Here is a 50,668-nt window from a genome sequence, read left to right as displayed (position 1 = left end):
GGGTAAACCCGCTCCTGCAGGCTAGCGAATCCCTGTAGGAGCGGGTTTACCCGCGAAGAGGCCAGCATATGCCGCACCGTTATAGCTTGTAGCTATATGCACTACAGATTGCGTGATATGGCCGCGAAGGGTTTGCCGGTATGATAGGCACCCCCGCCGTCCGGATTGCGAAATACGCCATGACCGTGCAGTACCCAACCATCGCCGATTGCGTCGGCAATACGCCACTGGTTCGCCTGCAGCGCATCGCTGGCGAAACCAGCAATACCCTCCTGCTCAAGCTCGAAGGTAACAATCCTGCCGGCTCGGTGAAAGACCGCCCGGCACTGTCGATGATCGCTCGCGCCGAACTGCGCGGCCAGATCAAGCCAGGCGATACCCTGATCGAAGCCACCTCCGGCAACACGGGCATCGCCCTGGCGATGGCGGCGGCGATCAAGGGCTACAAGATGATCCTGATCATGCCCGACAACTCCACCGCCGAGCGCAAGGCCGCCATGACGGCCTATGGCGCCGAGCTGATCCTGGTGACCAAGGAGGAGGGGATGGAAGGCGCCCGTGACCTGGCCGAGAAGCTGCAGGCCGAAGGCCGTGGCCTGGTGCTCGACCAGTTCGCCAACGGCGACAACCCGATCGCCCACTACAACAGCACCGGCCCGGAGATCTGGCAGCAGACCCAGGGCACCATTACCCATTTCGTCAGCTCCATGGGGACCACCGGTACCATCATGGGCTGCTCGCAGTACCTCAAGGAACAGAACCCCGCGGTGCAGATCATCGGCCTGCAACCGATGGAGGGCTCGGCTATTCCGGGCATTCGCCGCTGGCCCGAGGAATACCTGCCGAAAATCTTCGATGCCACCCGCGTCGACCGCGTGGTCGACATGTCGCAGCAGGAAGCCGAGGACACCACCCGTCGCCTTGCGCGTGAAGAGGGCATTTTCTGCGGCGTGTCTTCTGGTGGTGCGGTTGCGGCCATGTTGCGCCTGTCCCGCGAAGTGGAAAATGCGGTCATGGTTGCGATCATTTGCGACCGCGGCGACCGTTATCTGTCCACTGGCCTGTTTGATCCACGCTAAATGTCCAAGAAAAAAAGCAACAGCGGCCTGCGCTTCCAGCCGGCCGGCGGCAATCGCACCCCCCAGGTCCCAGTGGGCAAGAAGCAGCGCCTGGACATCGAGCGCCTGGCCGGTGACGGCCGTGGCATTGCCTTCCTCGACGGGCGTACCTGGTTCGTCAGTGGCGCCTTGGCCGGTGAGGCCGTGGAGGCGCGGGTGCTCAACGCCCGTGGCAAAGTGGTCGAGGCACGCCTGGAGCGGTTGCTGCAGGCGGCGCCCGAGCGCCGTGAGGCGCCATGTCGCTACTACGACCGCTGCGGTGGCTGCAACCTGCAGCACCTGCCGCACGAAGCGCAACTGGCGCTGAAGCAGCGCACCCTCGCCGAGCAGTTGCAGCGGGTGGCCGGCGTGCAACCCGAGGCGTGGGCTGCCCCCCTGAGCGGGCCGGAATTCGGCTACCGGCGCCGCGCCCGTGTGGCCGTGCGCTGGGACGTCAAGGCGCGTCAGCTGGAGGTGGGTTTCCGCGCCGAAGCCAGCCAGGACATCATTGCCATCGACGATTGTGCAGTGCTGGTACAACCCTTGCAGTCCATTTTGCGCCACTTGCCGACGGTGCTGCGTTCGTTGAGCAAGCCGCAGGCGCTGGGCCATGTAGAGCTGTTCAGTGGCACCGCCGAGGCGGTTCTGGTGCGCCACGTCGCGCCGTTGCCGGCCGAGGACCAGGCCAGGTTGCAAGCGTTCTGCGAGCAGGCCAACGCCCAGCTATGGCTGCAAGGCGAAGGTGAGCCGGCGCCCGTGGACCCAGCGGCGCAGTTGGGCTTCGCCCTGGCACCTTGGCAGCTGGAGCTGGCCTGGCGCCCGGGCGATTTCGTGCAGGTGAATGCCCAGGTCAATACGGCGATGATCGAGCAGGCTTTGGCCTGGCTCGCGCCACAAGCCGACGAGCGTGTGCTGGACTTGTTCTGCGGTCTGGGCAACTTTGCCCTGCCGCTGGCCCGCCAGGCGCGTGAGGTGGTGGCAGTGGAAGGTGTACAGGCCATGGTCGATCGGGCCGCGGCCAATGCCCGGAACAACAATGTGCATAACGCACGGTTTTTTCAGGCCGATTTATCGCAGCCTTTGGCAGGCACCGGATGGGCCGCCGAGGGCTTTTCTGCGGTACTCTTGGATCCACCGCGCGACGGTGCTTTCGAGGTGGTGCAAGGCATCGCCCGCCTCAAGGCCAGCAGGCTGGTCTACGTATCGTGCAACCCGGCCACGCTGGCGAGAGACGCCCAAGTGCTGGTCGGCCAGGGGTACCGGTTAAAAAGGGCCGGGATTCTCGACATGTTTCCTCAGACGGCGCATGTCGAGGCCATGGCGTTATTCGAAGCGGGCTAGCTGACTGGCCCCTTGGTGCGGTTGCCACGGAATGGCGGCCGCACGGTGATCGCCAGCACACCCGTATGGTGTGCTGCATGGAAAGGTAAAACAAAGATGGTACAGGTGAGAGTGCACCAGCCGGTCAACACCGACGGCAGTATCAATCTCGAAGCATGGTTGGACCATGTGGTAAGCGTCGATTCGGCACTGGATCGCGCAGCGCTGAAAGAAGCCTGCGAGTTTGCTCTTGAGGTAGAGAAAAAGGGCAACCCGGCCAAGCATTCCTGGGCGGATGGTACGTCCAGCTTCCAGGCAGGCCTGGAAATCGCCGAAATTCTTGCTGACCTCAAGCTCGACCAGGACTCTCTGGTGGCTGCGGTCATCTACCGCTCGGTGCGCGAGGGCAAGGTCACCCTCGCCGAGGTCAGCCAGCGTTTTGGCCCGGTGGTGTCCAAGCTGATCGACGGCGTGCTGCGCATGGCCGCCATCAGTGCCAGCCTCAGCCCACGACAGTCGCTGGTGCTGGGCTCGCAGGCGCAGGTCGAGAACCTGCGCAAGATGCTGGTGGCCATGGTTGACGACGTGCGCGTGGCGCTGATCAAGCTGGCCGAACGCACGTGCGCAATCCGCGCGGTCAAGTCCGCCGATGACGAGAAACGCCTGCGTGTCGCGCGTGAAGTGTTCGACATCTACGCGCCGCTCGCGCACCGCCTGGGTATCGGTCACATCAAGTGGGAGCTGGAAGACCTGTCCTTCCGCTACCTGGAGCCCGACCAGTACAAGCAGATCGCCAAGCTGTTGCATGAGCGGCGGCTGGATCGCGAGCGCTTCATCAGCGACGTGATGAACCAGTTGCAGAACGAGTTGCTCGCCACTGGCGTAAATGCCGACATCAGCGGTCGGGCGAAACATATCTATTCGATCTGGCGCAAGATGCAGCGCAAAGGCCTGGAGTTCAGCCAGATCTACGACGTGCGTGCGGTGCGCGTGCTGGTGCCGGAAATCCGCGACTGCTACACCGCGCTGGGCATCGTGCACACCTTGTGGCGGCATATTCCCAAGGAGTTCGACGACTACATCGCCAACCCCAAGGAGAACGGCTACCGCTCGTTGCACACTGCGGTAATCGGCCCCGAGGGCAAGGTGCTGGAGGTGCAGATCCGCACCCACGGCATGCACGAAGAGGCCGAACTTGGGGTATGCGCCCACTGGCGCTACAAGGGCACCGACGTCAAGCCCAGCTCCAACCACTACGAAGAAAAGATTTCCTGGTTGCGCCAGGTGCTGGAATGGCACGAAGAGCTGGGCGACATCGGTGGCCTGGCCGAGCAGTTGCGGGTCGACATCGAGCCTGACCGGGTTTATGTGTTCACCCCCGACGGCCACGCCATCGACCTGCCCAAAGGCGCCACGCCACTGGACTTTGCCTACCGCGTGCACACCGAGATCGGCCACAACTGCCGCGGCGCGAAGATCAACGGCCGTATCGTGCCGCTGAACTACAGCCTGCAGACTGGCGAGCAGGTGGAGATCATCACCAGCAAGCACGGCAACCCTAGCCGTGACTGGTTGAACTCCAACCTGGGCTACGTGACCACCTCACGGGCGCGGGCCAAGATCGTCCACTGGTTCAAATTGCAGGCCCGCGACCAGAACGTTGCTGCCGGCAAGACCTTGCTTGAGCGCGAGCTCAGTCGTCTGGGCCTGCCGCAGGTTGATTTCGAGCGCCTGGCCGAGAAGACCAACGTCAAGACCGCCGAGGACATGTTTGCCTCGCTCGGTGCTGGCGACCTGCGCCTGGCTCATCTGGTCAACGCTGCCCAGCAGTTGCTGGAGCCTGAGCGTATCGAGCAGATCGAGCTGGTGCCGCGCAAGCCTACCGGGCCGCGTACCGGCAAGCGTGGCGACATTCAGATCCAGGGTGTCGGCAACCTGCTGACACAGATGGCCGGCTGCTGCCAGCCGCTACCGGGCGATGCCATTGTCGGTTACATCACCCAGGGCCGGGGCGTGAGCATTCATCGCCAGGACTGCGCCTCGGTATTGCAGCTGGCAGGCAAGGAGCCAGAGCGCATGATCCAGGTGAGCTGGGGGCCGATCCCGGTGCAGACCTACCCGGTCGACATCGTCATCCGTGCCTACGACCGCCCGGGCCTGCTGCGCGATGTGTCTCAGGTGCTGCTGAACGAGAAGATCAACGTGCTGGCGGTGAATACCCGTTCGAACAAGGAAGACAACACCGCGCTGATGTCGCTGACCATCGAGATTCCAGGCCTGGACGCGCTGGGGCGCCTGCTGGGGCGGATCTCGCAGTTGCCGAACATCATCGAGACGCGGCGTAATCGTACCCCTTGAGACCGGGGCGCCAGCTTCGCGGGCTTGCCCGCTCCCACAGGATGGATGCAGGTTTCGAAATCTGCACCGTACCTGTGGGAGCGGGCAAGCCCGCGAAGAAGCCACCACCGAAGGACCTGCCTGTATGACCTACACCCTTGACGACCTGCTGCATCTCATGGCCCGCCTGCGCGACCCGCAGTACGGCTGCCCGTGGGACCTGAAGCAGAACTACGCCAGCATCGTCCCACACACTATCGAAGAGGCCTACGAGGTCGCTGACACCATTGAGCGCGGCGATTTCGAGCACTTGCAAGGCGAGCTGGGCGACTTGCTGTTCCAGGTGGTCTACTACAGCCAGCTGGCCCGCGAAGAAGGGCGTTTCGAGTTCGATGGCGTGGTTGACAGCATCACCCGCAAACTCATCCGCCGCCACCCGCACGTATTCCCCACTGGCGAGCTGTACGCGCCGGTGGACACGCCCAGCCTGAGCGAAGCCCAGGTCAAGTCGCGCTGGGAAGAAATCAAGGCCGAAGAGCGCGCGGAGAAGAGCCAGCCCGAACAGCTGTCGCTGCTTGATGACGTGCCGGCAACCTTGCCGGCGCTGTCGCGGGCAGCCAAACTGCAAAAACGTGCGGCCACGGTCGGTTTCGACTGGCCGGCGGCGTTGCCGGTGCTGGACAAGGTCCGCGAAGAGCTGGATGAAGTGCTGCAGGCCATGGCCGACGGCGACGCCGATGCGCTGGAAGATGAAGTCGGCGACTTGCTGTTTGCTGCGGTCAACCTGGCCCGTCACCTCAAGCAAGACCCAGAGCATGCGCTGCGCCGCGCCAATCGCAAGTTCGAACGACGTTTCCGTTTTATCGAACAGGCATTGCGCGACAGTGGCCGCCCCATTGAAGATTGTGACCTTGACGAGCTGGATGCCCTTTGGGGGGAAGCCAAACGTCAGGAAAAGAACCTGCCCAGCTGCGGCTGAGCTGTTGCATAAGTGAGTGAATATTCATGAGCCTTTCCCTTCGCGACCAATTGCTCAAAGCCGGTCTGGTCAACCAGAAACAGGTCTCGCAGACCAACAAAGCTGAAAAGAAACAGAAGCGCATGGAGCACAAAGGCCAGGTCGAAGTCGACGACAGCCAGCAGCGCATGGCCAAGGAAGCCATGGCTGAAAAAGCCCGGCGTGACCAGGAACTGAACCGCCAGCAGCAGGAAAAGGCCGAGCAGAAGGCCCGTGCCGCGCAGGTCAAGCAACTGATCGAGGCCACTCGCCTGCCCAAACTGAGCACCGAGGATTACTACAACTTCGTCGACGACAAGAAGGTCAAGCGCATTGCCGTCAACGCCCTGATGCGCACCAAGCTGAGCAACGGCGCGCTGGCCGTGGTAGCCCATGCCGGTGGTTACGAGGTTATCCCCCGTGAGGCCGCCTTGAAGATCCAGGAGCGCGACCCTGGCCGTATTCTGCTGCTCAACAGCCATGTCGAGGAAACGGACGAAGACGACCCGTACGCGGCTTACAAGATCCCTGATGATCTGATGTGGTAAGCACGAAAACCTCGCCTTGGCGTTAATGCGGTTCATTCAAGATCGCAGGGTCGCTCTGCGGCCCTTTCGCTGCACACGGTCGCTCCCGCGGCCATCGTGACACGCGCGTTCTCAAGAGGGCGCTGGCCTTTTGACCCGAAAGGGTTCGCCGCTCACTGAACCGGCGCGGTTAGTCACTTGCACTATCGTCTTGGTTCCCTCCGTTCGTCGGACATTTCTTAGGGTTCCGGCACAACGGCTAGCCTCCAGCTTAGCGTCAGGGATAGCGCTGAACATTCGGTCCAGGAAGGGCCACTACGCCTCGTCGTCCCGACGCTTTATCTGCTGAGGAGACGACAATGAAAATAACCCTGAAACGGTTGGCGTGCCTGGGTGCGAGCTTCACCAGTGCGTTCGCCATGGCCGATGCGGCCAGCCCGCCGGTGCTGTCACCTGCGATTCCCTTCGATGTCACCGCCAATCCCCCCTTCACCCTGGACAACCTGCAACACGATTTCGACGTGCTGTCGTGGCAAACCTTCGTCGCCCTGAACTGGCCCGCCAACGCCGACGGCAGTGCCAACACCTCGGCGAAGATCGGCGCGCCCGGCAAGACGGTGTGGGAATCGTGGAAAGAAAGCTACGAGATCTTCCTGCCCAAGGGGCAGAAGCCCGTCGCCTGGGACCAGCAGGCGCCAGTGCCCGCGGCCTGCCAAGGCAAGGGTGACCTGCCGGTGCTGCAACAGATGGGCAAGGTCGCCGGCGTGCTCGATGAGTTCATCCAGCCATTCAAGACTGGCCCGCTGGTCGACCAAAGCGGCACCTACACGCGCAACGCGATCATGGTCAACCAGCCAATGTTCGATGACATCGTCAACAATGGCCTGTACAGCAAGGAAGGCCAGCAAGCGTTCCTGAGCAAGGCCGACAACCGCATCGCTTTCGCCTGCGGTTCGCAAAAGGCCCAGCAGGTCGGCGCGATCATGGTCAAGTCGGCCTGGAAAGTGCTCGATGGCAGCGACAACCCGCAGGAGTTCCACGCCGTCGACGCGCTGGTCTACACCCCCGGCAACGCCGACCCGAACAAGGGGGCGGTGATCCCCGAATCGTGCAATGCGCAGAAGGTCGGGCTGGTAGGCCTGCACATCGTGCACAAGACCGAGGGCGCACCGCAGTGGGTATGGTCGACGTTCGAGCACGTGCGCAACGTGCCGGAAAAGACCACGCCAATGAACGAGCGCAAAGGGCCCTACCTGTTCTACGACGCCCAGGCCAGCAACCGCCCGGTGAACGAGCCACCCGCGCAACCGTGGGACCCGTCGAAGAAGGCCATCCCCTCGCAGATCGTGCGTGACATTCCCATCACCGCCGCCACCCAACAGCTCAACGCGCAGTGGCAAGGCGCGCTCAAGGGCACGGTGTGGGCCAACTACCACCTGATCAGCACCCAGTGGCCCACCGACCCGGCCGATGACTGCCAGGTGCCGTCGCCGACCAACCCGCTAGGTACGCCTGCGCCGAACTTCCTGGCCAACGCCACCCTGGAGACCTACAACCAGGGCACCACCCCGCAGGCCTCGTCCAGCTGCATGGAGTGCCACAACAACGCGACCACCCGCGTGACCCAGTCGCCACGCACCAGCTTCGCCGATTTCACTTTCCTGCTTGAACGTGCCCAATCCACCGGCGCCAAGGAGTGATGCCATGAGCGACCAGAACCTGCAAAACTTCATCGGCTTGTCCGCCGTACTCACTGGCCTGTCGGCCAAGCTGCTGGCGCCTTCCGTCGACCCGATCAACCTGCCGCCGGTGTTCTTCGCCACCGCCCAGCAAGGCATGGGCCTTGAGGCGTTCAGCAGCCTGCTGGAGCTGTACGCCAGCATCCAGAGCCAGCCGCCCGCGCAAATCGCCAGTGCCGTGCTCGCTAACGCGAACCCGCAAATCGCCCAGGGCGCCCGCTCGATCATGAAGCTGTGGCTGCTCGGCAGTTGGTACCAACCCTACGACCTGGGCAACGCCCGCACGGGTGACACGCGGGTGGTCTCCGACCAGGCCTACAAGGAGAGCTGGGCATGGAAGATCGCCCAATCTCACCCCATGGGCTACAGCCAGTTCCACTTCGGATACTGGGGTGAGCAGCCACCGACCCTCAAGCAATTCACCGGTGTCGACGCCAAGGAAGGGCAGCAGCCATGAGCAATGTACAAACCCAGAACATCGAAACTGCCGATGTGATCGTAGTGGGCGCCGGCATGGCCGGCAGTGTCATGGCCTACCAGTTGGGCCTGGCCGGGTTGAAAGTGCTGGTGCTCGAATCGGGCCCGGCCATTCCGCCCAATCGCAGCGAGTACCTGGAGCGCTTCTACACCGCGGTGCTCAAGGCGCCCGAGTCGCCGTACCCACCTGAGCAGAGCGAGCAGACTCCGGCCACGCAGTTCGCGCCACGGGCGACCATCCAGGACCTGATCACCGCGGGTAGCCAAGACCCGAACAAGGCGCAGAAAAGCTACCTGGTGCAGAAGGGGCCGCACCTGTTCGCCAGCACCTACGAGCGGGTAGGCGGCGGCACCATGTGGCACTGGATGGGCACGGCCCTGCGCCTGTTGCCCAACGACTTTCGCATGCGCACTGCGTACAACGTCGGGGTCGACTGGCCGATCAGTTACGACGACCTGCAGACTGCCTACTGCCGCGCCGAGGAAGAGATGGGCGTGTCCGCCGATGTCGCCTCGCAGACCTACCTGGGCGTGACCTTCCCGCAGGGCTACAAATACAGCATGCATGGCATCCCGCCGTCGCTGGTCGACCAAGGCCTGGGCAAGCACGTCACGGGCACCGTGTACCAGAGCCCGGAGAAGGGGCCCGACGGCAAGCCGTACCCAGGTGTCACCCTCAACGTCCGGCAGACCCCGGCCGGGCGCAACTCGCAGAATGATAACGGCCGTCGGGTGTGTGCTGGCAACACCAGCTGCACGCCGATCTGCCCGATCCAGGCCAAGTACGACGCCACCGTGACCATGGCCAAGGCACTGGATACCGGCAACGTGCGCATCCTCTACCAGACCGTGGCGAGCCAGGTGCAGGTCGATGCCAATGGGGTCACGGGCATCGATTTCATCCAGTACCAGAACAACGGTACGCGCCAGAACGGCACGGCCCAGGGCAAACGCTACGTGATCGCCGCCCACGCGATCGAAACGCCGAAGTTGCTGCTCAACTCCATCGGCCCGAACAGCCCTAAAGGGGTCGCCAACAGCAGCGGCCAGGTCGGCCAGGCGTTGGCTGACCACCCGGTGTACCTGGCCTGGGGCCTGATGCCTGAAGGCAAGCCGCTGTTCCCGTTCCGGGGGCCGTTGTCCACCTCGGGGATTGAGGACATGCGCGATGGCCCGTTCCGCAGCCAGCGTGCCGCCTGGCGTATCGAAATCGGCAACGAGGGCTGGAACTGGTCGGTGAATGACCCCTACACCTCGGTCTGCGATTTCATCGACGGCACCAACCACGGCGGCGCTAACCCCAACAAGCTGGCGTTGTCCGGCCAGGCGCTGGTGCAGCAGCTCAACAGCGTGCTGACCCGCCAGTTCCGTCTGGGCTTCTTGATCGAGCAGGTGGAGAAAGACCCCGATAATGCGCTGTGCCGGGTGGAGAGGAGCACGGAGTTCACCGACGGCTTGGGCCTGCCTCGGCCGCAGATTACCTACGAACTGTCCGACTACACCAAGGAGGGTTTCAAGCAGGCGCGCCTGGCCGCCACGCACATCATCACCGAACTGATGGGCGCGACCGAGCTGACCGACCTGAACCCTAAGCTTGAGCCCGGCTCGCAAACGGTGTTTGAGTACGACGGCCAGAACTACCCGTTCTACGGCGCTGGCCACCTGATGGGCACCTACCGCATGGGCTCGGACCGCACCACGTCGGTGGTGGACAAGGACCAGCGCAGTTGGGACCACCCCAACCTGTTCCTGGTCGGCGACGGCGTGTTCCCCACTACCGGCACCGCCAACCCGACCTTGACCATTACCGCGTTGACGTTCCAGGCCGCCGACGTGGTGGCCAGCGACCTGCTCAAGCGCACTGTGCAGGTGCAGGCCAACCAGGCATGGCAGGGCACGGGCATGCAGGTCAATGGGCAGAGCTGGCAGTTGGCGGTATGCACGGGCGGGCAGTGGACGGCGAACCCGGCCACCGGCATGGTTGGCGCGGCGGGCAACCCAAGGTTGATCGCCAAGCCCGGCTATGCCTTGCCTGGTCAACCGGAAGGGGCGTTGATCGGGCGTATCGGCAACAGCGGTGCGCCGTTCCTGGTCGGCAACCAGGTGCAATTGCCGCGTGGCCAGCAAGGTGAGCTGCAGTTGTGCATCAATGACGACCTGGACGGGCGTTACGGGGCTGGCCTGAGCGATAACCTGGGCAGCCTGTCAGTAGAGGTGCGTTTCGGGGCGGTGTAGGCCCTGACATGGCAACCCCACAATGCTCCGGTAATGCCGCAGTATTGTGGGGTTGCTCACTCAGCCCTGGTGAGTCAGGGGTTCGCCGCAATGGCCAGGGTCATTGCGTGGCGCGCTGGTTTTCCAGGTCTTCAAGCTCAACGCGGTATTGGTGTGCTTCGTGTTCGTTATGGAACATGCCCACCAGTTGACCTTGTTGGTACACATCCCAGATCCGCACGCCAGCGGCCAGGCCTTCGTGGGACATTCTCGATTCGTCGCGTTCGGTTACTTGGACAGTCATCGGTAAACTCCACTTCTTCAAGATGGCTGCGACAGTGTGTCGCACGTCTTCTTTATAGAGTTTGTTAGCAGACTAAGTAAGTAAAACAGGCATGAAACAAGTTTCATGAAGCTCAAAGGGATGCTGCCTGGGTGGGCTTTTTCGCAGCAAAGAAAAGCCCCGCACTGGGCGGGGCTTCAGGTGTTGCAGGCAGTGTGCGATCAGTTGCCCTTCACCGGCTTGCCATCGACCGTGCCATCCTGCAGCACGATCACGTACTCCTTACCATCGGTCTCCACCTGGCGCAGTTGCACCAGCAGGTAGTCCCAGTTCTTGGCGAACCACAGCTCGGTGATGCGCTTGCTCTGGCTTGGATCGCGCACGCGCTCGACCTTCACGGCATCGACCTGGCCGGTCTTGGTGGTGACCTTTTCGGTGCCCAGTACGCGGAAGTCGTAGGTGTCGATCTCGTCGCCGTCCACCACCTGGTAGGTCATGCTCTTCTTGCCTGCGGCCACGTCGTGCTGCAGGGCCAACTGGTAGGAGGACTTGTCCAGTACGCCGCGGTTCAGTGGCAGGCTGACGGCATCGCCACGGTCGCTGCCGGTGATCTTCTTGGTGCTCCAGTCGAAGTTCAGGTCGACCTTCTTGGCCTTGCCCAGGCCGCCACGCTCGAAGTGGTACTTCTGTGGCAGCAGGGTGTCGTTGTCCAGGCGCAGGGTGCTTTGCTCGGTCAAGCTGGCGATCATCATGGAAGCCTTGAAGTTAAGGTCCCAGGTACCGTTGGCATTTTTGACCAGGCTGCGCTCGGCGGTGCCGCTCATGGGCAGTTGCTTCCAGTCGGCGGTGTAGCTGGCCGAGAAGGGCTTCAGATCAGCTGCCTGGAGGGGCAGGGCGAGCACGGCGAGAGCCAAGAGCAGGGCGCGACGCATAAATTCTCCTAGGATCGAATCAAGTGACCGCTGGCCGCCAGTGGCTGGCCGTCCAGTAATGCACCCTGTTCGCCAAGACGCAAGCGCCCTTCAGCGAACCAGCGCACTGCCAGTGGGTAGATCAGGTGTTCCTGATGGTGTACCCGCTGTGCCAGGCTTTCGACGGTGTCATCAGACGCCACCGGTACCACAGCCTGTACGACCAGTGGGCCGCCATCGAGTTCCTCAGTCACGAAGTGTACGCTGCAGCCATGCTCGGCGTCGCCAGCTTCCAATGCCCGGCGATGCGTATGCAGGCCCTTGTACTTGGGCAGCAGCGACGGGTGGATGTTGAGCAGGCGGCCCTGATAGTGGCGCACGAAGCCGCCACTGAGGATGCGCATGAAACCGGCCAGCACGACCAGGTCCGGGGCAAAGCCGTCGATGCGCGCCATCAGCGCGGCATCGAAGGCTTCACGGCCGTCGAACTGGGTGTGGTCGAGCACGACGCTGTCGATGCCGGCCGCTGCGGCACGTTGCAGGCCGTAGGCATCGGCGCGGTTGGAAACCACCGCGCGGATACGCACCGGGCTGTCCTGCCCTTGGCAGCTGTCGATCAGGGCTTGCAGGTTGCTGCCGGAGCCCGACAGCAGTACCACTACATTGCAGGTCTTGCTCGGCATCAGTGTGCCTTGAGGTTCTGCAGCTCGACCTGGGCAGCGCCTTCGGCGGCTTCGGCGATGTGGCCGATGACCCACGGTTGCTCACCGGCGGCGCGCAGTTCGTTCAGGGCGGCTTCGACCTGGTCCTGGGCCACGCAGATGACCATGCCCACGCCGCAGTTCAGTACGCGGTGCATTTCGTGCTCGTCGACGTTGCCCTTTTCCTGCAGGAAGTCGAACACCGCCGGGCGCTGCCAGCTGGCCACGTCAACCACGGCCTGGGCGTTTTTCGGCAGTACGCGCGGGATGTTGTCCAGCAGGCCGCCGCCGGTGATGTGGGCCATGGCCTTGACGGCGCCGGTGTTTTTGATCAGCTGCAGCAGCGGTTTGACGTAGATGCGGGTCGGCGCCATCAGCAGGTCGGTCAGCGGCTTGCCGTCCAGCTGGGTGTTCTCGATATCGGTAGCCGACACTTCGAGGATCTTGCGGATCAGCGAGTAGCCGTTGGAGTGCGGGCCCGAGGACGGCAGGGCGATCAGCGCATCACCGGTGGCAACCTTGGAGCCGTCGATGATTTCGGCCTTTTCCACCACGCCTACGCAGAAACCGGCCAGGTCGTAGTCTTCGCCTTCGTACATGCCAGGCATTTCGGCGGTTTCACCACCGACCAGCGAGCAGCCGGCCAGTTCGCAACCGGCACCGATGCCGGTGACCACGGTGGCGGCCACGTCAACGTTCAGCTTGCCAGTGGCGTAGTAGTCGAGGAAGAACAGCGGCTCGGCGCCGCACACGACCAAGTCGTTGACGCACATGGCGACCAGGTCCTGGCCGATGCTGTCGTGCTTGTTCAGGTTCAGCGCCAGGCGTAGCTTGGTGCCGACGCCGTCGGTGCCGGAGACCAGCACCGGCTGTTTGTAGCCGGCCGGGATCTCGCAGAGGGCGCCGAAGCCGCCCAGGCCACCCATGACTTCAGGGCGTGCGGTGCGTTTTGCCACGCCCTTGATGCGTTCGACCAGTGCTTCGCCGGCGTCGATGTCTACACCGGCGTCCTTGTAGCTCAGGGAGGGTTGCTTGCTCATTGATCCAGGCCTTTAGGAGGGAGGGATTCTTAAAAACGACCATGACGGCCAAGGCCGGCTGATAAGCGGCGGCGGTCTGAAACGTCAGTGGTCTGTGAAGGCGCGCGATTTTATCAGGGTTGCCGGGCAGCGGCCATCCTCAGGCCGACGGGCAGGGCGGTAATTGTTGAAAAAAGCGGGAGGGTGGTTGATGCGGTTGCATGTGTATAAGCTGCAAGCAACGAGCTTGCGGCTGCACGACGATGCAGCCTGGCGCTCGGCCTGCTTTTTCTTGCAGCTTGAAGCTTACGGCTTGAAGCTCGACTGGACAGGAATCCTCCATGCGTTTGTTCAATATTCTGGCAGCTGGTTGCCTGGCCCTGATCTCGGCCACGGCCCTGGCTGAAAATGTCTCCGGCCTTTATCAGGTGCGCGAGCCGGTCACCGGGCCGGGTGCCGAAGCCCGTACCGCAGCCACAGTCAAAGCCCTGGACACGTTGGTGCAGCGTCTGACCGGTGACCCAAAGGCCGTGCAGAGCCCTGCATTGGCCGAGCTGCGCAAGGACCCACAGCAAATCATCAACCAGGTGGGCAGTGAAGCCGGCCCGCCCGAGTCAGTAGTGGTCGAGTTCGACCCAGGTAGCACCGAGCGGGCTTTGCGCAAGGCTGGCCTGGCTTTGTGGGGCAGTAACCGGCCCTCGATACTGGGGTGGTGGTTGAACGACACCATTGAGGGCAGCAGCCTGGTCGGTGATGGCCAGGCCAGTGCCCAACCCCTGCGCCGCGCCGCCCAGCACCGTGGTCTGCCGTTGCGCTTGCCGCTGGCCGACTTGCAGGAGCAACTGGTCGCCAATGCCAAGCAGATCGAAGGCAACGATCCGGCGCCGTTGCGCGACGCTTCCGAGCGCTACGGCGCCGATGCTTTGCTGGCGGTACATGCCCAGGAAGCCGACGGCAAGTGGCAGGGCAAGTGGCAGCTGTGGCTGGGCGACCAGCGTGAGCAGGGCACTGCCGAGGGCGCCGACCAGGCCGCCTTGGCTGACGCGGTGATGATGGCGGTAAGCAGCCGCCTGGCGCCGCGCTACGTTACCCGGCCGGGTGCCAGCAGCCAATTGCAGGTGCAAGTGCAGGGCATGAACCTGCAGCGCTATGCCGAGCTGGCTCGCGTGCTGGAGCCCTATGGCCCACGCTTGCAGGCGGCTGAAGGCACTACCCTGACCTACGGGGTTACGGGTAATCGTGAACAGCTGCGTGCCCAGCTTGGCCTGGCCAAGCTGCAGGAAGTGCCGGTCGAGCAGGCACCGGCGGTGCCGGCCATGCCAGCACCGGCAGTGGACGCCGCAGCTGGGCAGCCCGCGCCTGCGCAGCCAGCCCCCAAGCCGTTCGACGGCTTGCGTTTTCGCTGGTAAGGGGCGCTTACCGTGACTGACATGCGTCGCTGGATCTGGCTGGGCGCTGCACTGCTGATCGCTGTGCTGCTTTATAGCCTGCACAATATTCTTACGCCGTTCCTGGTCGGCATCATGCTGGCCTACCTGGCCGACCCGCTGGTCGATCGTCTCGAGCGCCTGGGGCTTTCGCGTACCTGGGGTGTGGTGGTGGTGTTCGGCCTGTTCACCCTGTTGCTGTTGGCGTTGTTGCTGGTGCTTGTGCCGATGCTGGCCAAGCAGTTGGTGCGCCTGTACGAGTTGGCGCCGCAGATGCTCGACTGGCTTGAGCATGTCGCGCTGCCGTGGGTACAGGGCCGCCTTGGCCTGGCCGATGGTTTCTGGAAGTTCGACAAGATCAAGGCCGCCATCGGCGCGCACATGGGGCAGACCACCGATATCGTCGGCATGCTGCTGTCCCAGGCCACCGCCTCCAGCCTGGCGTTGGTGGGCTGGTTGGCCAACATGGTGCTGATTCCGGTAGTGGGCTTCTATCTACTGCGCGATTGGGACTTGATGATGGGCAAGCTGCGCGGCCTGCTGCCGCGCCAGCGCGAGCCGCAAGTGATGGGCCTGGCAGGTGAATGCCATGAAGTGCTGGGGGCATTCGTGCGCGGGCAACTGATGGTGATGCTGGCCCTGGGCGTCATCTATTCAGCCGGCCTGATGCTGGTGGGGCTTGAACTCGGTCTGCTGATCGGCATGCTTGCAGGCCTTGCGGCCATCGTGCCGTACATGGGCTTCATCATTGGCATTGGTGCCGCGCTGGTGGCCGGCCTGTTCCAGTTCGGTGGCGACCTGTATCCGATGCTGGGCATCGTTGCGGTGTTCATGGTTGGGCAGGCGCTGGAGGGTATGGTGCTGACCCCTCTGCTGGTGGGCGATCGCATCGGCCTGCACCCGGTTGCAGTGATCTTTGCCATCCTCGCCGGGGGTGAACTGTTCGGCTTCACCGGTGTGCTGCTGGCGCTGCCGGTGGCGGCGGTGATCATGGTGCTGCTGCGGCATGTGCATGCCCTGTACAAGGAGTCGGATATGTACGCCGGGAACATCGACCCGGAGCTTTGAACACCCCGTGTTTCGTCTTGAGCTGTTTCGCGCCCGCGAAATTGAGCGCCGCCTCGCGGCGCCCGATCTCGCGGGCGCTGGGCACGGTTTGTCCTGCATCCGTCGTTCGCTTGTGCAGCGCAACTTGTTGATTTTGCTTGCCCTATCTGCAGTCGAGATTGTGCGCCCCGCGTTGCGGGTATAGACTTTGCAGATTGTTCACCAAAGGCCCCCAGCGGTCCCGTCGACCGCCCGCGAGCATGAAACCACCGATCCAGTTGCCCCTGGGTGTGCGCCTGCGCGATGACGCCACCTTCATCAACTACTATCCGGGCGCCAATGCTGCGGCATTGGGTTACGTCGAGCGGCTATGCGAAGCCGACGCCGGCTGGACCGAGAGCCTTATCTACCTGTGGGGCAAGCAGGGTGTTGGCCGTTCCCACCTGCTGCAGGCCGCTACCCATCGCTTCCAGCAACGTGGCGAGCCTGCTGTCTACCTGCCGCTGGCGCAATTGCTCGATCGTGGCGTCGAACTGCTCGACTACCTGGCCCAGTACGAACTGGTGTGCATCGACGATCTGCATGTGATCGCCGGCAAGGCGGATTGGGAAGAGGCCATGTTCCACCTGTTCAACCGCCTGCGCGACAGCGGCCGACGCTTGCTGCTGGCTGCCTCGGCATCACCGCGTGAGCTGCCGATCAAGCTGCCGGACCTGAAGTCGCGGTTGACCCTGGCCCTGGTGTTCCAGATGCGCGGCCTGTCCGACGAAGACAAGCTGCGCGCCTTGCAGCTGCGAGCTTCGCGCCGTGGCCTGCACCTGACCGACGAAGTCGGCCATTTCATCCTCACCCGCGGCGCGCGGAGCATGAGCGCGTTGTTCGACTTGCTCGAGCGCCTCGATCAGGCGTCGCTGCAGGCTCAACGCAAGCTCACCATTCCGTTTCTCAAGGAAACCCTCGGCTGGTAACCCCCTGAAAACCTTGGGCCAGAGCGGTAAAACAAAAAAGTCACATCTTTTTCGATAAAATTTGCAAATGGCCATGATAGAGGGCATAGTTTCACCCTTCTAAAGGATTACAGACACGGTCGTGCCCATGCTGAAGCGCTTCGCACCCCTCGTGCCACTCGCACTCGTGACCCTGCTTTTTGGCTGCGCGGCCCAAGGCCCGGTATCCCAGCCCCAGGATCACACGCCGATCACTGCACAATCGGCAATCAACGCCAAAGCCTCTTCTTCGTCGGTGTTCGGCGAGCCGGAAGAGCTGGCCACCGAAGATGACCTGGCGTCTTTCTCCGGCAGCAAGCCTTACCAATTGCCGGTTCTGGCTGACAGCATTCTCGAGCGCGGCATGTCGTTGATCGGCACCCGCTACCGCTTCGGTGGTACCTCGGAAAAGTCCGGCTTCGACTGCAGTGGCTTCATCGGTTACCTGTTCCGCGAAGAGGCGGGCATGACGCTGCCGCGCTCCACGCGTGAAATGATCAACGTCGATGCCCCGAAAGTGGCCCGCAACAAGCTCAAGCCAGGTGACCTGCTGTTCTTCAGCACCAATGGCCGTGGCCGGGTAAGCCATGCCGGGATCTACCTGGGTGACAACCAGTTCATCCACTCCAGCAGCCGCCGCAGTGGTGGTGTGCGCATCGACAGCCTCGGTGATCGTTACTGGAGCAAGACTTTCATTGAAGCCAAGCGAGCCTTGGCCATGGCGCCGACCAACATCGCGCGCAACTGATATCAAAATGATGTACCCTGCCGCGGCGGTGATGCTTTAAAAAAAGCTCGCCGCCGTGCGCATTTACAGAAAGCGTCTAATCTAAATTCTCAACTCTTTTCGGCTGCAGCGCAGCGGTCTCAGACAGGATGTTCTGGCCATGGTAAAGATGGCGCGCTTCGCATTTTTCTCCTTGGCAGCCTTGCTGGCTGCATGCTCCAGCCGTGCGCCTGCGCCGGCCCCTGTGGTACAGCCGCAGGTTACCTATAGCCAGCCCAGTCCTTCACCGATTGCCGATGACGTACTGATCCGCGCCATTGGTCTGGTTGGCACGCCCTATCGTTGGGGGGGCAATACGCCGGACTCCGGCTTCGACTGCAGCGGCCTGATCAAGTATGTGTACCGTGATGCTGCTGGCATCAGCCTGCCGCGCTCGACGCGAGAGATGATTGTCATGCGCGCACCGACGGTGGATGTCAGTTCGCTGCAGTCTGGTGACCTGGTGTTCTTCGCCACCAGTGGCGGCTCGCAGGTCAGCCATGCCGGCATCTATGTCGGGGACGGGCGCTTCGTGCATGCACCTTCCACCGGTGGCACCGTGCGCCTGGACTACCTGTCGAACAGCTACTGGGCCAAGGCCTACCTGCAGGCCAAGCGGGTGATTCCGCAAGGGCATCTGGCACAGAACCCTTGATATCCATGCCTGTTTAGCGGCCCCTCTAGCTCGGGGCCGATACCGGCTGCCTGGATTCAAGGTGTTTTGCTCACCCGCCAGACCTCCCGCTTCGATTGACGCTCCCGGTGCAACCCTCTAACCTTCGCGGCGTGTTTCAGGTGCCCTGCCAGCCCCGACTGGGCAGGGTGAAACTGGGAAGCCGGTGGGCGCCAGCATGGCGCGATTCCGGCGCTGCCCCCGCAACGGTGGATGAGTAAAAGGCCGCGCAGGGCCACTGGATGCCAGCATCCGGGAAGGCGCGCAGGCCAGGGCCAAGGCCCACTCACAAGCCCGGAGACCGGCCTGATACTGCCAACGGCATCACGGAGGGTGATGCGCGGTGCACCGTGGCGCCCAGCCATGGCCTCTGCGCGTTCTCCGTTTGCCTGCCTATTACCTGTCGCCGCGCATTGCCGTGGTGCCAGCCAGCGGAGAACCCTGATGAGCGATTCCACCGAACGCGACGAACGCCACCTGGCGCGCATGCAGCGCAAGAAGGCGGTCATCGACGAACGCATCGCCAATTCCCCTAACGAATGCGGCCTGCTGCTGGTGCTGACCGGCAATGGCAAGGGCAAGAGCAGTTCGGCCTTCGGCATGCTCGCGCGCGCCTTGGGCCACGGCATGCAATGCGGTGTGGTGCAGTTCATCAAGGGCCGCAACAGCACCGGCGAGGAGCTGTTCTTCCGTCGCTTCCCTGAACAGGTGCGCTACCACGTGATGGGCGAGGGCTTTACCTGGGAAACCCAGGACCGCCAGCGTGACATCGCCGCTGCGCAAGCCGCCTGGGCGGTGTCGCGCCAGTTGCTGCAGGACCCAGGTGTACAGTTCGTGGTGCTGGACGAGCTCAACATCGCCCTCAAACATGGCTACCTCGACCTGGACCAGGTACTGTCCGACATTCAGGCCCGCCCGCCCATGCAGCATGTGATTGTCACTGGCCGCGCTGCGAAGCCTGAGATGATCGAACTGGCCGACACCGTGACCGAAATGGGCATGCTCAAGCACGCCTTCCAGGCCGGTATCCGCGCACAGAAGGGCGTCGAACTGTGAGTCGATCGCGCCACTGCCCCGCCGTGTTGATCGCGGCACCCGCCTCAGGCCAGGGCAAGACTACCGTCACTGCTGCGCTGGCCCGCCTGCACCGCAACCTCGGGCGCAAGGTGCGGGTGTTCAAATGCGGGCCAGACTTTCTTGACCCGATGATTCTCGAGCGGGCCAGTGGCGCGCCGGTGTATCAGCTGGACCTGTGGATGATCGGTGCCGAAGAAAGCCGTCGTCTGCTGTGGGAAGCTGCTGGCGAGGCTGACCTGATCCTCATCGAAGGGGTGATGGGGCTGTTCGACGGCACCCCGTCAAGCGCCGACCTGGCGCGCCACTTTGGCGTGCCGGTGCTGGCGGTGATCGATGGCACAGCCATGGCCCAGACCTTCGGTGCCCTGGCCCTGGGCCTGGCGCGGTACCAGGCCGATCTGCCGTTCGCCGGCGTGCTGGCCAATCGGGTAGGCAGCCTGCGTCATGCGCAACTGCTCGAAGGCAGCCTGACCGAGGGCTTGCGCTGGTATGGCGGCTTGTCCCGCGAACGCGGCATCGAACTGCCCAGCCGCCACCTGGGCCTGGTGCAGGCCAGCGAGTTGAATGACCTGGACACCCGCCTGGACGCCGCCGCCGAAGCGCTGGGCGCCAGTTGCGATGCGGCGTTGCCGCCGCCAGTCAGCTTTGCCGAGCCTGAACCGCAAGCCTGCGTGGCCTCGCTGGCCGGTGTGCGCATTGGCGTGGCGCGGGACGAGGCGTTCGCCTTCACGTATGGCGCTAACCTCGACCTGTTGCGCAACCAGGGTGCCCAGCTGGTGTTCTTCTCGCCGCTGCACGACCACGAACTGCCGGCGGTAGACAGCCTGTATCTGCCGGGTGGTTATCCTGAGCTGCATCACCATGCGCTGGCCGCCAACGCACCGATGTGCGAGGCGATCCGTGCCCACCACGCGCAGGGCAAGCCATTGCTGGCCGAGTGCGGCGGCATGCTTTACCTGCTTGATGCCCTGACTGACGTGGCCGGTGAACGTGCCGAACTGCTCGGCCTGCTGCCGGGTGAGGCGACCATGCAGAAGCGCCTGGCCGCCCTGGCGCTGCAGGCGGTGGAGCTGCCGGAGGGGACCTTGCGCGGTCACACCTATCACCATTCGCTGACCAGCACTGCGCTGGAACCGATTGCCCGGGGCCTGAGCCCCAACGGCGGGCGTGGCAACGAGGCGGTTTATCGTCTGGGCCGGCTGACGGCCTCTTACGTGCACTTCTATTTCCCTTCCTGCCCGGATGCGGCGGCGGCGCTGTTGCGACCATGAATGATCACGCCTATAGCGACGCCGAGCGCGCCGCCATTTACCGGGCCATCGGCGAGCGCCGCGACATGCGCCATTTTGCGGGTGGCCAGGTGGCGCCCGAACTGCTTGGCCGCTTGCTGGCCGCCGCGCATCAGGCGCCCAGTGTCGGGCTTATGCAGCCGTGGCGCTTTATCCGCATCACCCAGCGTGACCTGCGCGGGCGCATCCAGGCCCTGGTGGAGGCGGAGCGGGTACGCACGGCCGAGGCGTTGGGCGAGCGATCCGATGCCTTCATGAAATTGAAGGTGGAGGGCATAAACGATTGTGCCGAGCTGCTGGTGGCGGCCTTGATGGACAACCGCGAGCCACACATCTTCGGCCGCCGCACCCTGCCGGAGATGGACCTGGCCTCGCTGGCCTGTGCCATCCAGAACCTGTGGCTGGCCGCGCGTGGCGAAGGGCTGGGCATGGGCTGGGTATCGCTGTTCGACCCGCAGGCGTTGGCCGCGCTGCTGGGCATGCCCGCCGGGGCCAAGCCGGTGGCGGTACTGTGCCTTGGGCCGGTCGCCGCGTTCTATCCGGTGCCGATGTTGGTGCAGGAAAGCTGGGCCGAAGAGCGGCCTCTGAGTGAAATGCTTTACGAAAACCAATGGGGAGAGCGTCAATGAGCGTGGCCTTGCTGACCGTGGCCGGGGTGGCCCTGGACGCTTTGTTGGGCGAACCACAGCGGCGCCACCCCTTGGTGGCGTTCGGCAACATGGCCGGCAACCTGGAGCGCCGCCTGAATGCGGGTGGGCGCGGCTGGCGCAGCCACGGCGTGAGCGCGTGGTTTCTGGCGGTGGTGCCGCTAACCCTGATGGCGCTGGTCCTTTCGTGGCTGCCGTATATTGGCTGGCTGGTTGACGTGCTGGCGCTTTACTGCGCTGTGGGGCTGCGCAGCCTGGGCGAGCATGTGCTGCCGGTGGCCAACGCCTTGCGCCAGGGCGACCTGGTGGAGGCGCGGCGCCGCGTTGGCTACCTGGTCAGCCGCGAAACGCGCGAACTGGACGAGCCAGCAGTGGCCCGAGCGGCGACCGAGTCGGTGCTGGAGAACGGCAGCGATGCAGTGTTCGCCGCGTTGTTCTGGTTTGTGGTGGCCGGTGCGCCCGGTGTGGTGCTGTACCGCCTGAGCAACACGCTGGATGCCATGTGGGGCTACCGTAACGAACGTTTCGAGCGCTTTGGCTGGTGCGCGGCGCGCATCGACGATGTGCTCAACTATATACCTGCAAGGCTGGTAGCCCTGACTTATGCCCTGTTGGGCAAAACCCGTCTGGCCCTGGCCTGCTGGCGCAAACAGGGCCCGCTGTGGGACAGCCCCAACGCCGGGCCGGTGATGGCTGCCGGCGCCGGCGCGCTGGGCGTCGAGCTTGGTGGCCCGGCGGTGTACCACGGCGAACTGCATGAGCGGCCGCGCCTGGGCGAGGGGCCAGTGGCCGATGCCGATGCCATCGAGCGCGGCTGGCAACTGGTGCAGCGCGGCGTGTGGCTGTGGCTGCTGATGATTTGCCTGGGGGCCTATATCAATGCTTGAACATGGTGGCCGCCTGTTACGCGCGGTGCAGCAATACGGTATTGCCCGTGAGCAGTGGCTCGACCTGTCCAGCGGCATTGCGCCCTGGCCATTTCCTGTCCCGCCGATTCCCGTCGACGCCTGGGCCCGCCTGCCAGAAACCGAGGATGGCCTGGAGGACGCCGCGCGTGCGTATTACGGCGCCCGCCAGTTGCTGCCGGTAGCCGGCTCCCAGGCCGCTATCCAGGCCTTGCCGCTGCTGCGTACAACCGCCCGGGTTGGCGTGCTGACGCCGTGCTATGCCGAACACCCTTATGCCTGGCAACGGGCGGGGCACCAACTGCTGGCCCTGGATGAGGCGCAAGTTGAGGCTGCGCTCGACGGCCTCGATGTGCTGGTGCTGGTGAACCCCAACAACCCAACCGGCCAACGGGTGTCGCGCGAACGCCTGCTGGCTTGGCATGCTCGCCTGGCGGCCCGCGGTGGCTGGCTGCTGGTCGACGAAGCATTCATGGACAACACCCCGGCGGACAGCGTGGTGGACTGCGCCGAACGCCCGGGGCTGATCGTGCTGCGCTCGTTTGGCAAGTTCTTCGGTTTGGCCGGCGTGCGCCTGGGCTTCGTTGCCGCCGAACACAGCTTGTTGCTGCGCCTGGCCGAGCTGCTCGGCCCCTGGACCGTCAACGGCCCGACCCGGGTGCTGGCCCAGGCCAGCCTGACCGATCAAACTGCCCAGCGCGCGCAGGCCGAACGCTGTGCGGCTGCCGGCCAGCGGCTGGCGCACGTGTTGCGCAGTGCCGGCCTGGCGCCTAGTGGTGGCTGCGACTTGTTCCAGTACGTGCGTAGCGAGCACGCTGCACGCCTGCATGAATTTCTCGCCCGGCGCGGCATCCTGGTACGGCTGTTCGAACAGCCGGCAGCCGTGCGCCTGGGGTTGCCTGCCTGCACGGCGGACGAACAGCGTCTGGCCCAGGCCCTGGCGGCTTATCAGAAGGAAACGGCATGACGACCCTCATGGTGCAAGGCACCACCTCCGACGCAGGCAAGAGCACACTGGTGACCGCATTGTGCCGCTGGCTGTTGCGCCAGGGCGTCGCTGTGGCGCCCTTCAAGCCACAGAACATGGCGCTGAACAGCGCGGTGACGGCTGATGGCGGGGAAATCGGCCGTGCCCAGGCGGTGCAGGCCCAGGCCTGCCGGCTACAACCGCACACCGACATGAACCCGGTGCTGCTCAAGCCCAACAGCGATACCGGCGCCCAGGTCATCATCCACGGTCGGGCGGTCACCAGCATGAATGCAGTGGCCTACCACGACTATAAAACCACGGCCATGCAAGCGGTGCTGGCGTCTCACCAACGCCTGAGTGCCGCGTACCCGGTGGTCATGGTCGAGGGTGCGGGGTCGCCGGCAGAGATCAACCTGCGTGCCGGCGATATCGCCAACATGGGCTTTGCCGAAGCAGTGGACTGCCCGGTGATCCTGGTGGCCGACATCAACCGCGGTGGTGTGTTCGCCCATCTGGTGGGCACGCTGGAATTGCTGTCGACCACTGAACAGGCGCGGGTCAAAGGTTTTGTCATCAACCGCTTCCGTGGCGATATCGCCCTGCTGCAGCCAGGGTTGGACTGGCTGGAACAACGCACCGGCAAACCGGTACTGGGCGTCCTGCCTTACGTTACTGACCTGCACCTGGAAGCCGAAGACGGTATCGATGTGCGTCAAGGCGTCAAGCACGCGCGTGTGCTCAAGGTAATCGTGCCAGTGCTGCCGCGTATCAGTAACCACACCGATTTCGACCCGCTGCGCCTGCACCCGCAGGTGGACTTGCAGTTCATCGGCCCGGGCCAGCCGATTCCGGCTGCCGACCTCATCATCTTGCCGGGCTCCAAGAGCGTGCGGGGCGACTTGGCACAACTGCGCGAGCGCGGTTGGGACAAGGCCATCGAGCGGCACCTGCGCTATGGTGGCAAGCTGATCGGTATCTGCGGTGGCCTGCAGATGCTGGGGCGGGAAGTGCATGACCCGCTGGGGCTGGAGGGGGCCGCAGGCTCTAGCCAGGGGCTCGGCCTGCTCGACTATGCCACGGTGCTCGAAGCCGAGAAGCAACTGCGCAATGTGGCCGGCACGCTGAGCCTTGAAGCGGCAACGGTAACTGGTTATGAAATTCATGCTGGCGTTACGACGGGGCCTGCGCTGGCGCAACCCGCTGTCCAACTGGCTGATGGCCGCCATGATGGTGCTGTCAGTGCCGATGACCAGATCCTCGCCACCTACCTGCATGGCCTGTTCGAAGGCAGCCAGTCGTGTGCCGCGCTATTGCGCTGGGCCGGGCTGGAGGATGTGCAGGTTATCGACTACGAAGCGTTGCGCGAACACGACATCGAGCGCTTGGCCGATCTGGTGGAGAAGCACCTGGACACCGCGCAGTTGCGCCAACTGTGTGGGGTAGCCTGACATGCGTAACCTGATTCTCGGTGGCGCCCGGTCTGGCAAAAGCCGCCTGGCCGAACAGTTGGCCAGTGCCAGCGGCTTGCCGGTGACCTACATCGCCACCAGCCAGCCGCTGGATGGCGAAATGAACGAACGCGTGTTGCTGCATCGTCAGCGCCGGCCGGATGACTGGGGGTTGATCGAAGAGCCCTTGGCCCTGGCCGCGGTACTGCGCGCCGAAGCGGCCGAAGGGCGCTGCCTGCTGGTGGATTGCCTGACCCTGTGGCTGACCAATTTGTTGATGCTGGAAGATGACCAGCGCCTGGCCGAGGAGCGTGATGCCCTGCTGGCGTGCCTGGAACAGTTACCTGGCACCCTTATCCTGGTCAGTAACGAAACCGGCCTGGGCGTCGTGCCCATGGGCGAGCTGACCCGGCGCTATGTCGACCTGGCCGGCTGGCTGCACCAGGCGGTGGCCGAACGCTGTCAGCGTGTCGTGCTGACCGTGGCCGGCCTGCCCTTAATCCTCAAAGGACCTGCACTATGACCCAAGCCTGGTGGCGTGACGCCTGCCAACCCCTCGACAACGCCGCCATGGACCAGGCCCGCGCCCGTCAGCAGCAACTGACCAAACCTGCAGGCTCGCTCGGCCAACTTGAAGCGCTGGCGATTCAGCTGGCTGGCCTTCAGGGGCTTGAACGACCCACGCTGGATCAGGTTGCCATTACCATTTTTGCCGGCGACCACGGCGTGGTCGAAGAGGGCATCTCGGCCTATCCGCAGGCGGTAACCGGGCAGATGCTATGTAACTTCGTCGGCGGGGGCGCGGCGATCAGTGTGCTGGCGCGGCAGCTGCAGGCCAGCCTGGACGTGGTCGACCTGGGCACCATTGACGCGCAGCTGGAACTGCCCGGCGTGCGCCATCTGCGGCTGGGCACCGGTACTGCCAACTTTGCCCGTCAACCCGCGATGACCGAAAACCAGCTGCAAGCGGCCTTGCAGGCCGGTCGCGACAGTGCCCAGCGCGGCGCCGAACAGGGCGCACAGCTGTTCATCGGTGGCGAGATGGGCATTGGTAACACCACAGCCGCCGCAGCCTTGGCCAGTGTTCTGCTGGGGTGTCCGGCGTCGGAGCTGAGCGGCCCTGGCACCGGTCTGGACAACGCCGGGGTACAGCACAAGGCTGAAGTCATCGAGAGGGCGCTGCGCCTGCATGGCCTGCGTGCTGAAGACCCGTTGCAGGTACTGGGCTGTGTTGGCGGTTTCGAGATCGCGGCGTTGGTCGGTGCCTACATAGGTTGTGCGCAGGCGGGTGTCGCGGTGCTGGTGGATGGCTTTATCTGCAGTGTCGCTGCGCTCGTGGCAGTGCGCCTCAACCCGCAGTGTCGGGCCTGGCTGTTGTTCGCTCATCAGGGCGCTGAACCCGGGCACAAGGCCTTGCTTGCTGCACTGCAGGCCGAGCCCCTGCTGGCCTTGGGCTTGCGCCTGGGTGAGGGCAGTGGCGCTGCCTTGGCGGTGCCGCTGTTGCGCCTGGCCTGTGCGCTGCATGGGCAGATGGCGACCTTTGCCGAGGCCGCGGTGGCGGACCGCCCGGCATGATCCTCGACTTGTTGCGCCATGGTGAAACGGAACAGGGCGGCCTGCGTGGCAGCCTTGATGATGCCTTGACCGACAAGGGCTGGGCACAGATGCGTGGCGCGGTAGCCGACGGCGGCCCATGGCAGGTGCTGGTCAGCTCGCCGCTGCAACGTTGTGGGCGTTTTGCCGATGAGCTGGGTGCGCAGTTGAACCTGCCTGTGCAGCGTGAGCCCGCCCTGCAGGAACTGCACTTCGGTGATTGGGAGGGCCAAAGTGCCGCGCAGATCATGGAGCACCAGGCTGATGCACTGGGCCGTTTCTGGGCCGACCCTTACGCCTTCACACCGCCCAATGGCGAGCCGGTCGAGGCGTTTGCCGAACGGGTGCTGGCGGCTGTCGAGCGTTTGCGCCTTCAGCATGCCGGCAAGCGCGTGCTGCTGGTCACTCATGGCGGCGTCATGCGACTGTTACTGGCCCGTGCCCGTGGCTTGCCCAGGGAGCAGTTGCTGCAGGTCGAGGTTGGCCATGGCGCGTTGATGCGGCTGGTGCCAGGTGGCGATGGGCAACTGGTCGAGGTGCCCTGAGATGTTGCCGTTCTGGATTGCCCTGCAATTTCTCAGCAGCCTGCCGGTGAGCCTGCCGGGCATGCCGGCACCGCGTGAGGTAGGGCGTTCGCTGCTGTACTACCCGCTGGTCGGGTTGCTGTTCGGCTTGCTGCTGTGGTTGGCCAGTCATCTGCTTCAGGGCACGCCGTCGCCGTTGCACGCGGCTTTGCTGCTGACACTCTGGGTACTGCTCAGTGGTGCCTTGCACCTGGATGGCCTGGCGGACAGTGCCGACGCCTGGCTAGGTGGTTTCGGCGACCGTGAGCGCACCTTGCGGATCATGAAAGACCCGCGCAGCGGGCCGATTGCCGTGGTCACCCTGGTCTTGGTGTTGTTGCTGAAGTTTTGCGCATTGTGGGTGCTGGTCGGGCAGGGCATCGGCGCGCAATTGCTGCTGGCGCCGTTGATCGGGCGGGCGGCGATGTTGGGCCTGTTCCTTGGCACACCTTATGTGCGACCTGGCGGGTTGGGCCAGGCGTTGGCCGAACATTTGCCCCGGCGCGCAGCGGGGTTTGTGTTGCTGGCTTGCTTGCTGTTCTGCCTCTTCTTGGGCGGATGGAGCGTGCTGCTGGCGCTGGCGGTGTTTGCCTGGTTGCGGCATCTGATGTGCCGGCGCCTGGGCGGGACCACCGGTGATACCGCCGGTGCGTTGCTGGAGCTGCTGGAGCTGGCCGTCGTGCTCGGGTTGGCGCTGGGGCTTTGAGCGCTTGATCTGGACGGCCCTTTAGCGGCTGCTTTGCGGTGCTTTCGCAGCACGCCATAGGTGTGGAGGGGGCAGTAACTTCCAGAAACGGTCCGGAAGCGCCTGCCTCTTCCTTGTCGGCGTATCCTCAGCCTCCCCAAGCAACCAGGTAGGCTTCCCGTGCGTCACTGGATCTTTGCCAGTCTATTGGTCCTGTCCACCCTCCCAGCCTCTGCTGCAGACCTCATGGCGTTCTGGGACACTCCACGCCACGGCGGCAACAGCTTCAACCGGCTGCCACCCGATCAAGCCTACTTCGATGCCCTGAGGGGGTACGGCGCCACATGGGTGCGGCTGTCGTACGACAAATGGCAACCGGTGAAACGTGATTTCCTCCTCGGCAGCGCCGATACCTATGAAGGCCTGCCCGATGCCGACCTGGCTGTGCTGCGTGCCACCCTCGACCGGGCGCACCAGGCGGGGCTCAAGGTGGTCATCGCGCCACTCTCGCTACCGGGTATGCGCTGGTCGCAAAACAACCAGGGCCAGTTCGATGATCGCCTGTGGCAAGACAAACGTTACTGGTCCCAGGCTGCGGCGTTCTGGCGAGATATGGCGCGCGAACTGAAAAGTCATCCGGCCATCGCGGCCTACAACCTGATCAATGAGCCAGCACCGGAGAAACAGGGCGGCCTGGCTGAACATGCCGAACTCGGGCAGATGCAGCAGTGGTATGCGCAAGAACAGGGCGGTGCGCGCGATCTGCCCTTGCTGTACCGGCAACTGATAGCGGCCATACGCGAAGAAGACGCTGATACGCCGATCATGGTCGATGCCGGCTGGTATGCAGGCGCAGACGCGTTCGGCTACTGGCCGGCGCCGCTGGAAGACCCGCGAGTGCTGTATAGCGTGCACATGTATGAGCCCTATGCCGCAACCAGTGCGCCGAACATGGCGCGCAAACAGCCCATCGCCTATCCAGGCCCCGTATCTTTTGCCGGGCAGACACAGCTGTGGGATGGGCGGCGAGTTGAAGGCTACTTGCGCCAGCCGCTGGCATGGGCCGAGGCCATGGGGCTGCCGCTTTCTCGTCTGGTGGTGGGCGAGTTTGGCTGCATGCGCAGGCTGCCGGGTTGTCGGCAGTACCTTGAAGATGTACTCGTCGTGCTTGATCGCAACCGGTTGCACTGGGCGTTCTATAGCTTCCGTGAAGACAACTGGGATGGCATGGACTACGAACTGGGTACGGCGAAGGTGCCGTGGCGCTACTGGCAGGCGGTCGAGCAGGGCGCGCCAGACCCCTTGGTGCGCAAGGCCACGGTTGAGTTCGAGCCGATCCGCAGGCGCTTGAACCCGGACTGACGCTTCTCACTCTTTCGTGAAACTTCTTGCAACACTCAGTACGCGGGTATATACACGTATCCATGCTGACCAGTGAATGCATCTGTACCCACCTGCGTCGCGCCGCCCGCGGCGTGAGCCGGCATTACGACGAAGCCCTAGCCGGCTTCGGGGTCAATGTCGCCCAGTTTTCCCTGCTGCGGCACCTGCAGCGGCTCGACCGACCCAGCATCACAGCCCTGGCCGAAGCCATGGGGCTCGAGCGCAGTACCCTGGGCCGCAACCTGCGTGTGCTGGAGGCGGATGGGCTGGTAGCACTGGGCGAGGGCGATGACCAGCGTAACCGCGTGGTGCTGTTGACCGCGGCGGGTAAGCAACTGCTGCACGTTGCCCACCCAGCCTGGGAGCAGGCCCAGAAAGAACTGGTTGAACGGCTTGGGTTGGGGCAGCGGGATGAACTGGTGCGACTGCTGGAACAACTGGCCTGAAGTGAAACGACTATAAGCGGGTATATACCCGTAAAACCTTGCGATGTGCTGGAGATAACGACAATGACTTCGGTGTGGCGAACCAGCGGATGGGTGTTGGTGGGGGCGGCCTTGATACTGGCGCTGTCTCTGGGCGTACGGCACGGCTTTGGCCTGTTTCTGGGACCGATGAGTGCTGATTTTGGCTGGGGGCGTGGGGTGTTTGCCTTCGCCATTGCCCTGCAGAACCTGATCTGGGGCCTGGCGCAGCCGTTCGCTGGCGCCTTGGCCGACCGGCTTGGTGCGGCGCGGGTGGTCATCATCGGCGGTATTCTCTATGCCGCCGGCTTGATCTTGATGGGCTTGGCTGATTCGCCCTGGTCGTTGTCGCTGAGTGCGGGCTTGCTGATCGGCATCGGCCTGTCCGGCACGTCGTTCTCGGTCATTCTCGGTGTGGTCGGGCGTGCCGTGCCGGCCGAAAAGCGCAGCATGGCCATGGGGATCGCCAGCGCCGCCGGGTCATTCGGCCAGTTCGCCATGTTGCCGGGCACCCAAGGCCTGATTCAGTGGCTGGGCTGGTCGGCAGCGTTGCTGGTACTGGGCCTTTTGGTGGCGTTCATCGTGCCTTTCGTCGGCCTGCTGCGCGATCGCCCGTTACCCAGTCACGGTGCCGAGCAGACCCTGGGCCAGGCGCTGCGCGAGGCGTGCACGCACTCAGGCTTCTGGTTGCTGGCGCTGGGCTTTTTTGTCTGTGGCTTCCAGGTCGTATTCATTGGCGTTCACCTGCCGGCCTACCTGGTTGACCAGCACCTGGCTGCGGCCACCGGTACGACAGTGCTGGCGCTGGTCGGCCTGTTCAACATCGTCGGTACCTTCACTGCTGGCTGGTTGGGCGGGCGCATGTCCAAGCCGCGCCTGCTGACCGGGTTGTACCTGCTGCGTGCGGTGGTGATCGTGCTGTTCCTGTGGGCGCCGGTGAGCGAGTTCAGTGCTTACCTGTTCGGCATTGCCATGGGGCTGCTGTGGTTGTCCACGGTTCCGTTGACCAATGGCACCGTGGCCACGGTGTTTGGGGTGCGCAACCTGTCCATGCTGGGCGGTATCGTGTTCCTGTTCCATCAGTTGGGTGCGTTCCTGGGGGGCTGGCTGGGTGGGGTGGTGTATGACCGCACCGGTAGCTACGACCTGGTCTGGCAGATTTCCATCCTGCTCAGCTTGTTGGCCGCTGCCCTTAACTGGCCGGTGCGCGAACGCCCGGTTTCACGCCTGCAGGCACAGGCTGCATGAACCGTTACCTGGTCCGCGGGCTGTTGGCTATTGCCGTGCTGCTGGTGCTGGCACTGGTGTGGTGGGGCTGGCATCAGGGAGGGATGGCGTTGATGCAACTGGGCATGGGTGTTTGTTAGGCGCTACCCTGCAAGTTCAAAGGTAGCGATGCAGGAGAGACGAGTCATGCGTGCACATTGGTTGACGGTGCCGGTGCTGGCCCTGCTTGCCAGCACATCGAGCTGGGCTGCAGATTGCCCTGCGTTGTTGCAGGGCAGCCTGCCGGAATTGCGCGGTAAGGGGCAGGTCGACCTCTGCGAGCGCTTTGCCGGCAAGCCGCTCGTGGTGGTGAATACTGCCAGTTATTGCGGTTTTGCCCCGCAGTTCGAGGGGCTTGAGGCGACGTACAAGGAATATCACGAGCAAGGCCTGGAAATGCTCGGCGTGCCGTCCAATGACTTCAAGCAGGAAGACGCCGACAGTGAGAAGACTGCCAAGGTTTGCTATGCCAACTACGGTGTCACCTTCACCATGACCAAGACGCAGGCGGTGCGGGGCAAGGATGCGATACCGCTGTTTGCGGAGCTGGCCAGCCAGAGCAGTGCGCCGAAGTGGAATTTCTACAAGTATGTTGTCGATCGCAAGGGCAAGGTGATCGGTAACTTCTCCAGCCTGACCAAACCGGATGATCCTGCGTTCCGCGCCGCTATCGAAAAGGCCATCGCCTCACAGCAGTAACCAGGCTGTGCTTGCTGCGGCTTTTGCGTCTAAGCGCGCGGTAGTTCAGGCGACGCAGATTGCGACTTGAGGAGGCCAAGCGCAGGCCTCCTGAAGTCGCGAAGATCAAGATCAAAAACAGGAAGTGGCTGGCTGCGGGTGGCTTCACCGTGCATGCACGGTAATCGCCACCAACCGCACCACCACCGGCCGGACCACCAGCACACAGACAAATGCCACCGGCATCGCCAGCTGATAGGCCTTGAGCACATTGCCCAGATACTCCGGGGTAAACCCGGCATTGGCCGCCGTGATCACGAAGCACATCAACAGTGCCATGATCGACGACATGTAGAGCGCGAAAACGTAGGGGGTAGCGACCGGGTGCAATTTACGTCGACTGCGCGATCGGGGCAGGTTGCTCATGCGAACTCCTGAAAACTGAGTGGAAGCGCAGATTAGCAACCTGCACGCCTGCAGCTGTAGACCCGCGGCATTGAGTTCTTTATAAAGAAATTCTTACGAATCCAGGCGCTCCCCATGGACCTGCTCAACGCCATTCGCTGCTTCATCAAGGTGGTCGAAGCCGGTAGCATCGCCGCTGGTGCCCGTATCCTCGGCCTTAGTCCGGCAGCCGTCAGCCAGAACCTGGCGCGGCTGGAAAGCCACCTGCAAGTTCGCCTGCTCAGTCGAACCACCCGCAGCATGGCCCTGACGCCCTCTGGCGCCCAGTATTACGAGCGTGTAAAGCATATCGAGCGTGATTTGGCCCTGGCCGAACAGGCGGTGACAACACCCGACAGCGAGCCTCAGGGGCGGCTGTGCATTGCTTCGACCTCTGCCTTCGGCCGCCATGTGCTGGCGCCATTGATACCTGCTTTCAGTGCCCGCTACCCTTTGCTTTCGATAGAGTTGGTAACGACTGATCGTCGGGTCAACCATGCCCGTGAAGACGTTGACGTGAGCCTGCGCATTGCCCCGCAGCTCGAAGACCAGCTGTTGGCCCGGCGCATCGCCCGCATCCCGTTCATTTGTTGTGCCTCACCCGGATACCTGCAAAGTGCTGGCGTACCTGCCACGCCCGAGGCCTTGCGCGGGCACCGTTGCCTGGTGTTTCGCTATCCGGTGGATGGCCGCTTCTTGCGCTGGGGCTTCATGCGGGACGGCCTGCGCTTCGAAGCGGAATTCGGCACTGTATTGATCAGCGACGATATCGATGCCCTGACCCAGATGGCCTTGCACGATGGTGGCATCACCCGTCTGGCCGAGTTCATCGTGCGGCCGCACCTGGCCTCGGGGGCCTTGGTGCCGCTGTTCGAATACTGCGACAGCAGCCAGGCTTACGCCCAGACCGAGCCCATGGACATCTACCTGTGCCTGGCCGATCGCTTTGCCATGACCACCAAGGTGCGCGCATTCATGGACTACCTGCGCGAATGCCTGGGCGACAGCTGGAAAGTGCAGGCATGAAAAAACCGCCACGAAGGCGGTTTTCATGTAACGCACAGGAATCAGAAGCGGTAGGTGAGGGATGCACCGATACCGTGAGCGCTGTTCTCGTACTTGGCCTGGTAGCTGCCTTTCAACAGCCCTTGTTGTTGCGAGCTTGGCAGGTTGTTGACCTTGGTATCCTCTTCCCACAGATACGAATAGGCAACGTCGATGGTCATGTCATCGTTCGGGCTCCAGCCGGCACCAAAGCTGACCGCTTTACGATCGCCAGTCGGAATGCGTGGCGAGCGATCATGGTTGTTGGTGGGCGACTGGTCGACGGAGAAGCCTGCGCGCAGGGTCCACTCCTTGTTCACCTTGTAGGACGCACCAATGGCGTGGGCCCAGGTGTCGTGCCAGTTCTGCTCTTCGGTGATGGTCTTCAACGGGTAGCCTGCCGGTGCTTCGTTCTCGACGACGATGCTTTCCAGGCGGCTCCAGCGCGTCCAGGTGCTACCCGCATACAGTGTCCAATGGTCATCCAGTTCATGAGTGACCGAGAAGTCCACTGACTCTGGTGTCTTGATTTTCAGGCTGGCGTCGAACTTGCCGTTCAGGCCAAGCTGTGGAATCGGGTAGGAAACGCGGGTATTGCCTTCAAGCTTGTAGTCGACCATCGAGTGATAGGTCAGGCCCAGACGGGTACGGTCCGTAGCTTGCACCAGAACGCCGATGTTGTAACCGATTGCAGTGTCGTCGCCCTTGATCTTGGTCTCGCCATCAGGGCCATTGGGCCCCAGGAGGGCCTTGCTGCTCAGGTTCGAACCCAGTTCACCCTTGATACGGTTGATGGTCGGGCCAAAACCGATCGACACTTTGTCGTTGAAGGCGTAGCTGACGGTTGGCTGGAAGGTGACAACCTCGACCTTGCTCTTCTTGCCCCAGTAGCGTGCAGCGTCATCGCTACCGTAGTCGGTGATCAGGCCGTATGGCACGTAAACGCCGAAGCCAACGCTCCAGTGATCATCAATCGGCTTGACGTAATAGCCCATGGGTACGCCAACGAGAGGCACCATGTCACCATCGGTTTCCCCCCCGAAGTTGCTGCCTGGGCCCGATATGTCGGTCTTGGCGATGACGGCAGCGCCGCCCACGGTGAATTGTTCGCGCTTGAGGCGGGACATGCCGGCTGGGTTGCCATACACAGTGCTGGCATCGTCGGCAGAGGACGAGCGCCCCGCAAAACCGGTTCCCATACCGCTGATACTTTGTTCGTTCAGCGCGAACCCGGCGGCGAGCAGTTGGCTGGAAGCAAGCGCAACGGCTACGCCGAGGGAGGTTTTGAGCATTACTTTTTTCATTATTAGAAAACTCCTTGGGTCTCCGGGGCGAAAAGCTACCAACAAATCACGCGCTGCGCTATAGGCTCAATCGCAGGAGTTAGCGCAGTTTTGTAGGACAATCCGACCAAAATTCCATTTTTTCCGGTTTACTTGTAGGACGCGTCTCAAGATGCCTGTGGCAATTTCTGATCTATGCAGGCATGCCAGGCATGGGTGAAGTCGCGCAGACGACCCTGGGGGTTGAAAATCTGTCGCCAGATACGCGCCAGTGCCAGCAGATCGTCCGCCGCAGGCAATGGGGTGGCCTGCTCTTCGATGAGCATCCAGGCAATGGCAGTGGAATAGCGCAGGTTGACGGTGAGCTCCAGGTGCGGGCCACCCAGGAAGGCATGCTGGCTGGCCAGGCCGCGGACCAGGCTGGCGAGGTCGGGGTCACGGGCCAGGTATTCGTCCCAGAGCGCCTGGTGACGATGTTCGCCGATGCGGTAGAGGCCGTGCCCGCGTCGGTCGTGCAGGGCTGAGCCGAGTGCTGACTGGCTGGCGGCGATACCCAGTAGCAAGGCTTCGGCGCTGGCGCAGTGACGGTTCAGGTAGACCAGGGTGGGTCGGATCACATACTGACACAATTCATTCGCCGCAATACCCATGATGCCCTCGAGCAGGTAAGGGCCGGACGGGCGCTGGAGCTTGGCAGCTGGTGAATGATCAGGCCCGCCGGGAGCGGAAAGCACCGCTCGAGTTGAAGTGTAGTGTGATAATCGTGGTGTAAAGAGCTGTTTTTAAATCGATTACTGCCTGATGCTCCGGGCTATATGCCCTAAGGCAATTACGCCAAAGGCGTTCAGGCAGTCTTGCGATTGGATGATTCAGCGCTTGAATACCGCGGTATTCGCCGGTCACGCGGTGAGCGACTGACGCGTCCGGGCGATCACCGCCTGCAGCGGTTCATGGCGGCTGTACTGCTCGTGGTACAGGCGTTCGGTGTGGCAGGCAACGCCGTGTTCGTCTACCAAGGTAAAGCTGAAGCTGCCCTTGCGTGGGGCAACGATAAGGCACTTCAACGGCGAGAAGGCCTGGGAGAGGGTGCCAATGGCAGCCTGAATCTGATGATGAGTTTGCATATTGTTGGAGGTTCCTGCTTTAAACACGGGGGATATGATCCGTGCATGATAGAAACGTTCCAGTGACGCCTTTATTAAGGGACGAACGAACCTGACTGGAACAGGGCAGCCAGAGGGGGCGCAATCAAATGTAGGCGCTTGGGCTGACTGGTAGGTACTTCGGAAGGCAGGCAGCACGCCGGGGCCAAGGTTCTAGGCCGTCGAGGTGGGATCCTGATCAATCTGTCATGTGATTCGTGCTTGCGCAGCGTAAGGCTGGCGAGGGAATCATTGAATGGGCCGGTCCTTGTTTCAGCAGGGACGCTCTTGGGGGGAGCGAGCCTGCAAGGACGCTTGCGGCCAGAATTGACTTTCAGCTTGGTACTAACGAGGGGCACCTTACCGGAAGCGAAGATGTTTGGCAAGCACTACGTTTGTTCAGGTGAGCCGCGCAGTATGGCGCGAATTTTCGCTGCTGGGAAGAGGGGGCAAATGGCCCAAATGCCGTCCGATGTGCCCTTTTCGTGCACCCAAATGGAGGTTTATGGTGCACTTGTTCACATTCGGGGCAGCGCTTGTAACGGCTTGGCAACACCACCCAGCAGCCTCGCCAATGCCTTGACTGCGTGGTTAAGTCAATGAAAAAAAACACTATTTTTAGCTGGTGAAAAAATCGTCAGTTTGACCAAAGCCCCCAATTCACGGGGGTTTGAGGGGTATGAGAGGGGGTTGTCCACCGAGTTATCCACAGGAACTGTGGATTGTCCCGAGCGCTTGCTCTAGCACGGGCGTGCCAGCAATGGGATGGACTGTCCGACAATCGCCATGCTCCAACAGACCGGTTGGTCATCCACCTGAAAACGTCAAGAAAAGATCATTGAATTTTTTTTCAATCCTTCAGAAATCGACAGGCCAGGGCGAAAAAAAAAGAGTAGAGTGGCGCGCCTTTCGAGTTACCAAACCTGTTGCTCATGAAGTTTCGCGGTAAACACCTTTCCAGCCCCGCTGCATCGACATCTGCACCTCCTGCCAAACGCTTTTCCCTGAAAGTGGCCCTGTGGTTGCTCGACAGCCCGCGTCTGGGCGACAACCCTCAGGTCAAGCACCTGGCCGGGCGCTTGTTGAAGCAGCCGGCGCGCCAAGGTGTGGTTGTGGCGCAGAGCCGCCTGGGGCAGATGCTGTGCCGCGATTGTGGCAACGCCCGTGACCGGCGTATAGGCCATGAGCTGCTGCGTCAGGCTGCCCGCGCAGGGGATCGGCGGGCGCAGCTGGAGTACGCTCGGCTGTGTCAGCACAACGAGCCGGAGCAGGCGCGCTATTGGCTTGAGCTTGCGGCAGGGCAGGGGTCGCAGGAAGCGCGGCGCTTGTTGCGACAGTGGTTTTCTGTCTGAGCTTTTTTGCCTGCACGGGCCCTTTCGCGAGCAATCACCGATGTGTGTCAACCGCCGTGGTAGGAGCGGGTTTACCCGCGAATACGGTAGCGGCAGCAACGGTGAACGGCGGGTGGAAATTGGCCAGCAGGCCCGGCCCTTTCGCGGGTAAACCCGCTCCTACGGCGGCCTGTGTTCAACCCCCGATGCGTGTGTAGGAGCGGGTTTACCCGCGAATAAGGTAGCGGCGGCAACGGTGAACGGCGGGTGGAAATTGGCCAGCAGGGCCGGCCTCTTCGCGGGTAAACCCGCTCCTACGGGCGACCGTGCGGGCTTTGCCTTCAGGCTTGCGCAGCGGGCTTCCCCGCAAAGAGGCGGATGCAGGCAACACACCCATCAGGCTGATAAGCTGCACTCTATTTGCATCAGAGCGTTCGGGGTAAGCATGACAGTGGATCTGGCCAGCATTCTGCTGGGCTTGGTGGCAGGCGCAATACCCTGCCTGGTGTGGGTCATGCAGGTGCAGCGCCGCCAGGGCGCACGGCAAGGTGAGCAGGCCTTGCTCGAAGAGCGCCTCAACGCTGCCCAGCTGGCCCAGGCTGGCCTGCAGGCGCAACTGGACGCCAGTCGCGACGAGGTCAGCGACCTCAGTGAGGCCAACGCCGTCAAACAGGCCCAGCTGGCCGCCCAAGGCCGTGAGCTGGAGCTGCTGCAGATCGACCGCGACAATGCCCGTGATGCGGCCCACGCCTGGAGCCTTGAGCGCGCCAACCGCGAAGCCGAACTGCGCCGCCTGGAAGCGCAAACCGCGCGCCTGGACGCAGAACTGCGTGAACAGCAGGAAAGCCACCAGCAACGCCTGGAAGACCTGCAGGAGGCCCGTGACACCTTGCGCGCCCAGTTCGCCGACATGGCCACCAAGATCTTCGACGAGCGCGAGCAGCGCTTCGCCCAGACCAGCCAGCAGCACCTTGGCCAGTTGCTCGACCCGCTCAAGGAGCGCATCCAGGCCTTTGAAAAACGCGTGGAGGAAAGCTATCAACAAGAGGCCCGCGAGCGCTTCTCGCTGGGCAAGGAGCTGGAGCGCCTGCAACAGCTGAACCTGCGCCTGTCCGACGAAGCCACCAACCTTACCCAGGCCTTGAAGGGCCAGAAAACCCAGGGTAACTGGGGTGAGCTTATCCTCGAACGCGTGCTGGAGCATGCCGGCCTGGAAAAGGGCCGCGAATACCAGACCCAGGTCAGCCTGAAAAGCGCCGATGGCGAGCGTTTCCAGCCGGATGTGCTGATCATGCTGCCCGGCGACAAGCAGGTGGTGGTGGACGCCAAGGTCAGCCTCACTGCGTACCAGCAGTTCGTTGCCGGCAACGACGAAGCTGCGCTCAAGCAGCATGTGCAGTCGCTGCGCAGCCACGTCAAAGGCCTGTCGAGCAAGGACTACAGCCGCCTTGAAGGCCTGCACAGCCTGGATTTCGTGTTGTTGTTCGTGCCCATCGAGGCGGCCTTTTCGGCGGCCCTGCAGGCCGAGCCGAACCTGTTCCAGGAGGCCTTCGACCGGCAGATCGTGATTGTCAGCCCTACCACGTTGCTGGCGACCTTGCGGGTGATCGACAGCCTGTGGAAGCAGGAGCGTCAAGGGCAGAACGCCCGCGAAATTGCCGAGCGTGCCGGCTGGCTCTACGACAAGTTCGTGCTGTTCATCCAGGACCTGGACGAGCTGGGCAGCCGCTTGCAGCAGGTAGACAAGGCTTATGCTGCCGCGCGCAACAAGCTGTGCGAAGGGCGTGGCAACCTGGTCAGCCGCAGCGAGCAGCTTAAGCTACTGGGCGCCCGTGCCAGCAAGAGCTTGCCGGCAGACCTGCTGGAGCGGGCGCTGTCCGACGAGGCGCTGCCCGACGTAGCGGTTACTGAGCCAGGCTCAGATGGCGATTGAGCAGGGCGCGCAAGGCCGCGGGCTTGACCGGTTTGGCCAGGTAGTCCAGCCCTGATGCATGTACCAGGGCGATGGTTTCCTTGCTGCCGTCGGCGCTGATCACTACACCGGGTACCGGCTCACCCAGCCGTGCTCGAAGCCAGCCCATCAGTCCGGTGCCGGTCTCGCCGTCGTCCAGGTGGTAGTCCACCAATGCCAGGTGCGGGCGCATGCCTTTGGCTAGCAGGGCTTCGCATTCGGCCTGGTTGCGCGCGGTCCATACCTGGCAACCCCAGCGGCTCAGCAGGCTGTTCATGCCGATCAGGATGCTGTCTTCGTTGTCCACGCATAGCACGTGCAACCCGGCCAGTGGCTGGCCGCCCTGTTGTTCCACGGGCGCGCTTGGCGCCGCGGCGGCCTGGCGTGCAATCGGTACGCTGACGCGGAACACCGTGCCCTTGCCTGGCCATGAGCGCACTTCCAGCGGATGCCCCAGCACCCGACACAGGCCGTCTGCGATGGCCAGGCCCAAGCCTAGCCCCTTCTCGGCACGGGTCTGGTGGCTGTCCAGCCGCTTGAACTCCTGAAAGATCACTTGCAGCTTGTCGTCAGCAATGCCCGGGCCACGGTCCCAGACCTCCAGCCACAGGCGCTCGCCCTGTCGGCGCGCGCCTAGCAGGATCGGGCTCTTGCCGTAGCGCAGGGCATTGGTGAGGAAGTTCTGCAGCACCCGGCGTAGCAGTTTCATGTCGCTGTCCACCCGCAGGCGGCTGCCGCGCAGGCGGAACTCCAGGCCTTTCTCGGCCGCCAGCAGCTTGAACTCGGCGCCCAGGGTGTCGAACAGCTCGTTGAGGGCGAAGGGTTTGGCATCCGGGGTGATCTTGCCGTTTTCCAGGCGCGAGATGTCCAGCAGGTCGCTGATCAGCTCTTCAGCCGAGCGCAGCGAGCTGTCCATGTGCTGTACCAACTGCTGGGCCTCTTCGTTCATGCCCTCGGCCTGTTGCGACAAGGCGGCAGAGAAAAGCCGTGCGGCGTTCAACGGTTGCATCAGGTCATGGCTGACGGCGGCCAGGAAGCGGGTCTTGGACTTGCTCACCGCTTCGGCCTGGCTCTTGGCTTCGGACAGCGCCTGGTTCAACTGCGACAGTTCGTGGGTGCGCTCCGCCACGCGTTGTTCAAGGCGTTCGTTGGCATCGCGCAGGGCCTGCTCGGCCTCGCGGAACGGGGTGATGTCGGTGAAGCTCATGACAAAGCCGCCGCCCGGCATCGGGTTGCCGATCAGCTCGATCACCCGGCCATTGGGGAACAGCCGCTCGGAGGAGTGCGCGCGGCCCTGACGCATCCAGTGCAGCCGCCGCGCCACATGCACTTGCGCCTCGCCGGGGCCGCACAGGCCGCGCTCGGCGTTGTAGCGGATGATGTCGGCAATCGGTCGCCCTACGCTGATCAGCCCGTCCGGGTAGTTGAACAGCTCCAGGTAGCGGCGGTTCCAGGCCACCAAGTGCAAGTTCTGGTCGACCACGCTGATGCCCTGGTTGATGTTCTCGATGGCGCCTTGCAGCAGGGCGCGGTTGAACTGCAGCACCTCACTGGCTTCGTCAGCGATGCGCACCACGTCTTCCAGCTGCATGTCGCGGCCTTCGATGGCCGCTTTGACCACGGCGCGGGTCGAGGAGGTACCGAGTACCCCGGCCAGCAGGCGTTCGGTGTGCTCGATCCAGTCGCCATCGGCGTTCTGGTTCGGGTTGAAGCCCTTGCCCTGGCGGTAGGCAAAGCGGATGAAGCTCTGCCGTGCGCGCTCTTCCCCGACAAAGCGCGAGGCCAGGGTCAACAGGTCGTCGATCTGCACCGCCAGCAGCGGCTTGCTGCTGGGCCGCGCGCTGGTCTGCTGGCCAATGAACCGGCCGGCCTGCCAGTGCTCGGAAACCCGTGTGCGCGACAGCACCGAAACCCAGGCGAACAGGGTGAAGTTGCCCGCCAGTGAAAGCACCACACCTTGGGTCAGTGGACTGATCGGCAGGTTCAGCGGGTTGCCGTGCAGCCACGCCAGGCCAGGGAACAACTGCAACGACCAGCCCAGGCTGTGCGCGGCAATCGGCAGCACCAAGGTGTAGAACCACAGGAAAATGCCAGCGGCCAGGCCGGCGAACACGCCGCGACGGTTGGCCTGCTTCCAGTACAGCGCGCCAAGCATGGCCGGGGTAAGCTGGGTCACAGCGGCAAAGGCGATCTGGCCGATGGTCGCCAGGCTGGCGGTGGAGCCCAGCAGGCGGTAGCTGACATAGGCCAGCAGCAGGATCACCACGATGGTTACCCGGCGAACCGAAAGCATCCAGTGGCGAAATGCTTCGAAAGGCCGCTCGGCGTTGTTGCGGCGCAGCAGCCAGGGCAGCAGCATGTCGTTGGACACCATGGTCGACAGCGCCACGGCCTCGACGATCACCATGCCGGTAGCCGCCGAGGCGCCGCCGATGAACGCCAGCAGGGCAAGGCTCGGGTGCGCCTCGGCCAGGGGCAGGCTGATGACAAACGAGTCGGAGATCACCGTGCCGGGCAGCAGCATCTGCCCGGCCAGGGCAATCGGCACCACGAACAGCGCGGCCAGTGCCAGGTACATCGGGAATACCCAGCGCGCCAGGCGCAAGTCCTGCGGTTCGATGTTCTCCACCACGGTAACGTGGAACTGCCGGGGCAGGCAGATGATTGCCATCATTGCCACGGCGGTTTGCACCACCATGGACGGCCAATTGATGGTTTCTTTCCAATAGTCCTGCAAGTGGATCGACTGGCGGGCCTGGCTGAACAGGTCGTCGAAACCGTCATACAGGTTGAAAACGATGAAGATGCCCACGGCAAGGAACGCCAGCAACTTGATCAGCGATTCGAAGGCGATCGCCAGGACCATGCCGCGGTGGTGCTCGGTCACATCCAGGCTGCGGGTACCGAAGACGATCGCGAACAGCGCCAGTACCAGCGATATCACCAGCGCGGTGTCCTGCACGCGGGTGCCGGTGGCGTCGGCGTTGGCGCCGATCAACAGGTTCACGCCCAGTACGATGCCCTTGAGCTGCAGGGCGATATACGGCAGCACGCCGACCAGGCAGATCAGCGCCACCACCACTGCCAGGGTCTGCGACTTGCCGTAGCGTGCGGCAATGAAGTCGGCGATCGAGGTGATGTTCTGCTGCTTGCTGATCAACACCATCTTCTGCAGCACCCACGGCGCGAAGATCAGCAGCAGTACCGGGCCCAGGTAGATGGGCAGGAATGCCCAAAGCTGTTCGGCGGCCTGGCCGACCGCGCCGAAGAAGGTCCAGCTGGTGCAGTACACGGCCAGCGACAGGCTGTACACCCAGGCACGCAGCTTTGGCGGCAATGGCGTGCTGCGGCGGTCGCCATAGAAGGCGATGGCGAACATGATGGCCATATAGGCCAGGGCGACCACGGCGATCAGCCCGCTGGACAACGACATGAAGACTCCGAAGCAAAAAGGTAACGCGGTCCCGATCAATCAGTCTGGCACGCAAGTGCCGCTTCGTCAGCGCAGACGATGGTTGTAGGAGCGGGTTCACCCACGAAGAGGCCGGAACAGGCAACATCAACCCCTGCGGGTACCCAACCCATAGAACACCCCTGCCAGTATCACCGACAACACCAGCAGGTAGAAGACTGCCCCCGGCCACAGGTGTACCAGTGCAAACCCCACCATCACCGGCCCCAGCGCGGCCCCCAGGTTGGACAGGTTCTGCGCGCCGTAATACACCCCGCGCAAGTGCTCCGGTGCGATCAGGTCGATAAACATGTACTCGGCCGGGATCACGATGATTTCGCCCAGCGTGAACACCAGCATCGCCAGGCACCAGGCCAGTACCGAGCCTGCCAGCGCAAAACCCAGCAAGCCGGCGATGAACAGGCCCATGCCGGCCAACAGCCACGGCATCAGGCGCTGGCGGCTGATACGCCGGCCAATCAGGTACTGCAAGGCAATGACCGTCACGGCGTTGGTGGTGACCAGATAGCCGATCAGCCGTGCCGCTTCGGCCGGGTTGCTGGTGACCACCAGGTACTGGGACAGGTAGGCGGTGAACTGGCCGAACACCACCGCGCTCAGCACCCCACCCACGGTAAAGCACACCAGCCGGCGATCCCGCGCCAGCCCCAGCGCCACTTGGCCGAAGCCGGCCGCAGGTTTGTCCGGCGCGCTGGCCTGCAGGCTGCGATCACCCAGGCGCCAGTAAGCCAGGCACATGGCCAGGCCAAGCAGGGCAGAGGCGAGGAACGGCACATGGTCGTTCAGTTCAAGCATGGCCACGCCCAGCAACGGGCCGGCGGCGTAGCCGACGTTGCTGAGGGTGTACTTGATGGCGAATACCTCGGCCCGCTCATCCACCGGCAGTAACGCGCAGAAGCCCGCCTTGGCAGCAATGTCGACCACTGCCAGGGCCAGGTTGATCAACACCAGACAGAAGAAGAACGGCAGTGCCGAACGGCTGGCGACCGCGCCGACGAAGGCCAGGGCGAACAGCAGGGTACTGGCGCTGACCAGCGTGTGGTTGCTCAAGGTGTCGACCAGATGACCACCGTACAGACTCAACAGCGAGGCGACGATCAGCGCGCCACCGATCAGCAGACCGATCTGGCTGATCGGCAGCTGGAAATTGTCGGCCAGGTAAACCACCAGGTAGGGCAGGGTGAGGGCGCGGGCGACGGTAAGCGTGAAGGTGGTGGTGAGCAGCAGGCGAACGGTGTGCGGGTAGCGTTTTATGGCGGCGAGCATTGCCACGTCCTTGTTGTGCGGGTTTGCCGAGCACAAGCATAAGCCACATGCGGTCCTTGTAGCAGCACCGGCACCCTTACAGTGAATCGGGCGGCTTCACTGCCCTTCCCGACACAAGGCCGTTTCGCCTGCAAAAGGGCGACAGGCGGAGGATTGACAGCCCGTCAGGCTCAGGGAATACTCTCGAAAAATTCATATATATGTTTATATAACAAGACGAGAGCGAGACCCATGCACCCATTGACCGGTGATGCTCGACTGCCCCGCTACCAACAACTGCGCGACCACATGGTCGCGCAAATTGCCAACAACCGCTGGCGCCCGGGGGAAGCGATCCCGACCGAAGCAGCCTTGGCCACCGAGTTCGACATGTCGATTGGTACCGTGCGCAAGGCCGTCGATGTCCTGGTGGCCGAAGGCGTGCTGGAGCGCCAGCAGGGCCGCGGCACCTTCATTCGCCGCCCACAGTTCCAGTCGTCGCTGTTCCGCTTCTTCCGTTTCGAGGCCGCCAATGGCGAGCGCATAGTGCCGGAAAGCCGCATTCTTTCCATCGAGTCGCTGCCGGCGCCTTCGGCAGTGGCCGAGGCATTGGGCCTGGCAGGGGAGGCAGAAGTGATCCGCATCATTCGCACACGTCTGCTCGGCGCCCAGCCGGTGCTGGCCGAAGAAATCTGGCTGCCGCGCCAAACCTTCCAGCCGCTGCTGGACGTGGATTTGAACAGCAAGGGCCCATTGCTGTACCCGATCTACGAAGCGCTGTGCGGTCAGGTGGTCGCCTACGCCGAAGAAACCCTGACCGCCGAAGCGGTCGACGCGGTGCATGGCCGCTTGCTGCAACTGCCGGCCGACAGCCCGGTGGTCGTGATCGAGCGCCTGGCCCGCGACTACGCCGGCAAACCTCTGGAATGGCGCCGCTCGCGCGGCCATGCGCAGCACTTCCGCTACCGCATCGACATTCGCTAAACCGGTCGCTTCACCCTTTTACCTGTCTGCGCCGTGCTGCCACGGCGCAGTGGCTTCGCCTGCCCGTCACACCACGAATAGAAGGATAACAATCATGTTCAGCTGGTATCGCGAGATCACCTCACGGGAACGCAAGACATTCTGGGCCTGTTTCGGCGGCTGGTCGCTCGATGCGCTGGAAGTGCAAATGTTCGGCCTGGCCATCCCCGCGCTGATCGCTGCGTTCTCCCTGACCAAGGGCGATGCCGGCCTGATCAGTGGCCTGACCCTGGTGACCTCGGCAATCGGCGGCTGGCTGGGTGGCACACTGTCCGACCGCTATGGTCGCGTGCGTACCCTGCAATGGATGATTCTCTGGTTCTCGTTCTTCACCTTCCTTTCGGCGTTCGTCACCGGCTTCTACCCGTTGCTGTTCGTCAAGGCCATGCAAGGCTTTGGCATCGGTGGCGAATGGGCAGCCGGCGCGGTGCTGATGGCCGAAACCATCAACCCCAAGTATCGCGGCAAGGTCATGGGCACGGTGCAGAGTGCCTGGGCTGTGGGGTGGGGGCTGGCGGTGGCACTGTTTACGCTGATCTACTCACTGGTGCCGCAGGAGTTTGCCTGGCGGGTGATGTTCTTCGTCGGTCTGCTGCCATCGCTGCTGATCATTTGGGTACGCCGCAACGTGCCTGAGCCGGACAGCTTCCAGCGCCTGCAGAAAGAAAAAGCCATTCCCTCCAGCTTCTTGCAGTCGATGGCTGGCATCTTTCGCCCGGAACTGCTGCGTGTGACCCTGCTGGGCGGCTTGCTCGGCCTGGGTGCCCACGGTGGCTACCACGCGGTGATGACCTGGTTGCCGACCTTCCTCAAGACAGAGCGCAACCTTTCGGTGCTGAACTCGGGCGGTTACCTGGCGGTGATCATCCTGGCCTTCTGGTGCGGCTGCGTGGTCAGCGGCCTGCTGATCGACCGTATTGGCAGGCGCAAGAACATCCTGCTGTTCGCCCTGTGCTGTGTACTGACCGTGCAGGCCTACGTGTTCTTCCCGCTGACCAATACCCAGATGCTGTTCCTCGGCTTCCCGCTGGGCTTTTTCGCCGCCGGCATCCCGGCCAGCCTGGGTGCGTTTTTCAATGAGCTGTACCCGGCTGACGTGCGCGGCGCCGGGGTGGGCTTCTGCTACAACTTCGGTCGCGTGCTGTCGGCCGTGTTCCCGTTCCTGGTCGGGCACATGAGCGAGTCGATGTCGCTGGGCAGTGCCATCGGCATCGATGCCGGCATCGCGTATGGCGTTGCGGTGATCGCAGCCCTGTGCCTGCCCGAAACCCGTGGCCGCAACCTTGAATCTGCACCTGCGCCGGAAACGGCCGGTGCCGTCGCCAAGTAACCTGAACCTGTTTGTATGAGAACCATGCCCGACGCACCCGCTTTGCACCTGACTGCCATCGACAGCCACGCCCACGTGTTCAGCCGTGGGCTGAACCTGGCCCGCCAGCGGCGTTATGCGCCCAGTTACGATGCGCCGCTGGGCGACTACCTGGGCCAACTGCGGGCCCATGGTTGCAGCCATGGCGTACTGGTCCAGCCCAGCTTCCTGGGTACTGACAACCGCTACCTGCTCAGCGCCTTGCAGACCGTGCCAGGGCAACTGCGCGGGGTGGTGATGCTGGAGCGGGAGGTCGAGCGGGCGACCTTGGCGGAAATGGCCCGGTTGGGAGTCAGGGGGGTACGCCTCAACCTCATGGGGCAAGACATGCCTGACCTGACCGGCGCGCAGTGGCGGCCCCTGCTGGAGCGCATCGGCGAGCAGGGTTGGCACGTGGAACTGCACCGTCAGGTGGCGGACATCCCAGTGCTGGTGCGGGCATTGCAGCCCTATGGGCTGGACATCGTGATTGACCATTTCGGCCGCCCGGATGCCCGCCTTGGCCTGGGCCAGCCGGGGTTTGCCGAACTGCTGACCCTGAGCGGTCGGGGCAAGGTGTGGGTGAAGGTGTCCGGCATCTACAGGCTGCAGGGCTCGCCGGAAGAGAACCTGGCATTCGCCCGTCAGGCGCTGTGCGCACTGGAAGCCCATTACGGCGCAGAGCGGTTGATGTGGGGCAGTGACTGGCCGCATACCCAGCATGAGTCGGAGGTCAGTTTCGGTACCGCTGTCGAACAGTTCGAGGCCTTAGGGTGTTCAGCGCAGTTGCGCCAGGCACTGATGGTGGATACCGCGCGGTCGTTGTTTGGCTTCGAGTGACGTAGCGCCAGTGCTGCAACTGCTGGCAGGTCCTTGAACGCAATCTCGCTTGGTCATGCCTGAGCCGGTGCTTGCCAGTCAGCGCATTTCCCATGCAGATTTGTGGCCCGGCGCGCTTGGCGAGCCTCCAATTGAAAAGCCCTCAGGACCAAGGACGATGAGTCACTCTTCGCAATTCACCTTGCTCGGCAAGCGGCGTTTCCTGCCGTTTTTCATCACTCAGTCGCTGGGTGCCTTCAACGACAACCTGTTCAAGCAGTCGCTGATCCTGGCGATTTTGTTCAAGCTCAGCCTGGGCGATGGTGACCGATCGATCTGGGTCAACTTGTGTGCCTTGCTGTTCATCCTGCCGTTTTTCCTGTTTTCGGCGCTGGGCGGGCAGTTTGGCGAGAAGTTCGCCAAGGATGCGCTGATCCGTGCAATCAAACTGGCCGAAATCGTGATCATGGCGATGGGTGCGCTGGGCTTTGTCACCAACCATCTGTGGCTGATGCTGGTGGCGCTGTTCGGTATGGGGACCCACTCGGCGCTGTTCGGCCCGGTGAAGTATTCGATCCTGCCGCAGGCCCTGCGCGAGGAAGAGTTGGTGGGCGGTAACGGGCTGGTGGAAACCGGCACCTTCCTCGCCATCCTCGCCGGCACCATCGGCGCGGGGGTGATGATGTCGGCCGACAGCTACGCAACAGTGGTGGCCGGTGGCGTGGTCGGCACGGCGGTACTCGGCTACCTCGCCAGCCGCTGGATCCCTCGGGCGGCTGCCGCCTCGCCGCAAATGCCGCTGGACTGGAACATCTTCAAGCAGTCGTGGGTGATCTTGCGCATGGGCCTGGGCCAGCCGCCGGCGGTGTCGCGCTCGATCGTCGGCAACTCGTGGTTCTGGTTTGTTGGCGCTATCTACCTCACGCAGATCCCGGCCTATGCCAAGGATTGGCTGCACGGTGATGGCACCGTGGTGACCCTGGTGCTGACCCTGTTCTCGGTGGGCATTGCCCTGGGCTCGCTGCTGTGTGAGCGGCTCAGTGGACGCAAGGTGGAAATCGGCCTGGTGCCGTTCGGCTCGTTCGGCCTGACCCTGTTCGGCCTGCTGTGGTGGTGGCACTCCGGTGATGTACCGGCTGCAGCAGCGCCGCACGACTGGCTGGCACTGCTGGGCATGAGCCAGGCGTGGTGGATCTTGCTGTCGATCGTCGGCCTGGGTGTCTTCGGCGGCTTCTACATCGTGCCGTTATATGCGTTGATCCAGGCCCGCACGGCCGAGGACGAGCGCGCCAGGGTGATCGCGGCCAACAACATCCTCAATGCCTTGTTCATGGTGGTGTCGGCGGTGCTCACCATCATCCTGCTAGGCGTGGCCAAGCTGAGCATCCCGCAGCTTTTCCTGGTGGTGTCGCTGCTCAATATCGCAGTCAACACCTATATCTTCAGGATCGTGCCCGAGTTCACCATGCGCTTCCTGATCTGGCTGCTCAGCCATTCGATGTACCGCGTGCAGCATCGAGACCTCGAGCGCATCCCCGACGAAGGTGCAGCGTTGCTGGTGTGCAACCACGTGTCGTTCGTCGATGCGTTGCTGCTGGGCGGGGCCATACGCCGGCCGATCCGCTTTGTCATGTACTACAAGATCTACAACCTGCCGGTGCTCAACTTCGTGTTTCGCACTGCCGGTGCCATCCCGATTGCCGGGCGTAACGAAGACCAGGCGACGTACGAGCGGGCCTTCGCGCGGATTGCCGAGTACCTGGCTGATGGCGAGCTGGTGTGCATCTTCCCGGAAGGCAAGCTGACGGGCGATGGCGAAATCGATGTCTTCAAGGGTGGGGTCAGCCGCATCCTCGAAGAAACGCCGGTACCGGTGATTCCGCTGGCCTTGCAGGGGTTGTGGGGTAGCTTCTTCAGCCGCGACCCGGCCAAGGGCTTCTTCAAGCGCCTGTGGTCGCGGGTGACCATCGTGGCAGGCGCCGCCGTCCCGGTGGAGGCGGCGCAGCCTGAAGTGTTGCGCGAACAGGTCAGCCGCCTGCGCGGCCCTCTGCGATAGGGGTTAGCTGGCGCTGACTTTCAGGCCGATGAGGCCGCAGACGATCAGCGCCACACTGACCAGCCGCACCAGGGCCATGGATTCGCCGAACAGCATGATCCCGGCGATGACCGTACCGACTGCGCCTACGCCGGTCCAGATGGCATAGGCGGTGCCCAGCGGCAACTCCTTCATGGCCAGGCCCAGCAGGCCCAGGCTGATGACCATGGCGCCGACGGTAAGGACAGTGGGTAGTGGTCGAGTGAAACCGTCGGTGTATTTGAGGCCGACGGCCCAGCCAACCTCGAACAGGCCGGCGAAAAACAGGATGATCCAGGACATGAGTGTGTCTCCATCGTTTGAATGATGGGGCCGTCCCCGGAATGGTCACGCGGTGCGTCGTGAGGTCGTCCTCACAGTGGCATCATGGTGCCAATCTGCGGCCTTCCGGGCAAGTCCACGCCTGCAAGGGGTACCACACCCACTTGTAGGGTCAACTGTCTTGCTCAAAATGTGTAGGCACGGGTTTGTCCGCGAATGGGCCGGGCCTGCTGGCCAATTTCCACCCGTCGTTCACCGTTGCCGCCGCTACCGTATTCGCGGGTAAACCCGCTCCTACACCTGATCGGGGGTGGGCACACATTGGTGATTGGGTGCAGACCGTCGTAGGCGCGGGTTTACCCGCGAAGAGGCCGGTGCTGGCAGAAAACGATTCAGGCCAGCACCGCATCTCATACCCGTCAGACCCCTTGCGGAATCTCTTCACCACCCAGCGCCTCGAACAGCACCGGCAGGAATTCGGCAAAGGTCATCATCATCAACTGGAAGCTGGCGTCGAACTGTTGCGCAGCCTCATCGCCACCGTCCTGCTCGGCCTGCTCCTGCAGCAGCTCTTCGAACTTCAGGCGCTTGATGACCATCTTGTCGTCGAGAATGAACGACAACTTGTCCTGCCAGGCCAGGGCCAGCTGGGTCACCACTTTGCCAGTGCTCAGGTGCAGCTGGATCTCTTCGCCAGTCAGGTCCTGGCGCTTGCAGCGCACGATACCGCCATCTTCGGCGGTGTCGCGCAGTTCGCACTCGTCCAGCACATAGAAGCCTTCGGCGGCTTGCTGCGATTTGACCCAGTCGGTCATGGTGGCCACTGGCGCAATCTTCACCGTGGCCGGGCGCACGGGCAGCGAACCCATCACTTCACGCAGGGTCGACAGCAGGTCTTCGGCGCGCTTGGCGCTGGCCGAGTTGACCAGGATCACGCCCAGACGCGGTGCAATGGCAGCGAAAATCATCGAGCGGCGGATGAACGCACGCGGCAGGAACGCCTGGATGATTTCGTCCTTGATCTGGTCGCGTTCCTTTTTATAGACCTTGCGCATTTGCTCGGTCTCGATCTCTTCGACCTTTTCCTTGACCGCGTCGTTGACCACGCTGCTCGGCAGGATGCGTTCTTCCTTGCGCGCGGCAATCAGCAGGTACTCGCCGCTGACATGCACCAGGGGAGCGTCTTCGCCTTTGCCGAACGGCGCGACGAAACCATAAGTGGTCAGCTCCTGGCTGGCGCAGGGGCGGGCCGGCTTGCTGGCCAGGGCGGCTTCCAGCGCTTCAGGCTCGAACGGAACTTCCTGGGTCAGGCGGTAGGTCAGCAGGTTCTTGAACCACATGAGGGGCAATCTCTCCTTAATGCATAAGGCGGGCATTATTCTCCGAGCGGTGAATTGAGGCCAGCCCTGTCAGAGGGCCAGCAGTGACTTATGCATGAAAGAATCGACCGACAACGCTAGGTCTTTGAAAGGCCTGAGGTTTTTTTTGCAAAAAGTTTAAAAAGTGCTTGCCAGGGTGCGGGGCGCTCCGTAGAATGCGCGCCACACCGAGACGAAGGGTGATTAGCTCAGCCGGGAGAGCATCTGCCTTACAAGCAGAGGGTCGGCGGTTCGATCCCGTCATCACCCACCACTCGATGTATAGCGCAGCGGTAGTTCAGTCGGTTAGAATACCGGCCTGTCACGCCGGGGGTCGCGGGTTCGAGTCCCGTCCGCTGCGCC

Annotated in this window: 47 protein-coding genes, 2 tRNA genes and 1 riboswitch; of the genes, 37 read left to right on the top strand and 12 right to left on the bottom strand. The window is 63.2% G+C overall.

Going from position 1 to position 50,668, the window contains the following annotated elements:
- The first annotated feature begins 179 nt into the window (after window positions 1-179).
- The 8 genes from cysM to AC3WLP_RS16845 all read left to right on the top strand — a co-directional run bounded on the left by cysM (window position 180) and on the right by AC3WLP_RS16845 (window position 10,729).
- A complete protein-coding gene (gene cysM, locus AC3WLP_RS16880; protein WP_003252416.1) occupies window positions 180-1,079 on the top strand; it encodes a cysteine synthase CysM in 900 nt (299 codons plus the stop codon).
- Window positions 1,080-2,438 carry a 23S rRNA (uracil(1939)-C(5))-methyltransferase RlmD gene (gene rlmD / locus AC3WLP_RS16875; protein ID WP_012053460.1) on the top strand — a complete coding sequence of 453 codons (1,359 nt, stop codon included), beginning with the start codon at window positions 1,080-1,082 and terminating at the stop codon, window positions 2,436-2,438. It abuts the gene before it with no gap.
- Between the two features lie 96 nt (window positions 2,439-2,534).
- The gene (gene relA / locus AC3WLP_RS16870) at window positions 2,535-4,775 is read left to right on the top strand and encodes a GTP diphosphokinase (RefSeq protein ID WP_003252420.1); all 2,241 of its coding nucleotides are present in this window, start codon (window positions 2,535-2,537) and stop codon (window positions 4,773-4,775) included.
- A 124-nt stretch (window positions 4,776-4,899) separates the two neighbouring features.
- The gene (gene mazG / locus AC3WLP_RS16865; RefSeq protein ID WP_003252422.1) at window positions 4,900-5,733 is read left to right on the top strand and encodes a nucleoside triphosphate pyrophosphohydrolase; all 834 of its coding nucleotides are present in this window, start codon (window positions 4,900-4,902) and stop codon (window positions 5,731-5,733) included.
- A gap of 26 nt (window positions 5,734-5,759) precedes the next feature.
- Window positions 5,760-6,299: a DUF2058 domain-containing protein gene (locus AC3WLP_RS16860; RefSeq protein WP_003252424.1), complete on the top strand. Its 540-nt coding sequence runs from the start codon at window positions 5,760-5,762 to the stop codon at window positions 6,297-6,299.
- A gap of 338 nt (window positions 6,300-6,637) precedes the next feature.
- Window positions 6,638-7,978 carry a hypothetical protein gene (locus tag AC3WLP_RS16855; protein ID WP_012053459.1) on the top strand — a complete coding sequence of 447 codons (1,341 nt, stop codon included), beginning with the start codon at window positions 6,638-6,640 and terminating at the stop codon, window positions 7,976-7,978.
- A gap of 4 nt (window positions 7,979-7,982) precedes the next feature.
- Window positions 7,983-8,474: a hypothetical protein gene (locus AC3WLP_RS16850; protein ID WP_003252427.1), complete on the top strand. Its 492-nt coding sequence runs from the start codon at window positions 7,983-7,985 to the stop codon at window positions 8,472-8,474.
- Window positions 8,471-10,729 carry a GMC oxidoreductase gene (locus AC3WLP_RS16845; RefSeq protein WP_088513571.1) on the top strand — a complete coding sequence of 753 codons (2,259 nt, stop codon included), beginning with the start codon at window positions 8,471-8,473 and terminating at the stop codon, window positions 10,727-10,729. Before AC3WLP_RS16850 ends, AC3WLP_RS16845 begins: the two co-directional genes overlap by 4 nt.
- 100 nt (window positions 10,730-10,829) lie before the next feature.
- On the opposite strand, the gene AC3WLP_RS16840 is transcribed toward AC3WLP_RS16845, so the two are convergent.
- From AC3WLP_RS16840 to purM, 4 genes are all read right to left on the bottom strand, one after another.
- Window positions 10,830-11,012, bottom strand: a complete 183-nt coding sequence (locus AC3WLP_RS16840; protein WP_003252431.1) for a hypothetical protein — start codon at window positions 11,010-11,012, stop codon at window positions 10,830-10,832.
- Between the two features lie 200 nt (window positions 11,013-11,212).
- Entirely contained in the window at window positions 11,213-11,923 is a 711-nt protein-coding gene (locus AC3WLP_RS16835; protein WP_014754254.1) for a DUF3108 domain-containing protein, read from the bottom strand.
- Window positions 11,924-11,931: 8 nt separating this feature from the next.
- Complete coding sequence (purN, locus tag AC3WLP_RS16830; protein WP_014754253.1) at window positions 11,932-12,585, bottom strand: phosphoribosylglycinamide formyltransferase; 654 nt, start codon at window positions 12,583-12,585, stop codon at window positions 11,932-11,934.
- Window positions 12,585-13,643, bottom strand: coding sequence for a phosphoribosylformylglycinamidine cyclo-ligase (gene purM / locus AC3WLP_RS16825; RefSeq protein WP_003252437.1), 1,059 nt, complete (start codon window positions 13,641-13,643; stop codon window positions 12,585-12,587). Before purM ends, purN begins: the two co-directional genes overlap by 1 nt.
- A 320-nt stretch (window positions 13,644-13,963) precedes the next feature.
- On the opposite strand from purM, the gene AC3WLP_RS16820 reads away from it, so the two are divergent.
- The 20 genes from AC3WLP_RS16820 (at window position 13,964) to AC3WLP_RS16725 (ending at window position 31,510) form a co-directional block, all read left to right on the top strand.
- The gene (locus AC3WLP_RS16820; protein ID WP_088513572.1) at window positions 13,964-15,031 is read left to right on the top strand and encodes a DUF2066 domain-containing protein; all 1,068 of its coding nucleotides are present in this window, start codon (window positions 13,964-13,966) and stop codon (window positions 15,029-15,031) included.
- A 12-nt stretch (window positions 15,032-15,043) separates the two neighbouring features.
- Window positions 15,044-16,117 carry an AI-2E family transporter gene (locus tag AC3WLP_RS16815; protein ID WP_003252442.1) on the top strand — a complete coding sequence of 358 codons (1,074 nt, stop codon included), beginning with the start codon at window positions 15,044-15,046 and terminating at the stop codon, window positions 16,115-16,117.
- Between the two features lie 239 nt (window positions 16,118-16,356).
- The gene (gene hda, locus AC3WLP_RS16810; protein WP_003252443.1) at window positions 16,357-17,064 is read left to right on the top strand and encodes a DnaA regulatory inactivator Hda; all 708 of its coding nucleotides are present in this window, start codon (window positions 16,357-16,359) and stop codon (window positions 17,062-17,064) included.
- A gap of 127 nt (window positions 17,065-17,191) precedes the next feature.
- Window positions 17,192-17,830: a C40 family peptidase gene (locus tag AC3WLP_RS16805; RefSeq protein ID WP_003252444.1), complete on the top strand. Its 639-nt coding sequence runs from the start codon at window positions 17,192-17,194 to the stop codon at window positions 17,828-17,830.
- Window positions 17,831-17,969: 139 nt separating this feature from the next.
- Complete coding sequence (locus AC3WLP_RS16800) at window positions 17,970-18,503, top strand: C40 family peptidase (protein ID WP_003252446.1); 534 nt, start codon at window positions 17,970-17,972, stop codon at window positions 18,501-18,503.
- 121 nt (window positions 18,504-18,624) lie between these two features.
- Window positions 18,625-18,845: riboswitch (cobalamin riboswitch) on the top strand.
- 120 nt (window positions 18,846-18,965) lie between these two features.
- Entirely contained in the window at window positions 18,966-19,577 is a 612-nt protein-coding gene (gene cobO / locus AC3WLP_RS16795; protein ID WP_003252448.1) for a cob(I)yrinic acid a,c-diamide adenosyltransferase, read from the top strand.
- On the top strand, window positions 19,574-20,869 hold the full coding sequence (locus tag AC3WLP_RS16790) for a cobyrinic acid a,c-diamide synthase CobB (RefSeq protein WP_012053452.1): 1,296 nt from the start codon (window positions 19,574-19,576) through the stop codon (window positions 20,867-20,869). Before cobO ends, AC3WLP_RS16790 begins: the two co-directional genes overlap by 4 nt.
- Window positions 20,866-21,516: a 5,6-dimethylbenzimidazole synthase gene (gene bluB / locus AC3WLP_RS16785; protein ID WP_003252453.1), complete on the top strand. Its 651-nt coding sequence runs from the start codon at window positions 20,866-20,868 to the stop codon at window positions 21,514-21,516. Before AC3WLP_RS16790 ends, bluB begins: the two co-directional genes overlap by 4 nt.
- Window positions 21,513-22,421, top strand: a complete 909-nt coding sequence (gene cbiB / locus AC3WLP_RS16780; RefSeq protein ID WP_088513573.1) for an adenosylcobinamide-phosphate synthase CbiB — start codon at window positions 21,513-21,515, stop codon at window positions 22,419-22,421. The genes bluB and cbiB overlap by 4 nt, the downstream gene beginning before the upstream one ends.
- Complete coding sequence (gene cobD, locus AC3WLP_RS16775; RefSeq protein WP_003252458.1) at window positions 22,414-23,406, top strand: threonine-phosphate decarboxylase CobD; 993 nt, start codon at window positions 22,414-22,416, stop codon at window positions 23,404-23,406. Before cbiB ends, cobD begins: the two co-directional genes overlap by 8 nt.
- Window positions 23,403-24,857, top strand: a complete 1,455-nt coding sequence (locus tag AC3WLP_RS16770) for a cobyric acid synthase (RefSeq protein ID WP_088513574.1) — start codon at window positions 23,403-23,405, stop codon at window positions 24,855-24,857. Before cobD ends, AC3WLP_RS16770 begins: the two co-directional genes overlap by 4 nt.
- A gap of 1 nt (window position 24,858) precedes the next feature.
- Window positions 24,859-25,380, top strand: coding sequence for a bifunctional adenosylcobinamide kinase/adenosylcobinamide-phosphate guanylyltransferase (gene cobU, locus AC3WLP_RS16765; protein WP_003252463.1), 522 nt, complete (start codon window positions 24,859-24,861; stop codon window positions 25,378-25,380).
- Window positions 25,377-26,432, top strand: a complete 1,056-nt coding sequence (gene cobT / locus AC3WLP_RS16760) for a nicotinate-nucleotide--dimethylbenzimidazole phosphoribosyltransferase (protein ID WP_003252465.1) — start codon at window positions 25,377-25,379, stop codon at window positions 26,430-26,432. The genes cobU and cobT overlap by 4 nt, the downstream gene beginning before the upstream one ends.
- A complete protein-coding gene (locus tag AC3WLP_RS16755; protein WP_014754244.1) occupies window positions 26,429-26,995 on the top strand; it encodes a histidine phosphatase family protein in 567 nt (188 codons plus the stop codon). The genes cobT and AC3WLP_RS16755 overlap by 4 nt, the downstream gene beginning before the upstream one ends.
- A gap of 1 nt (window position 26,996) precedes the next feature.
- Window positions 26,997-27,719, top strand: a complete 723-nt coding sequence (locus tag AC3WLP_RS16750; RefSeq protein ID WP_088513575.1) for an adenosylcobinamide-GDP ribazoletransferase — start codon at window positions 26,997-26,999, stop codon at window positions 27,717-27,719.
- Between the two features lie 225 nt (window positions 27,720-27,944).
- Window positions 27,945-29,060 (top strand): glycoside hydrolase family 5 protein, encoded by a 1,116-nt coding sequence (locus AC3WLP_RS16745; protein WP_014754242.1) that lies wholly within the window; start codon window positions 27,945-27,947, stop codon window positions 29,058-29,060.
- Window positions 29,061-29,122: 62 nt separating this feature from the next.
- On the top strand, window positions 29,123-29,527 hold the full coding sequence (locus AC3WLP_RS16740) for a MarR family winged helix-turn-helix transcriptional regulator (RefSeq protein ID WP_014754241.1): 405 nt from the start codon (window positions 29,123-29,125) through the stop codon (window positions 29,525-29,527).
- A 63-nt stretch (window positions 29,528-29,590) separates the two neighbouring features.
- Complete coding sequence (locus AC3WLP_RS16735; RefSeq protein ID WP_017147897.1) at window positions 29,591-30,793, top strand: MFS transporter; 1,203 nt, start codon at window positions 29,591-29,593, stop codon at window positions 30,791-30,793.
- Window positions 30,790-30,912 carry a hypothetical protein gene (locus AC3WLP_RS16730; RefSeq protein WP_003252477.1) on the top strand — a complete coding sequence of 41 codons (123 nt, stop codon included), beginning with the start codon at window positions 30,790-30,792 and terminating at the stop codon, window positions 30,910-30,912. Before AC3WLP_RS16735 ends, AC3WLP_RS16730 begins: the two co-directional genes overlap by 4 nt.
- Before the next feature lie 46 nt (window positions 30,913-30,958).
- Window positions 30,959-31,510: a glutathione peroxidase gene (locus AC3WLP_RS16725; RefSeq protein WP_003252479.1), complete on the top strand. Its 552-nt coding sequence runs from the start codon at window positions 30,959-30,961 to the stop codon at window positions 31,508-31,510.
- Between the two features lie 144 nt (window positions 31,511-31,654).
- Here AC3WLP_RS16725 and AC3WLP_RS16720 read toward each other — a convergent pair whose 3' ends face one another.
- Window positions 31,655-31,915 (bottom strand): DUF2798 domain-containing protein, encoded by a 261-nt coding sequence (locus AC3WLP_RS16720; protein ID WP_012053443.1) that lies wholly within the window; start codon window positions 31,913-31,915, stop codon window positions 31,655-31,657.
- 114 nt (window positions 31,916-32,029) lie between these two features.
- On the opposite strand from AC3WLP_RS16720, the gene AC3WLP_RS16715 reads away from it, so the two are divergent.
- Complete coding sequence (locus tag AC3WLP_RS16715) at window positions 32,030-32,959, top strand: LysR family transcriptional regulator (protein WP_088513576.1); 930 nt, start codon at window positions 32,030-32,032, stop codon at window positions 32,957-32,959.
- A 41-nt stretch (window positions 32,960-33,000) separates the two neighbouring features.
- On the opposite strand, the gene AC3WLP_RS16710 is transcribed toward AC3WLP_RS16715, so the two are convergent.
- The 3 genes from AC3WLP_RS16710 to AC3WLP_RS16700 all read right to left on the bottom strand — a co-directional run bounded on the left by AC3WLP_RS16710 (window position 33,001) and on the right by AC3WLP_RS16700 (window position 35,384).
- Window positions 33,001-34,281: an OmpP1/FadL family transporter gene (locus AC3WLP_RS16710; protein ID WP_012053441.1), complete on the bottom strand. Its 1,281-nt coding sequence runs from the start codon at window positions 34,279-34,281 to the stop codon at window positions 33,001-33,003.
- Between the two features lie 146 nt (window positions 34,282-34,427).
- Window positions 34,428-34,910 carry a hypothetical protein gene (locus AC3WLP_RS16705; protein WP_003252489.1) on the bottom strand — a complete coding sequence of 161 codons (483 nt, stop codon included), beginning with the start codon at window positions 34,908-34,910 and terminating at the stop codon, window positions 34,428-34,430.
- A gap of 249 nt (window positions 34,911-35,159) precedes the next feature.
- Window positions 35,160-35,384, bottom strand: a complete 225-nt coding sequence (locus AC3WLP_RS16700) for a hypothetical protein (protein WP_010952743.1) — start codon at window positions 35,382-35,384, stop codon at window positions 35,160-35,162.
- 950 nt (window positions 35,385-36,334) lie between these two features.
- Here AC3WLP_RS16700 and AC3WLP_RS16695 point away from each other — a divergent pair.
- A complete protein-coding gene (locus AC3WLP_RS16695; protein WP_088513577.1) occupies window positions 36,335-36,754 on the top strand; it encodes a tetratricopeptide repeat protein in 420 nt (139 codons plus the stop codon).
- Between the two features lie 538 nt (window positions 36,755-37,292).
- On the top strand, window positions 37,293-38,666 hold the full coding sequence (locus tag AC3WLP_RS16690) for a DNA recombination protein RmuC (protein ID WP_161774447.1): 1,374 nt from the start codon (window positions 37,293-37,295) through the stop codon (window positions 38,664-38,666).
- Here AC3WLP_RS16690 and AC3WLP_RS16685 read toward each other — a convergent pair.
- Window positions 38,638-42,117 carry a hybrid sensor histidine kinase/response regulator gene (locus AC3WLP_RS16685; protein WP_088513580.1) on the bottom strand — a complete coding sequence of 1,160 codons (3,480 nt, stop codon included), beginning with the start codon at window positions 42,115-42,117 and terminating at the stop codon, window positions 38,638-38,640. The two genes, AC3WLP_RS16690 and AC3WLP_RS16685, sit on opposite strands and share 29 nt — an antisense overlap.
- Before the next feature lie 126 nt (window positions 42,118-42,243).
- Window positions 42,244-43,422 carry an MFS transporter gene (locus AC3WLP_RS16680; protein ID WP_017147896.1) on the bottom strand — a complete coding sequence of 393 codons (1,179 nt, stop codon included), beginning with the start codon at window positions 43,420-43,422 and terminating at the stop codon, window positions 42,244-42,246.
- Between the two features lie 231 nt (window positions 43,423-43,653).
- Between AC3WLP_RS16680 and AC3WLP_RS16675 the strand changes: the two genes are divergently transcribed.
- The 4 genes from AC3WLP_RS16675 (at window position 43,654) to AC3WLP_RS16660 (ending at window position 48,647) form a co-directional block, all read left to right on the top strand.
- A complete protein-coding gene (locus tag AC3WLP_RS16675) occupies window positions 43,654-44,385 on the top strand; it encodes a GntR family transcriptional regulator (RefSeq protein WP_014592076.1) in 732 nt (243 codons plus the stop codon).
- Window positions 44,386-44,479: 94 nt separating this feature from the next.
- Entirely contained in the window at window positions 44,480-45,754 is a 1,275-nt protein-coding gene (locus AC3WLP_RS16670) for an MFS transporter (protein ID WP_004575314.1), read from the top strand.
- 24 nt (window positions 45,755-45,778) lie between these two features.
- Window positions 45,779-46,612 carry an amidohydrolase family protein gene (locus tag AC3WLP_RS16665; RefSeq protein WP_088513581.1) on the top strand — a complete coding sequence of 278 codons (834 nt, stop codon included), beginning with the start codon at window positions 45,779-45,781 and terminating at the stop codon, window positions 46,610-46,612.
- Window positions 46,613-46,769: 157 nt separating this feature from the next.
- Complete coding sequence (locus tag AC3WLP_RS16660) at window positions 46,770-48,647, top strand: MFS transporter (RefSeq protein WP_088513582.1); 1,878 nt, start codon at window positions 46,770-46,772, stop codon at window positions 48,645-48,647.
- Between the two features lie 3 nt (window positions 48,648-48,650).
- Here the strand turns inward: AC3WLP_RS16660 and sugE are convergent, their stop codons facing one another.
- Complete coding sequence (sugE, locus tag AC3WLP_RS16655; RefSeq protein ID WP_088513583.1) at window positions 48,651-48,968, bottom strand: quaternary ammonium compound efflux SMR transporter SugE; 318 nt, start codon at window positions 48,966-48,968, stop codon at window positions 48,651-48,653.
- 398 nt (window positions 48,969-49,366) lie between these two features.
- Window positions 49,367-50,287, bottom strand: coding sequence for a recombination-associated protein RdgC (rdgC, locus tag AC3WLP_RS16650; RefSeq protein WP_003252510.1), 921 nt, complete (start codon window positions 50,285-50,287; stop codon window positions 49,367-49,369).
- A 216-nt stretch (window positions 50,288-50,503) separates the two neighbouring features.
- On the opposite strand from rdgC, the gene AC3WLP_RS16645 reads away from it, so the two are divergent.
- Window positions 50,504-50,579: transfer RNA gene (locus AC3WLP_RS16645), tRNA-Val, on the top strand.
- A gap of 13 nt (window positions 50,580-50,592) precedes the next feature.
- Window positions 50,593-50,666: transfer RNA gene (locus tag AC3WLP_RS16640), tRNA-Asp, on the top strand.
- Window positions 50,667-50,668 lie beyond the last annotated feature (2 nt).

It is taken from the genome of Pseudomonas sp. FW305-E2 (assembly GCF_058782925.1).
The sequence above is the reverse complement of the archived record's forward strand: the minus strand, read 5'-3'. Positions and strand labels throughout refer to the sequence as shown.

Coding starts and splice junctions, on each gene's coding strand:
- cysM (WP_003252416.1), top strand. CDS start 180: ATGACCGTGCAGTACCCAACCATCGCCGATTGCGTCGGCAATACGCCA.
- rlmD (WP_012053460.1), top strand. CDS start 1,080: ATGTCCAAGAAAAAAAGCAACAGCGGCCTGCGCTTCCAGCCGGCCGGC.
- relA (WP_003252420.1), top strand. CDS start 2,535: ATGGTACAGGTGAGAGTGCACCAGCCGGTCAACACCGACGGCAGTATC.
- mazG (WP_003252422.1), top strand. CDS start 4,900: ATGACCTACACCCTTGACGACCTGCTGCATCTCATGGCCCGCCTGCGC.
- AC3WLP_RS16860 (WP_003252424.1), top strand. CDS start 5,760: ATGAGCCTTTCCCTTCGCGACCAATTGCTCAAAGCCGGTCTGGTCAAC.
- AC3WLP_RS16855 (WP_012053459.1), top strand. CDS start 6,638: ATGAAAATAACCCTGAAACGGTTGGCGTGCCTGGGTGCGAGCTTCACC.
- AC3WLP_RS16850 (WP_003252427.1), top strand. CDS start 7,983: ATGAGCGACCAGAACCTGCAAAACTTCATCGGCTTGTCCGCCGTACTC.
- AC3WLP_RS16845 (WP_088513571.1), top strand. CDS start 8,471: ATGAGCAATGTACAAACCCAGAACATCGAAACTGCCGATGTGATCGTA.
- AC3WLP_RS16840 (WP_003252431.1), bottom strand. CDS start 11,012: ATGACTGTCCAAGTAACCGAACGCGACGAATCGAGAATGTCCCACGAA.
- AC3WLP_RS16835 (WP_014754254.1), bottom strand. CDS start 11,923: ATGCGTCGCGCCCTGCTCTTGGCTCTCGCCGTGCTCGCCCTGCCCCTC.
- purN (WP_014754253.1), bottom strand. CDS start 12,585: ATGCCGAGCAAGACCTGCAATGTAGTGGTACTGCTGTCGGGCTCCGGC.
- purM (WP_003252437.1), bottom strand. CDS start 13,643: ATGAGCAAGCAACCCTCCCTGAGCTACAAGGACGCCGGTGTAGACATC.
- AC3WLP_RS16820 (WP_088513572.1), top strand. CDS start 13,964: ATGCGTTTGTTCAATATTCTGGCAGCTGGTTGCCTGGCCCTGATCTCG.
- hda (WP_003252443.1), top strand. CDS start 16,357: ATGAAACCACCGATCCAGTTGCCCCTGGGTGTGCGCCTGCGCGATGAC.
- AC3WLP_RS16805 (WP_003252444.1), top strand. CDS start 17,192: ATGCTGAAGCGCTTCGCACCCCTCGTGCCACTCGCACTCGTGACCCTG.
- AC3WLP_RS16800 (WP_003252446.1), top strand. CDS start 17,970: ATGGTAAAGATGGCGCGCTTCGCATTTTTCTCCTTGGCAGCCTTGCTG.
- cobO (WP_003252448.1), top strand. CDS start 18,966: ATGAGCGATTCCACCGAACGCGACGAACGCCACCTGGCGCGCATGCAG.
- bluB (WP_003252453.1), top strand. CDS start 20,866: ATGAATGATCACGCCTATAGCGACGCCGAGCGCGCCGCCATTTACCGG.
- cbiB (WP_088513573.1), top strand. CDS start 21,513: ATGAGCGTGGCCTTGCTGACCGTGGCCGGGGTGGCCCTGGACGCTTTG.
- cobD (WP_003252458.1), top strand. CDS start 22,414: ATGCTTGAACATGGTGGCCGCCTGTTACGCGCGGTGCAGCAATACGGT.
- AC3WLP_RS16770 (WP_088513574.1), top strand. CDS start 23,403: ATGACGACCCTCATGGTGCAAGGCACCACCTCCGACGCAGGCAAGAGC.
- cobU (WP_003252463.1), top strand. CDS start 24,859: ATGCGTAACCTGATTCTCGGTGGCGCCCGGTCTGGCAAAAGCCGCCTG.
- cobT (WP_003252465.1), top strand. CDS start 25,377: ATGACCCAAGCCTGGTGGCGTGACGCCTGCCAACCCCTCGACAACGCC.
- AC3WLP_RS16755 (WP_014754244.1), top strand. CDS start 26,429: ATGATCCTCGACTTGTTGCGCCATGGTGAAACGGAACAGGGCGGCCTG.
- AC3WLP_RS16750 (WP_088513575.1), top strand. CDS start 26,997: ATGTTGCCGTTCTGGATTGCCCTGCAATTTCTCAGCAGCCTGCCGGTG.
- AC3WLP_RS16745 (WP_014754242.1), top strand. CDS start 27,945: ATGGCGTTCTGGGACACTCCACGCCACGGCGGCAACAGCTTCAACCGG.
- AC3WLP_RS16740 (WP_014754241.1), top strand. CDS start 29,123: ATGCTGACCAGTGAATGCATCTGTACCCACCTGCGTCGCGCCGCCCGC.
- AC3WLP_RS16735 (WP_017147897.1), top strand. CDS start 29,591: ATGACTTCGGTGTGGCGAACCAGCGGATGGGTGTTGGTGGGGGCGGCC.
- AC3WLP_RS16730 (WP_003252477.1), top strand. CDS start 30,790: ATGAACCGTTACCTGGTCCGCGGGCTGTTGGCTATTGCCGTGCTGCTG.
- AC3WLP_RS16725 (WP_003252479.1), top strand. CDS start 30,959: ATGCGTGCACATTGGTTGACGGTGCCGGTGCTGGCCCTGCTTGCCAGC.
- AC3WLP_RS16720 (WP_012053443.1), bottom strand. CDS start 31,915: ATGAGCAACCTGCCCCGATCGCGCAGTCGACGTAAATTGCACCCGGTC.
- AC3WLP_RS16715 (WP_088513576.1), top strand. CDS start 32,030: ATGGACCTGCTCAACGCCATTCGCTGCTTCATCAAGGTGGTCGAAGCC.
- AC3WLP_RS16710 (WP_012053441.1), bottom strand. CDS start 34,281: ATGAAAAAAGTAATGCTCAAAACCTCCCTCGGCGTAGCCGTTGCGCTT.
- AC3WLP_RS16705 (WP_003252489.1), bottom strand. CDS start 34,910: ATGGGTATTGCGGCGAATGAATTGTGTCAGTATGTGATCCGACCCACC.
- AC3WLP_RS16700 (WP_010952743.1), bottom strand. CDS start 35,384: ATGCAAACTCATCATCAGATTCAGGCTGCCATTGGCACCCTCTCCCAG.
- AC3WLP_RS16695 (WP_088513577.1), top strand. CDS start 36,335: ATGAAGTTTCGCGGTAAACACCTTTCCAGCCCCGCTGCATCGACATCT.
- AC3WLP_RS16685 (WP_088513580.1), bottom strand. CDS start 42,117: ATGTCGTTGTCCAGCGGGCTGATCGCCGTGGTCGCCCTGGCCTATATG.
- AC3WLP_RS16680 (WP_017147896.1), bottom strand. CDS start 43,422: ATGCTCGCCGCCATAAAACGCTACCCGCACACCGTTCGCCTGCTGCTC.
- AC3WLP_RS16675 (WP_014592076.1), top strand. CDS start 43,654: ATGCACCCATTGACCGGTGATGCTCGACTGCCCCGCTACCAACAACTG.
- AC3WLP_RS16670 (WP_004575314.1), top strand. CDS start 44,480: ATGTTCAGCTGGTATCGCGAGATCACCTCACGGGAACGCAAGACATTC.
- AC3WLP_RS16665 (WP_088513581.1), top strand. CDS start 45,779: ATGCCCGACGCACCCGCTTTGCACCTGACTGCCATCGACAGCCACGCC.
- AC3WLP_RS16660 (WP_088513582.1), top strand. CDS start 46,770: ATGAGTCACTCTTCGCAATTCACCTTGCTCGGCAAGCGGCGTTTCCTG.
- sugE (WP_088513583.1), bottom strand. CDS start 48,968: ATGTCCTGGATCATCCTGTTTTTCGCCGGCCTGTTCGAGGTTGGCTGG.
- rdgC (WP_003252510.1), bottom strand. CDS start 50,287: ATGTGGTTCAAGAACCTGCTGACCTACCGCCTGACCCAGGAAGTTCCG.